The sequence below is a fragment of the Streptomyces sp. DSM 106670 genome (assembly GCF_055792845.1).
Window position 1 is genome coordinate 6,462,844 of sequence record NZ_CM147704.1, and the last position, 57,166, is coordinate 6,520,009.

At 71.1% G+C, this 57,166-nt stretch carries 51 protein-coding genes and 3 pseudogenes (2 of these 54 running past the window's edge); 30 read left to right on the forward strand and 24 right to left on the reverse strand.

Going from position 1 to position 57,166, the window contains the following annotated elements:
• The 6 genes from ACSMXR_RS28690 to ACSMXR_RS28715 form a co-directional block, all read left to right on the forward strand.
• Window positions 1–1,119: the final stretch of a bifunctional acetate--CoA ligase family protein/GNAT family N-acetyltransferase gene (locus ACSMXR_RS28690; protein ID WP_473170199.1), read on the forward strand. The gene continues 1,806 nt to the left of window position 1, outside the view; the window shows 1,119 of its 2,925 coding nt (coding positions 1,807–2,925); its start codon lies off the left edge, out of view; its stop codon occupies window positions 1,117–1,119.
• A gap of 65 nt (window positions 1,120–1,184) precedes the next feature.
• Window positions 1,185–1,781, forward strand: coding sequence for a DUF5998 family protein (locus tag ACSMXR_RS28695; RefSeq protein ID WP_030080056.1), 597 nt, complete (start codon window positions 1,185–1,187; stop codon window positions 1,779–1,781).
• Window positions 1,781–2,968 carry an alkaline phosphatase family protein gene (locus ACSMXR_RS28700; protein ID WP_137230171.1) on the forward strand — a complete coding sequence of 396 codons (1,188 nt, stop codon included), beginning with the start codon at window positions 1,781–1,783 and terminating at the stop codon, window positions 2,966–2,968. The genes ACSMXR_RS28695 and ACSMXR_RS28700 overlap by 1 nt, the downstream gene beginning before the upstream one ends.
• A 42-nt stretch (window positions 2,969–3,010) precedes the next feature.
• Window positions 3,011–3,661: a thymidine kinase gene (locus tag ACSMXR_RS28705; RefSeq protein WP_030080052.1), complete on the forward strand. Its 651-nt coding sequence runs from the start codon at window positions 3,011–3,013 to the stop codon at window positions 3,659–3,661.
• A 154-nt stretch (window positions 3,662–3,815) separates the two neighbouring features.
• Window positions 3,816–4,862: a metallophosphoesterase family protein gene (locus tag ACSMXR_RS28710; protein ID WP_473170200.1), complete on the forward strand. Its 1,047-nt coding sequence runs from the start codon at window positions 3,816–3,818 to the stop codon at window positions 4,860–4,862.
• Between the two features lie 41 nt (window positions 4,863–4,903).
• Window positions 4,904–5,341, forward strand: a complete 438-nt coding sequence (locus tag ACSMXR_RS28715; RefSeq protein ID WP_473170201.1) for a hypothetical protein — start codon at window positions 4,904–4,906, stop codon at window positions 5,339–5,341.
• Here ACSMXR_RS28715 and ACSMXR_RS28720 read toward each other — a convergent pair.
• The gene (locus ACSMXR_RS28720) at window positions 5,338–6,129 is read right to left on the reverse strand and encodes a VOC family protein (protein WP_137230175.1); all 792 of its coding nucleotides are present in this window, start codon (window positions 6,127–6,129) and stop codon (window positions 5,338–5,340) included. The two genes, ACSMXR_RS28715 and ACSMXR_RS28720, sit on opposite strands and share 4 nt — an antisense overlap.
• A gap of 236 nt (window positions 6,130–6,365) precedes the next feature.
• Here ACSMXR_RS28720 and ACSMXR_RS28725 point away from each other — a divergent pair, with 236 nt between their 5' ends.
• Complete coding sequence (locus ACSMXR_RS28725; RefSeq protein WP_376188606.1) at window positions 6,366–7,196, forward strand: sulfurtransferase; 831 nt, start codon at window positions 6,366–6,368, stop codon at window positions 7,194–7,196.
• An 88-nt stretch (window positions 7,197–7,284) separates the two neighbouring features.
• On the opposite strand, the gene sepH is transcribed toward ACSMXR_RS28725, so the two are convergent.
• Window positions 7,285–8,367: a septation protein SepH gene (gene sepH / locus ACSMXR_RS28730; RefSeq protein ID WP_473170202.1), complete on the reverse strand. Its 1,083-nt coding sequence runs from the start codon at window positions 8,365–8,367 to the stop codon at window positions 7,285–7,287.
• Window positions 8,368–8,943: 576 nt separating this feature from the next.
• Here sepH and ACSMXR_RS28735 point away from each other — a divergent pair.
• On the forward strand, window positions 8,944–9,996 hold the full coding sequence (locus ACSMXR_RS28735) for a hypothetical protein (RefSeq protein ID WP_473170203.1): 1,053 nt from the start codon (window positions 8,944–8,946) through the stop codon (window positions 9,994–9,996).
• A 95-nt stretch (window positions 9,997–10,091) separates the two neighbouring features.
• Here the strand turns inward: ACSMXR_RS28735 and ACSMXR_RS28740 are convergent, their stop codons facing one another.
• Entirely contained in the window at window positions 10,092–11,414 is a 1,323-nt protein-coding gene (locus ACSMXR_RS28740) for a D-arabinono-1,4-lactone oxidase (protein ID WP_473170204.1), read from the reverse strand.
• A complete protein-coding gene (locus tag ACSMXR_RS28745) occupies window positions 11,371–12,618 on the reverse strand; it encodes an MFS transporter (protein WP_137230185.1) in 1,248 nt (415 codons plus the stop codon). The genes ACSMXR_RS28740 and ACSMXR_RS28745 overlap by 44 nt, the downstream gene beginning before the upstream one ends.
• Window positions 12,619–12,824: 206 nt before the next feature.
• Between ACSMXR_RS28745 and ACSMXR_RS28750 the strand changes: the two genes are divergently transcribed.
• Together ACSMXR_RS28750 and ACSMXR_RS28755 are read left to right on the forward strand one after the other, a co-directional pair.
• Window positions 12,825–13,952, forward strand: a complete 1,128-nt coding sequence (locus ACSMXR_RS28750; protein ID WP_218524482.1) for a ferrochelatase — start codon at window positions 12,825–12,827, stop codon at window positions 13,950–13,952.
• Between the two features lie 36 nt (window positions 13,953–13,988).
• The gene (locus ACSMXR_RS28755; protein WP_030080040.1) at window positions 13,989–14,789 is read left to right on the forward strand and encodes an inositol monophosphatase family protein; all 801 of its coding nucleotides are present in this window, start codon (window positions 13,989–13,991) and stop codon (window positions 14,787–14,789) included.
• A gap of 116 nt (window positions 14,790–14,905) precedes the next feature.
• On the opposite strand, the gene ACSMXR_RS28760 is transcribed toward ACSMXR_RS28755, so the two are convergent.
• Entirely contained in the window at window positions 14,906–15,079 is a 174-nt protein-coding gene (locus ACSMXR_RS28760) for a hypothetical protein (RefSeq protein ID WP_164493914.1), read from the reverse strand.
• Window positions 15,080–15,460: 381 nt separating this feature from the next.
• Between ACSMXR_RS28760 and ACSMXR_RS28765 the strand changes: the two genes are divergently transcribed.
• From ACSMXR_RS28765 to ACSMXR_RS28780, 4 genes are all read left to right on the forward strand, one after another.
• The gene (locus ACSMXR_RS28765; protein WP_006128158.1) at window positions 15,461–16,114 is read left to right on the forward strand and encodes a response regulator transcription factor; all 654 of its coding nucleotides are present in this window, start codon (window positions 15,461–15,463) and stop codon (window positions 16,112–16,114) included.
• A 5-nt stretch (window positions 16,115–16,119) separates the two neighbouring features.
• The gene (locus ACSMXR_RS28770) at window positions 16,120–17,364 is read left to right on the forward strand and encodes a sensor histidine kinase (RefSeq protein ID WP_137230189.1); all 1,245 of its coding nucleotides are present in this window, start codon (window positions 16,120–16,122) and stop codon (window positions 17,362–17,364) included.
• Window positions 17,365–17,769: 405 nt separating this feature from the next.
• Complete coding sequence (locus ACSMXR_RS28775) at window positions 17,770–18,066, forward strand: DUF4193 domain-containing protein (protein WP_003965732.1); 297 nt, start codon at window positions 17,770–17,772, stop codon at window positions 18,064–18,066.
• A gap of 13 nt (window positions 18,067–18,079) precedes the next feature.
• Entirely contained in the window at window positions 18,080–19,051 is a 972-nt protein-coding gene (locus ACSMXR_RS28780) for a hypothetical protein (RefSeq protein WP_364890942.1), read from the forward strand.
• Window positions 19,052–19,080: 29 nt separating this feature from the next.
• Here ACSMXR_RS28780 and ACSMXR_RS28785 read toward each other — a convergent pair whose 3' ends face one another.
• A complete protein-coding gene (locus tag ACSMXR_RS28785; RefSeq protein ID WP_137230193.1) occupies window positions 19,081–19,539 on the reverse strand; it encodes a DUF3093 domain-containing protein in 459 nt (152 codons plus the stop codon).
• A 58-nt stretch (window positions 19,540–19,597) separates the two neighbouring features.
• Here ACSMXR_RS28785 and ACSMXR_RS28790 point away from each other — a divergent pair, with 58 nt between their 5' ends.
• From ACSMXR_RS28790 to ACSMXR_RS28825, 8 genes are all read left to right on the forward strand, one after another.
• Window positions 19,598–20,182 carry a PaaI family thioesterase gene (locus tag ACSMXR_RS28790; RefSeq protein WP_473170205.1) on the forward strand — a complete coding sequence of 195 codons (585 nt, stop codon included), beginning with the start codon at window positions 19,598–19,600 and terminating at the stop codon, window positions 20,180–20,182.
• Window positions 20,179–20,709, forward strand: coding sequence for a dUTP diphosphatase (dut, locus tag ACSMXR_RS28795; protein ID WP_137230195.1), 531 nt, complete (start codon window positions 20,179–20,181; stop codon window positions 20,707–20,709). The genes ACSMXR_RS28790 and dut overlap by 4 nt, the downstream gene beginning before the upstream one ends.
• A 1-nt stretch (window position 20,710) precedes the next feature.
• Window positions 20,711–21,484, forward strand: coding sequence for a DUF3710 domain-containing protein (locus ACSMXR_RS28800; RefSeq protein WP_103512458.1), 774 nt, complete (start codon window positions 20,711–20,713; stop codon window positions 21,482–21,484).
• Window positions 21,485–21,630: 146 nt separating this feature from the next.
• Window positions 21,631–22,365, forward strand: a complete 735-nt coding sequence (locus ACSMXR_RS28805) for an ABC transporter ATP-binding protein (RefSeq protein ID WP_218524479.1) — start codon at window positions 21,631–21,633, stop codon at window positions 22,363–22,365.
• Window positions 22,366–22,545: 180 nt separating this feature from the next.
• Window positions 22,546–25,089, forward strand: coding sequence for a sensor histidine kinase (locus ACSMXR_RS28810; protein ID WP_137230199.1), 2,544 nt, complete (start codon window positions 22,546–22,548; stop codon window positions 25,087–25,089).
• Window positions 25,090–25,187: 98 nt separating this feature from the next.
• Complete coding sequence (locus ACSMXR_RS28815; protein ID WP_137230201.1) at window positions 25,188–25,883, forward strand: response regulator; 696 nt, start codon at window positions 25,188–25,190, stop codon at window positions 25,881–25,883.
• 76 nt (window positions 25,884–25,959) lie between these two features.
• Window positions 25,960–26,385: an OB-fold nucleic acid binding domain-containing protein gene (locus ACSMXR_RS28820; RefSeq protein WP_170994444.1), complete on the forward strand. Its 426-nt coding sequence runs from the start codon at window positions 25,960–25,962 to the stop codon at window positions 26,383–26,385.
• Between the two features lie 3 nt (window positions 26,386–26,388).
• Window positions 26,389–27,177, forward strand: a complete 789-nt coding sequence (locus tag ACSMXR_RS28825; RefSeq protein WP_364890937.1) for a DUF3159 domain-containing protein — start codon at window positions 26,389–26,391, stop codon at window positions 27,175–27,177.
• Between the two features lie 73 nt (window positions 27,178–27,250).
• On the opposite strand, the gene ACSMXR_RS28830 is transcribed toward ACSMXR_RS28825, so the two are convergent.
• Both ACSMXR_RS28830 and ACSMXR_RS28835 read right to left on the reverse strand, forming a co-directional pair.
• Window positions 27,251–27,928 (reverse strand): potassium channel family protein, encoded by a 678-nt coding sequence (locus ACSMXR_RS28830; protein ID WP_137230207.1) that lies wholly within the window; start codon window positions 27,926–27,928, stop codon window positions 27,251–27,253.
• Entirely contained in the window at window positions 27,928–28,596 is a 669-nt protein-coding gene (locus tag ACSMXR_RS28835) for a potassium channel family protein (RefSeq protein WP_006128172.1), read from the reverse strand. The genes ACSMXR_RS28830 and ACSMXR_RS28835 overlap by 1 nt, the downstream gene beginning before the upstream one ends.
• 322 nt (window positions 28,597–28,918) lie before the next feature.
• Between ACSMXR_RS28835 and ACSMXR_RS28840 the strand changes: the two genes are divergently transcribed.
• The 3 genes and pseudogenes from ACSMXR_RS28840 to ACSMXR_RS28850 form a co-directional block, all read left to right on the forward strand.
• The gene (locus tag ACSMXR_RS28840) at window positions 28,919–30,982 is read left to right on the forward strand and encodes an APC family permease (protein WP_473170206.1); all 2,064 of its coding nucleotides are present in this window, start codon (window positions 28,919–28,921) and stop codon (window positions 30,980–30,982) included.
• Window positions 30,983–31,144: 162 nt separating this feature from the next.
• Window positions 31,145–32,473, forward strand: a complete 1,329-nt coding sequence (locus tag ACSMXR_RS28845; protein WP_473170207.1) for a class I SAM-dependent RNA methyltransferase — start codon at window positions 31,145–31,147, stop codon at window positions 32,471–32,473.
• A gap of 1,021 nt (window positions 32,474–33,494) precedes the next feature.
• Window positions 33,495–33,611 (forward strand): annotated as a pseudogene (locus ACSMXR_RS28850) (IS5/IS1182 family transposase); the annotation flags it as partial.
• A gap of 667 nt (window positions 33,612–34,278) precedes the next feature.
• Here ACSMXR_RS28850 and ACSMXR_RS28855 read toward each other — a convergent pair.
• Together ACSMXR_RS28855 and ACSMXR_RS28860 are read right to left on the reverse strand one after the other, a co-directional pair.
• A pseudogene (locus tag ACSMXR_RS28855) lies at window positions 34,279–35,187 on the reverse strand (sensor histidine kinase); the annotation flags it as partial.
• A gap of 534 nt (window positions 35,188–35,721) precedes the next feature.
• Window positions 35,722–36,030 (reverse strand): annotated as a pseudogene (locus ACSMXR_RS28860) (helix-turn-helix domain-containing protein); the annotation flags it as partial.
• 356 nt (window positions 36,031–36,386) lie between these two features.
• Here ACSMXR_RS28860 and ACSMXR_RS28865 point away from each other — a divergent pair.
• Entirely contained in the window at window positions 36,387–36,890 is a 504-nt protein-coding gene (locus ACSMXR_RS28865; protein ID WP_473170208.1) for a hypothetical protein, read from the forward strand.
• Between the two features lie 1,039 nt (window positions 36,891–37,929).
• Here the strand turns inward: ACSMXR_RS28865 and ACSMXR_RS28870 are convergent.
• From ACSMXR_RS28870 to ACSMXR_RS28900, 7 genes are all read right to left on the reverse strand, one after another.
• The gene (locus ACSMXR_RS28870) at window positions 37,930–39,132 is read right to left on the reverse strand and encodes a cytochrome P450 family protein (protein WP_473172455.1); all 1,203 of its coding nucleotides are present in this window, start codon (window positions 39,130–39,132) and stop codon (window positions 37,930–37,932) included.
• Window positions 39,133–39,237: 105 nt separating this feature from the next.
• On the reverse strand, window positions 39,238–40,587 hold the full coding sequence (locus ACSMXR_RS28875) for a cytochrome P450 (RefSeq protein ID WP_473170209.1): 1,350 nt from the start codon (window positions 40,585–40,587) through the stop codon (window positions 39,238–39,240).
• Window positions 40,584–41,135, reverse strand: a complete 552-nt coding sequence (locus ACSMXR_RS28880; RefSeq protein WP_473172456.1) for a GTP-binding protein — start codon at window positions 41,133–41,135, stop codon at window positions 40,584–40,586. The genes ACSMXR_RS28875 and ACSMXR_RS28880 overlap by 4 nt, the downstream gene beginning before the upstream one ends.
• Before the next feature lie 61 nt (window positions 41,136–41,196).
• On the reverse strand, window positions 41,197–41,559 hold the full coding sequence (locus ACSMXR_RS28885; protein WP_473170210.1) for a DUF742 domain-containing protein: 363 nt from the start codon (window positions 41,557–41,559) through the stop codon (window positions 41,197–41,199).
• Window positions 41,556–41,999 carry a roadblock/LC7 domain-containing protein gene (locus ACSMXR_RS28890; protein ID WP_473170211.1) on the reverse strand — a complete coding sequence of 148 codons (444 nt, stop codon included), beginning with the start codon at window positions 41,997–41,999 and terminating at the stop codon, window positions 41,556–41,558. The genes ACSMXR_RS28885 and ACSMXR_RS28890 overlap by 4 nt, the downstream gene beginning before the upstream one ends.
• Window positions 41,996–43,510, reverse strand: a complete 1,515-nt coding sequence (locus tag ACSMXR_RS28895; protein ID WP_473170212.1) for an ATP-binding protein — start codon at window positions 43,508–43,510, stop codon at window positions 41,996–41,998. The genes ACSMXR_RS28890 and ACSMXR_RS28895 overlap by 4 nt, the downstream gene beginning before the upstream one ends.
• A 241-nt stretch (window positions 43,511–43,751) precedes the next feature.
• A complete protein-coding gene (locus ACSMXR_RS28900; protein ID WP_473170213.1) occupies window positions 43,752–44,783 on the reverse strand; it encodes a LacI family DNA-binding transcriptional regulator in 1,032 nt (343 codons plus the stop codon).
• A 139-nt stretch (window positions 44,784–44,922) separates the two neighbouring features.
• On the opposite strand from ACSMXR_RS28900, the gene ACSMXR_RS28905 reads away from it, so the two are divergent.
• Genes ACSMXR_RS28905 through ACSMXR_RS28920 form a run of 4 tightly spaced genes read left to right on the forward strand, consistent with a single transcriptional unit; the run spans window position 44,923 to window position 50,520 of the window.
• Window positions 44,923–46,230 (forward strand): ABC transporter substrate-binding protein, encoded by a 1,308-nt coding sequence (locus ACSMXR_RS28905; RefSeq protein ID WP_218524472.1) that lies wholly within the window; start codon window positions 44,923–44,925, stop codon window positions 46,228–46,230.
• A 32-nt stretch (window positions 46,231–46,262) separates the two neighbouring features.
• A complete protein-coding gene (locus ACSMXR_RS28910) occupies window positions 46,263–47,237 on the forward strand; it encodes a carbohydrate ABC transporter permease (protein WP_473170214.1) in 975 nt (324 codons plus the stop codon).
• Complete coding sequence (locus ACSMXR_RS28915; RefSeq protein ID WP_030079970.1) at window positions 47,234–48,055, forward strand: carbohydrate ABC transporter permease; 822 nt, start codon at window positions 47,234–47,236, stop codon at window positions 48,053–48,055. The genes ACSMXR_RS28910 and ACSMXR_RS28915 overlap by 4 nt, the downstream gene beginning before the upstream one ends.
• Complete coding sequence (locus tag ACSMXR_RS28920; protein WP_473170215.1) at window positions 48,052–50,520, forward strand: beta-xylosidase/alpha-l-arabinosidase; 2,469 nt, start codon at window positions 48,052–48,054, stop codon at window positions 50,518–50,520. Before ACSMXR_RS28915 ends, ACSMXR_RS28920 begins: the two co-directional genes overlap by 4 nt.
• A 57-nt stretch (window positions 50,521–50,577) precedes the next feature.
• Here the strand turns inward: ACSMXR_RS28920 and ACSMXR_RS28925 are convergent, their stop codons facing one another.
• The 7 genes from ACSMXR_RS28925 to pgsB all read right to left on the reverse strand — a co-directional run.
• A complete protein-coding gene (locus ACSMXR_RS28925; protein WP_240805825.1) occupies window positions 50,578–51,768 on the reverse strand; it encodes a cytochrome P450 family protein in 1,191 nt (396 codons plus the stop codon).
• Window positions 51,765–52,955, reverse strand: coding sequence for an MAB_1171c family putative transporter (locus tag ACSMXR_RS28930; protein ID WP_364882074.1), 1,191 nt, complete (start codon window positions 52,953–52,955; stop codon window positions 51,765–51,767). Before ACSMXR_RS28930 ends, ACSMXR_RS28925 begins: the two co-directional genes overlap by 4 nt.
• Window positions 52,952–53,479, reverse strand: coding sequence for a M48 family metalloprotease (locus ACSMXR_RS28935; protein ID WP_218524468.1), 528 nt, complete (start codon window positions 53,477–53,479; stop codon window positions 52,952–52,954). Before ACSMXR_RS28935 ends, ACSMXR_RS28930 begins: the two co-directional genes overlap by 4 nt.
• 120 nt (window positions 53,480–53,599) lie before the next feature.
• Window positions 53,600–54,055 carry a helix-turn-helix domain-containing protein gene (locus ACSMXR_RS28940; protein ID WP_032768771.1) on the reverse strand — a complete coding sequence of 152 codons (456 nt, stop codon included), beginning with the start codon at window positions 54,053–54,055 and terminating at the stop codon, window positions 53,600–53,602.
• Window positions 54,056–54,313: 258 nt separating this feature from the next.
• Window positions 54,314–55,390: a C40 family peptidase gene (locus tag ACSMXR_RS28945; protein ID WP_381848003.1), complete on the reverse strand. Its 1,077-nt coding sequence runs from the start codon at window positions 55,388–55,390 to the stop codon at window positions 54,314–54,316.
• Between the two features lie 32 nt (window positions 55,391–55,422).
• Window positions 55,423–55,905 carry a poly-gamma-glutamate biosynthesis protein PgsC/CapC gene (locus ACSMXR_RS28950; protein WP_006128197.1) on the reverse strand — a complete coding sequence of 161 codons (483 nt, stop codon included), beginning with the start codon at window positions 55,903–55,905 and terminating at the stop codon, window positions 55,423–55,425.
• Window positions 55,902–57,166, reverse strand: partial view of a poly-gamma-glutamate synthase PgsB gene (pgsB, locus tag ACSMXR_RS28955; RefSeq protein ID WP_473170216.1) — the 3' portion only. 322 nt of this gene lie beyond the right edge of the window; only the last 1,265 of its 1,587 coding nucleotides appear in the window; its start codon lies beyond the right edge, outside the window; the stop codon is at window positions 55,902–55,904. The genes ACSMXR_RS28950 and pgsB overlap by 4 nt, the downstream gene beginning before the upstream one ends.

Here is a 57,166-nt window from a genome sequence, read left to right on the forward strand (position 1 = left end):
CCGGTGGCCGTCGTCCACGTCGAGATCGGCGGCCTCGCCGAGGCTCTGGCCGCCGCGAGCAGCACGGCCGCCCCACGCCCCCGTACGGTGACCCCCGCGGCCCGGACGCGAGCGGCCACCACGGCCACCACGCCCGGCACGCCCGCAGCCCCGGAAGCCGCCACCGCCCCGGCCGCGCCCGCCACCTCCGAAGCGACCACCGCCCCGGAAGCCGCCACCAGCCAGGAAGCCGCCCCCCGCCCCGGCCGCATCCCCGCGTACCCCGCCGCCGAGCGCGCCGTACGGGCCCTCGCCGAGGCCGTGAAGTACGCGCAGTGGCGGCGCCAGGCGGCCGTGCCCGGCAAGGTCCCCGAGTTCCTCGACGACACCATCGACGAGGCCGGGGCCGCCGCCCTGATCGAGGCGCAGCTCGCCACCGCACCCGACCCGCGCGGGCGCCCGCTCGCCCACGACGAGGCCCGCGAACTCCTCGGCCGCTACGGCATCGCCGTACGCCCCACCCTGCCCGCCCCCGACCCGGAGGCGGCTGTCGCCGCGGCGGCCCGGCTCGGTTACCCGGTGGCCCTCAAGACCACCGCACCCCACCTGCGCCACCGCGCCGACCTCGGCGGGGTCCGCCTCGACCTCGCCGACGAGGAGGCGCTGCGCCGGGCGTACGGAGACCTGACCGACCTCCTCGGCAAGCCCGCCGAACTGCTCCCCGTCGTCCAGGCGATGGCCCCGCGCGGCGTCGACACCGTCGTACGGGCCTCCATCGACGCGGCCGCCGGAGCCGTCCTCTCCTTCGGCCTCGCGGGCGCACCCTCCGAACTGCTCGGCGACACCGCGCACCGCCTGGTCCCCGCCACCGACCGCGACGCCGCCGAACTGATCCGGTCCATCCGGGCGGCCCCGGTGCTGTTCGGCTGGCGGGGTTCGGCCCCGGTCGACACGGCCGCGCTCGAAGAGCTGCTGCTGAGACTGTCCCGGCTGGTCGACGACCACCCCGAGGTGGTCTCCGTCGCCCTCGAACCGGTCGTCGTCGCCCCGCAGGGACTGACCGTGCTCGGCGCGAGCGTCCGGCTCGCCCCACCGCCCGCCCGGAGCGACCTCGGCCCCCGCCGCCTTCCGAACTACTGAGACCCGCCGGCCGGTGGCCCCCGGGGCGTCCCCGGCAGTCACCGGCCCGCCGTAGGATGGTGCTCATGGCAAAGACCGGTACGACGACCCAGGGGCTGCGCGCGGCGATCGAGCGCAGCGGCTACTACCCGGCCCTCGTGGCCGAGGCCGTGGAGGCCGCCGTCGGCGGGGAACCGGTCGCTTCGTACCTGGTGCACCAGGAGACCACGTTCGACTCCAACGAGGTGCGCCGTCACGTCACGGTCCTCGTCCTGACCGAGCATCGCTTCATCGTCAGCCACACCGACGAGCAGGCCGCCGACACCAGCTCCCCGACGCCGTACGCCACCACCTCCACCGAGTCGGTGAAGCTGGAGCGGATCTCCTCCGTCGTGGTCAGCCGGGTGGTCGCCAACCCGGAGAAGTACGTCCCGGGCACCCTGCCCCGCGAGGTCGTCCTCACCATCGGCTGGGGCGCCGTCTCCCGGATCGACCTGGAGCCCGCCGCCTGCGGCGACTCCAACTGCGAGGCCGACCACGGCTACACCGGCAGCTCCACCGCCGACGACCTCAGCCTGCGGGTCAGCGAGGCCGGCGACGGCCCCGACGCGGTGCGCCAGACCCTCGCCTTCGCCCAGTCGCTCTCCGAGGCCACGGCCGCCACCGCGGCGAGTGGCCGCTGATGGCCCAGCCCGCCTGGCAGGACCCCGTCCCGCTGTCCCTCGACACCGCGCCCGTGCCCGCGTACGGCAGCGGATCGCTCGCCGACCTGCTGCCGACCCTCGTCGCCGGGCAGGAGGTGCCGGGGTTCACCGCCGCGATCCCCGAGCTGACCCCGGCCGACCGCAACTGCGTCTTCCTGATCGACGGCCTCGGCTGGGAGCAGATCAAGGCCCACCCCGACGAGGCCCCCTTCCTGCACTCCCTGCTCCCCACCTCGCGCGGCGGCACCGGCCGCCCGCTCACCGCGGGCTTCCCCTCCACCACCGCGACCTCGCTCGCATCGGTCGGTACGGGGCTGCCGCCCGGCGAGCACGGCCTGCCCGGCTACACCGCGCGCAACCCGGAGACCGGCGAGCTGATGAACCAGCTCCGCTGGAAGCCGTGGACCGCGCCGAAGGTCTGGCAGCCCTACCCCACGGTCTTCCAGCTGGCCGACGCCGCGGGCGTGCACACCGCGCAGGTCTCCGCGCCGACGTTCGAGCAGACGCCCCTCACCAAGGTCGCGCTCAGCGGCGGCTCCTTCCTCGGCCGGCTCTCCGGCGAGGACCGGATGGACGTCGCCGCCCAGCGCCTGGCCGCCGGCGACCGCTCGCTCGTCTACACGTACTACAGCGAGGTCGACGGCAAGGGGCACCGCTTCGGCATCGACTCCGACGCCTGGCGCGGTCAGCTGATGTACGTCGACGGGCTCGCCCGACGCCTCGCCGAGCAGCTCCCGCCGCGCTCCGCGCTCTACATCACCGCCGACCACGGCATGATCGACATCCCGTTCGACGAGCAGTCCCGGATCGACTTCGACGAGGACTGGGAGCTGCGCGCGGGCGTCGCCCTCCTCGGCGGCGAGGGCCGCGCCCGCCATGTGTACGCGGTGCCGGGCGCGCAGTCCGACGTCCTGGCCGTCTGGCGCGAGGTGCTCGGCGAGCAGTTCTGGATCGCGAGCCGGGACGAGGCCGTCGCGGCCGGCTGGTTCGGCCCGACGATCGACGAGCGGGTGTACGGCCGGATCGGCGACGTGGTCGCCGCCGCCCACGACGACGTGATCATCACGGCCTCCGTCAACGAGCCGCACGAGTCGGCGATGGCCGGCGTGCACGGCTCCCTGACCCCCGTGGAACAGCTCGTCCCCCTCCTCGAAGTACGCTCGTAACCCCTCCCGCCCGTACCCCCTCCGAAAGGTGCTCGACCTCTCATGCCCGAGCTGGTGTTCTTCTCCGGAACCATGGACTGCGGAAAGAGCACGCTGGCCCTGCAGATCGGTCACAACCGTTCGGCACGCGGCCTCCAGGGCGTGATCTTCACCCGCGACGACCGCGCGGGGGAGGGCAAGCTCTCCTCCCGGCTCGGCCTGGTGACCGACGCCGTCGAGGCCGAGGAGGGCATGGACGTCTACGCGCACATCGTCGACCGGGTGAGCAGGGGCGGCCGGGTCGACTACGTGATCGTGGACGAGGCGCAGTTCCTCGCCCCCGGCCAGATCGACCAACTGGCCCGTGTCGTCGACGATCTGGGGCTCGACGTCTTCGCCTTCGGCATCACCACGGACTTCCGCACCAAGCTGTTCCCCGGCTCCCAGCGGCTGATCGAGCTGGCCGACCGGATAGAGGCCCTCCAGGTCGAGGCCCTGTGCTGGTGCGGCGCCCGCGCCACGCACAACGCCCGTACGGTGGACGGCGAGATGGTCGTCGAGGGCGCCCAGGTCGTCGTCGGCGACGTCAACCGGCAGGCGGGCGAGGTCGGTTACGAGGTGCTGTGCCGCCGGCACCACTGCCGCCGCATGACGAGCGGTTCCGCCCGCGCCGGCGCGCTCTCGCCGGACGTCCTGCCGGTGTCGTCGGACTGAGGCGCGCGGTCCGCCGGTCCGCCGCCACCGGGCTTCAGCCCGGGGCCACTTCTCCTACGCCGAGACGTCACCGAAGTCGGCAAGGCTTCCCTCGCCCGACCCCGTACAGGGGCGTACACGAAGGAAGTACCACCGATGGATCGCAAGATCGTTCATGGCCACCACGGGCCGCGCCTCGCTCCTGGCGGGCGGGGCCCTCACCGTCGGTACCGGGCTGACGGCCCCGTCGGCCACCGCCGCGCCGGCCGCCTCGGAGCGCGGGAGGCACGGCCACGGCAGCGGGCGCGAGACGGTCCGGTTCAACATCATCAGCGATATCCAGGGCGACCTGGCCGACTTCGGCAAGGCCCTCGACGACCTGCACCGGATCAACCCGCACAGCGCCGGGCTGGGCGTCGCCGGTGACATCACGCCCCGCGGTTACGACTTCGAGTACGCGGAGGTCCGCCGCACCCTCGATCGGCACCGGCACCCCAGGAACGTCGCGTGGGCCATCGGCAACCACGAGTTCTACGTCCCCAAGTACAGCGACCCGGACACGCTCGCCCAGGACACCTGGCCCAACGGCACCACGGAGGGCTCGCTCTTCCGCAGCTTCTACAACTTCGCGGGACGCAACAAGGTCTACGCGGAGACGTCGTTCGGCGGAGTCCCCGTACTGACACTCGGGACCGAGCGCTACGCGCACTACCACGACGCGAAGTTGTGGGACGAGGTGTGGATCGGCGACGCGCAGTTCGCCTGGCTGGAGGACCGGCTCGCCCACTGGGCGCGGCGGCGCAGGCCCGTCATGGTGATGACCCACCACCCGCTGCCCAACATGGTGTCGGGCACCCGCAACAAGCTCTACCTGGGCGACTACCTCCAGCCCGACCGGCTGCTGTCCGTCCTCGGCCGCCACAAGGACGTGTTCCTCTTCTCCGGCCACACCCACTGGGACCTCAACCTGTCCGACTGGGTGGTCCGCAGGGTCGTACCCGGCACCGGGAACCTCGACGGCTTCACCGTCGTCAACACTGCGGCGGTCCAGACAGGCTGGACGGACGACGGCAAGGGCGGTGAGGTCGCGGTGGGCGGTACGTTCAACCAGGGCCTCCAGGTCGAGGTGGGCCCCCGCACGGTCGTGATCAAGGCCCGCGACTTCTCCACCGGCACCTGGCTCAAGCAGCTCACGGTTCCGCTGCACACGACAGCAGACTGAGGGAGCCCCAAGGGCCTGTCCTACGAGAACGGTGGCCGAGGATGACGGACGAACAGAGCGGGCGCGCGCCGGCGCCGCAGTTGGCGAAGGCCGGGCTGGAGGTCCTGGCGCAGGGCGTCGCCGAGGAACTGCCCTCGTACGCGCGGGCCTTCAAAGCCGTCGTCAACGTCGAGGTGGTCCCGCGGGCCACCGTGGCGCGCTCGGCGCCGGGGGCGCCGGCGGAGGCCGACCGGCTGTGGCTGGAGCACGCGCGGACCGCTGCCGTCATCGATGACGAGGGCTGCTTCCTGGTCCGGGGGGCCGATCGCGACTGGGTCCGGGTGCGCCTCACCCCGCACACCGCGCTCTCCGCCGCCCTCGTACCCGGGGCCGGCTCCATGGTCATCGCGATGTCCCCGGACGGCCGGCGGCTGTGCGCCCTCACCGAGGAGGACGACGACTACTGGATCGTCGTGCACCGTTTCGAGGACAGGCCCTAGCGGTCCGCGGATTCGCTTCCGGCCGACCTGATGACCGTGAACACGGCCCCCTCCGGGTCCGCGACCGTCGCCAGCCGCCCGCTCGACCCCTCGCGCGGCGGCTGCAGGACGCGCCCGCCCAGCTCCACCACGCGGGCCGCCGCCCGGTCGGTGTCGGCGACCTCGAAGTACGTCATCCAGTGCGGCCCCCGGTCGCGCGGCAGCGCGTGGCCGACACCGTGCAGGGCCGCCACCGGAACACCGTCCAGGTGCAGGGTCTGGTAGTCGAAGTCGGCCGAGACGACCGCCTCCGTCTCGTACCCGAAGACCGTCTGGTAGAACTTCGCGACCATCGAGGTCTCGCGGGTCACCAGCTCGTTCCAGACGGGGGTGCCGGGCACGCCCGCCGTCATCGTGCCGATGTGCCGAGAGCCCTGCCAGATGCCGAAGACCGCCCCGCTCGGGTCCGAGGCGATGGCGAGCCGCCCGGCCTCGCCCGCGTCCAGCGGTCCGACCGCGACCGTCCCGCCGCAGGAGCGGATCGCCTCGGCGGTGGCATCCGCGTCGTCCGTGGCGAGGTAGGTGGTCCAGGCGATCGGGAGGTGCCGGTCGGGCGGCAGCTGGCCGATGCCCGCGACCTCCTTGCCGTGCAGCAGCCCACGGACGTAGGGGCCCAGCTGTTCGGGGCCCGGCCGGAACTCCCAGTCGAACAGGGCTCCGTAGAACTCCTGGGTCGTGGTCAGGCCGTGCACGATCAGACTCACCCAGCAAGGTGTTCCGGGCGTACGCCGGGCGGCAGCCTCGGTCATCGTCTTCTCTCTCCTCGGACCGTTGTGGTGGCCGTGCGGGGGAACGGGACAGGGGCGCCGTCCCGGGTCGGGAGGCGGTCCGCGTGCCCCGTGCAGATGCTTGCACCCCCCGACGCGGGAGGCGCACCGGCCGCGCCGCGTCGTCCGGGTTCTCGACGAAGGACGGCCGGATTCCCGCCGGCCGTCCCTTCCGATGCTGTTACGGGCGCCGGTTCCGCTGCGCGAGGATGGCACCCATGAAGCCCATCATCACCGCATCCGAATATGCGAGCGAGTCGGCCGGAGCGCGGCCGCCGGTACTCCTGGACGTCCGCTGGCAGCTCGGCGGCCCCCACGGCCGCCCCGATTACGAGGCCGGTCATCTGCCCGGCGCGGTCTACGTCGACCTCGATACGGAACTGGCCGGTCCGGCGGGCGACGGCGGCCGCCACCCGCTCCCGGACCCGGAGGCCTTCGGAGCCGTGATGCGCCGGGCCGGGGTCGGCCAGGACACCCCCGTCGTGGTGTACGACGGCGGACAGGGCTGGGCCGCGGCGCGCGCCTGGTGGCTGCTGCGCTGGACGGGACACGGAGACGTGCGGGTCCTGGACGGCGGCCTCGCCGCCTGGACGGGCGAGCTCTCCACCGAGACCCCGCGCCCCGCCGAGGGCGATTTCCGGCCGAAGCCTGGGGCGCTGCCCACGCTGGACGCGGAAAGTGCGGCGGCCTTCGCCCGGTCGGGTCTGCTGCTGGACGCGCGCGCGGCGGAGCGCTACCGGGGCGATGTGGAGCCGATCGACCGCGTCGGCGGCCATATCCCCGGCGCCGTCTCCGCACCGACCACGGCGAACGTCGACGCGGACGGGCGCTATCTCCCGGCCGAGCGGCTCGCCGAGCGGTTCGCCGGGCTGGGCGCGGCGGACAGCGCCGAAGGCGTCGGGGTCTACTGCGGATCCGGGGTCTCCGGCGCGCACGAGGTGCTGGCCCTGGAGATCGCGGGGTTCACCGGCGTCCTCTACCCCGGCTCCTGGTCCGAGTGGTCCTCGGACCCCTCCCGGCCGGTCGCCACGGGCCCCGAGCCGCAGTAGTCCCGCCGCACGACGGGCGGGCGGTAAGGCAGCGGGGCCCGTACGCGACTGCGTACGGACCCCGCTCCCACCGGTCGTCATTTCCCGGTCAGTCCTGCTTCTTGCGCCGGGTGCCGAAGACGATCTCGTCCCAGCTCGGCACGGCCGCCCGGCGGCCCGGCCGGACTCCGTCCGCCTCGGCCTGACGGTCCGTCGTCCCGGTCAGCCGGTCGCGGTGGCCGGCCACCGCCCGGGGCATCAGCACATCCGCGTACGCCGACCCCGCACCCGCCGAAGCGGCGGCGGGCGGTTCGTCCGCCTCCGCCTCCTCCGCCGGTTCCAGCGCGGGCGGTTCGGGCTGCGTGGGCCGCTCCGGGACGACCATGTCCCCACGGAAGCTCGGCACCGCCTCCAGCAGACTGGTCAGCGAGTCGCGCTCACCGGCCGAGGCACTGCTCACATACTCCTCGGGCTCGGCGGCCGGGGTGGGCCGCTCGATCTGCCGGTCGAGAGCCCGGTCCAGCGGGCGGTCGCGGTCGAGGCTCCGGTCCAGCGGCCGGTCGCGCGGCAGCCGGGCGATCCGGGGCACGAACGGGAAGCTGGGCTCGGGCGCGGCGATGTCGTCGGTCTCGCCGATCAGCGAGCGCGCCTCGTCGTCCACGGCCTGGACCAGCCGCCTGGGCGGGTCGTACGTCCAGCTCGCCGAGTGCGGTTCGCCCGCGACCCGGTAGACCAGCAGGACTTCCCAGGTGCCGTCGTCGCGGCGCCACGAGTCCCACTGGACGGTTTCCTTGTCGGCGCCGCGCAGCAGGAGACGCTCCTGCACCGCCTCGCCGAGCTGGGGGCCGGTGTTCTCGCCGGGACGGCGCACAGGAGTCTTCCGGGCCCGCTCGGCCATGAAGGCGCGCTCCGCGAGCACGGGGCCCTCGAAGCGGCGTACACGGTCGACGGGGATGCCCGCGAACTGGGCGACCTCCTCCGCGGAGGCACCGGCCCGTATGCGGGCCTGGATGTCGCGGGGCCGGAGGTGGCTCTCCACCTCGATCTCGATCTGGCCGAGCCGTGCGCGGTCGTTGCGCACGGCGGCGCGCAGCCGCTCATCGATCGGAAGCGTGTACTCCGTGCTGTCCGCAGCCTTGAGCACCAGTCGTGTGCCGTCGTTGGAGACGGCCACGACACGCAGTTCGGGCATGGGAACCTCCCGGGTGGTGCCTGCCGACGTCACGTGCGTCGCTGCTTCCGCTAGTCGAGTGTGACCTGCCCGGGTGCAGCCTGCCACAACCTTGCCAAGTTGCCCGGCGTGTCGGGCGCTCGTCCTGGTGCACCACCATGACACGGTTACCCATTGCGACCCAAAGCGACCGATTTGGCCGCTCTGTGCAGCAAGCACCCGTGTGATGCCTTGACGCCCCCGGTTCGAGTGCCGCCCTCGGCCCCCTCCGGTGACTGCGGATTCCCACGTCGGACTCCGCCCCAGGGCTCGTCACAGTACTCCATTCGGGCCACCGGGGTGGAGCGGCGCGCCGCCGAAGTTCTCGCCGGACGCGGGAGTTGAGATACCCAGTTCTCCGCGAAATGCCCCTGATGCGTGTTGTGCTTCACACAATCACCGGAAACGGAACTATCCACTTCGCTCATTTGTCCCTTCCTGTTGCATGGTGGGAGAGATGTCAAGCAGGGGCTGGTAATGGTTCAGAAGCCGGAAAGTGACACAGAACCCAAGGAAAGGCGCATAGATCTGAGTCTCCCGCAGGTCGCCGGGAGCGCCGTGGCGGCCGTCGCGGCGGCGGTGGCGGCCTCGCAGCTGGGCGTGTACGGCACGATCGCCGGCGCGGGCGTGATGAGCGTCGTCGCCACCTGTGGCGGCTCGGTCTTCCAGCACTTCTTCCGCCGCACCGGCGAGCAGATCCGCGAGGTGACGGTCCAGGTGACCCACCCGGAGGGCCGCCAGGTGACGGTGCACACCAAGGAGACGACGCCCTCGGCGCACAGATCCGCCGCGCGGCGGTCCGAGCCGGAGCCGGCCGACGACGCCACCACGGTGCTGCCCACGGTCGGTCCGGGCACGGTCCCGGAGGTGGTCCCGGACGCGGAGAGCACCCAGCTGCTGAGGCCCGTCGATCCGGACCGTACGCAGCTGCTCGACCTCGGCGACGCGCGGACCCGGATGCTCAGCGTCCCGCCGGCCGAAGGTTCCGGAGCCGACGACCGTACGTACGCGATCCCGCGGGCCGACGACCGTACGCGGCTGCTCCCGCAGGCCGGAGCGGGCGGGCCCGTCGCCGACGACGCGTTCAGCGACGGTGTCACCCACGGCACCCGGATGCGCGGCTGGAAGCGGCCCGCGCTCGCGGCGGCCGCGGTCTTCGCCGTCTCCATGGCCGGGATCACCGCGTACGAGATGATCTCGGGCAGCGACCTCAGCGGCGGCCAGGGCACCACGCTCAGCTCCGTCGTCCGCGGCGGCGGCGACCGGGACCCCGGACCCACCGACCCCACGCCCTCCGGGGACACCGGACAGGACAAGGGAACCGACGAGCAGCAGCCGACCCCCGGCGACGGCACCGGATCGGCCCCCGCGACGGACGGCGGCGACGGCGGCGCGAGCCCGGACCCCGGTACGGGCACGGGCGGTGAGAACCCGACCACCGGGCCCACCCCCACCCCGACGCCCTCCGGCTCCGGCGGCGGGACCACGCCCGACCCGACGCCGCCCACCCCGTCGGCCTCCGGCGACACCGGAACCGGGGCACCCTCGACCGGCACGGGCGTCGCCCCCGGACAGGGCGAACAGGCCCCGCCCGGCGCCGACGCCGAGTGACGGCGTACCGGACGAGCGCACGACACGCGTCGGCCCCGGCTCCCTCCCGACCAGGAGGAAGCCGGGGCCGACGGCGTACCGGTGGCCGGCCGAGCTCAGTCGCCGAGCACGCGCCGCAGATAGTCGTTGCCGAACAGGCGGTCCGGGTCCAGCCGGTCGCGCAGCGCGGTGAACTCGCCGAAGCGCGGGTAGACCTCCGCCAGATAGCCCGCGTCCCGGGTGTGGATCTTGCCCCAGTGCGGCCGCCCGGCGTGCGCGGTCATGATCCGCTCGACCGCCGTGAAGTACGAGCGGTGGGGCGTGCCCTTGTAGAGGTGCACGGCGATGTACGCGCTGTCCCGGCCCGACGCGGTCGACAGGGCCATGTCGTCGGCCGGCGCGGTGCGCACCTCGACCGGGAAGCTGACCTTCAGCGGTGACCGCTCGACCATGGCCTTCAGCTCCCGCAGCGCCGCCACCGCCTGCTCGCGCGGAACGGCGTACTCCATCTCCACGAACCGCACCCGGCGCGGAGAGGTGAACACCTTGTACGGGATGTCGGTGTACGTACGCGCCGACAGCGCCCGGCTGGAGAGCCTGGCGATCGAGGGGATCGTCGCCGGGACCGCGCGGCCGAGCGAACAGGCCACCTGGAAGACCCCGTTGGACAGCAGCTCGTCGTCGATCCAGCTGCTCACCCGCCCGGGCGGAGCGGCCGGACCGGCGCTGCGGTTGTTGCGCTTGGTGTTGCAGTTGCTGGTGTGCGGGAACCAGTAGAACTCGAAGTGCTCGTTCTCGGCGACCAGGGCGTCGAAGTCCGCGGTGACCCGGTCGAAGGTCATCGGCTCCTCACGGGCCGTCAGCAGGAAGATCGGCTCCACGGCGAGGGTGACGGCGGTGATCACCCCGAGGGCGCCGATCCCGACCCGGGCCGCGGCGAAGATCTCCGGGTTCTCCCCGGCCGAGCAACGCAGCACCGTGCCGTCGGCGGTGACCAGCTCCAGCGCCCGGATCTGCGCGGATATCGACGCCGAGTCGCGGCCCGTGCCGTGCGTACCGGTGGAGGTCGCCCCGGCGATCGTCTGCTCCATGATGTCGCCCATGTTGGTGAGCGAGAGACCCTCGCGGGCGAGTGCGGTGTTGAGGCGCTTGAGCGGAGTGCCCGCCTCCACCGTCACGGTCATCGCCTCACGGTCGATGTCCCGGATCCCGGTGAGCAGGTCGGGGCGTATCAGCACCCCGTCGGTGGCGGCCGCCGCGGTGAAGGAGTGGCCGGTGCCGACCGGCTTCACCCGCAGGCCGTCCTCCCGCGCCCGGCGCAGCACGTCCGCGAGCTCGTCCACGGACGCGGGGGACTCGGCGCGGGCGGGCCGGGCCGTGACGGTGCCCGCCCAGTTACGCCACGCGCTCGTCGTCGTCCGTGCGTAGGTGTCGGTCATCTTCCCCGCGCCCTCCCGTCGCAGCCGGCCCGGCCAGCCGGCGATACCCCAGGAACGCCACCGCCGCCGCGAGCGCTCCCGCCGCGACGGGCACCGCGTACCCCGCCTTCGCCCCGGCGGCGTCGACCACCCAGCCGGCGGCCGAGGAGCCGAGCGCCACTCCGACCGCGAGCCCGGTACTGGTCCAGGTCATGCCCTCGGTCAGCTTGGTGCGCGGTACGTGCGCTTCGACGAGGGCCATGGTGGTGACCATCGTCGGTGCGATGGCGAGGCCCGCGACAAAGAGCGCCACGGCCAGCAACGGAAGGTTCCCGGCCAGTTGGAGGGGGATCATACTCACGGCCATCGCGCAGACACCCACCAGCCACCTGGTCCCGGGGTTCCCCTTGAGGTGCAGCAGCCCGAACACGGCCCCCGCGAGACACGATCCGAGCGCGTAGACGGCCAGCACCAGGGAGGCCGCGGCCTTGTGGCCGCGCTCCTCGGCGAAGGCCACGGTCACCACGTCCACGCCGCCGAAGATCGCGCCCGTCGCCACGAAGGTGGCCACCAGGACCTGCAGTCCCGGCGAGCGCAGCGCGGAGCCGCCGGTGTGCTGCGACTTCGGGTGCGGCACCGGCTCGGTGGCGCGCTGCGCGGTCAGCCAGAACACGCCGACCAGCAGGAAGGCGGCGGCGATCAGCGGTCCGGCCTCCGGGAACCAGGCGGTGGAGAGACCGATGGAGATGATCGGGCCGAAGATGAAGCACACCTCGTCGACGATCGACTCCCACGAGTAGGCGGTGTGCAGATCCCGGCTGGAGCCCCGGTAGATCGCCGCCCAGCGCGAGCGGACCATCGACCCCACGCTCGGCACACAGCCCGCGCCCACCGCGAAGACGAACAGCGTCCACTCCGGCGCCCCCTGCTGGGCACAGATCAGCAGACCCGCCACCGCGGCCACCGCCACCAGCGTGATCGGGCGCAGCACCCGGCGCTGACCGTAGCGGTCGACCAGCCGGGAGACCTGGGGGCCGCAGACCGCCGCCGACATCGCCAGGGTCGCCGAGAGCGCCCCGGCCAGCCCGTAGCGGCCGGTGAGCTGGGAGATCATCGTCACGACGCCGATGCCCATCATGGACAAGGGCATCCGGCCGAAGAAGCCTGCGGCGGAGAACCCCTTGGTACCGGGGGCGGAGAAGATGACGCGGTAGGGGCTGGGCAAGGGGTACTCCGGTCGTGCCTGTCAGGCGTGTAGCTGGCCCATACAGCTTACGGCCGGGCGGATACGCCGGACACCGGATTACGGGGCGGCCCGGGGGAGCGGAAGCAGGCGTACGAACCCCGAGTCCCACGGCCTCACCGCTCTTCCCGACGGGGCGTCGGATGTCGGTTGCCGCCCGGTCACCGGCGGGTGGCAGGATCGACGTCATGTCCGATCTGCGCGATCCCGCTCCCTACGACGCCCTGCTGCTGCTCTCCTTCGGCGGTCCCGAGGGCCCGGACGACGTGGTCCCGTTCCTGGCGAACGTGACCCGCGGCCGCGGCATCCCCGAGGAACGCCTCAAGGAGGTCGGCAAGCACTACTTCCTCTTCGGCGGGGTCAGCCCGATCAACGCGCAGAACCGCGCCCTGCTCGACGCCCTGCGCAAGGACTTCGCCGACCACGGCCTGGACCTCCCGGTCTACTGGGGCAACCGCAACTGGGCCCCGTATCTGACCGATGTGCTGCGCGAGATGACCGCCGACGGACACCGCCGGATCGCCGTCCTCGCCACCAGCGCCTACGCCTCCTACTCCGGCTGCCGCCAGTACCGCGAGAACCTCGCGGAGTCGCTCGCCGCCCTGGAGGCCGAAGGCCTGGAGGTGCCCCGGGTCGACAAACTGCGGCACTACTTCAACCACCCCGGCTTCGTGACGCCCATGGCGGACGGCGTCCTCGCCTCGCTCGCCGACCTTCCCGAGGACGTCCGCGCGGGCGCGCACATCGCGTTCACCACCCACTCCATCCCGACCTCCGCCGCCGACGCCTCCGGCCCGGTGGAGGCGCACGGCGAGGGCGGCGCGTATGTCGCCGAGCACCTCGACGTGGCCCGGCTGATCATCGAGGCGGTGCGCGAGGAGACCGGCGTCGAGCACCCCTGGCAGCTCGTCTACCAGTCCCGCAGCGGCGCCCCGCACATCCCGTGGCTGGAGCCCGACATCTGCGACCACCTGGAGACCCTGCACGGCGAGGGCGTCCCCGCGGTCGTGATGGCGCCCATCGGCTTCGTCTCGGACCACATGGAGGTCCTGTACGACCTCGACACCGAGGCCACCGCGAAGGCCGCCGAGATCGGTCTGCCGGTCCGCAGGTCCGCCACCGTCGGGGACGACCCGCGCTTCGCCGCCGCCGTGCGGGACCTGGTCCTGGAGCGCGCCGCGCGTGAGCGCGGCCGGGCGGTGGAGCGCTGTGCGCTGGGCTCCCTCGGGCCCTCCCACGACCTCTGTCCGGTCGGCTGCTGCCCCGCCAGGGCCCCGAAGCCGGCCGCCGCGGGCGCCGACAGCCCGTACGTGTAGAGCCCTCAGTCCCCGTCGAGCCCCCTGGGAGCACCCGTGACCGACCCCGCCCTGTCCGAACTGCTCGACCTCGCCCTGGAGGCGGCCCGCCGCGCCGGAGCCCTGCTGCGCGACGGCCGCCCGGCCGATCTGGGGGTGGCCGCGACCAAGTCCAGCCCCATCGACGTGGTCACCGAGATGGACATCGCCGCCGAGAAGCTGATCACCGGCTACCTCACCGACTTCCGCCCCGACGACGGCTTCCTCGGCGAGGAGGGGGCCAGCTCCCCGGGCAGCACCGGCATCCGCTGGGTCATCGACCCGCTCGACGGCACGGTGAACTACCTCTACGGCCTGCCCACCTGGGCGGTCTCGATCGCCGCCGAGCGCGACGGCGAGCGGGTCGTGGGCGTCGTCGAGGCCCCGATGCGCCGGGAGACGTATCAGGCGGTCCTCGGCGGCGGTGCGTTCGCGAACGGCGAACCCCTGCGCTGCCGGCCCGCCCCGCCGCTGGACCAGGCCCTCGTCTCGACCGGTTTCAACTACGTCGCCCACGTCCGCGCCCACCAGGCGGACGTCGCCCAGCAGCTGATCCCCAGGCTCCGGGACATCCGGCGCGGCGGCTCGGCGGCGGTCGACCTCTGCGATGTGGCGGCGGGTCGGCTGGACGGCTACTACGAGCGCGGACTGCACCCCTGGGACCTGGCGGCGGGCGACCTCATCGCCCGGGAGGCGGGCGCGCTGACCGGCGGCCGCCCCGGGCTGCCCGCCGACGGCGACCTGACGGTGGCCGCCACCCCGGGCGTCTTCGAACCGCTGCAGGCCGCCCTCGACGAACTGGGCGCCTGGCACGACTGACGGGATCCTCGCCCGCGGAAGGCCTGACGAAGGCCCTGACGAGGGTCCTGGGGCCGTCGCACACGCCACGGGGCCCCGGACACCATGACGGTGTCCGGGGCCCCGTGGCGTACGGCTCAGACGCTGGTGGCGCCGATTTCCACGCCGTGCTCGGCGGCGAGCCGGCGAAGATCGTCCAGCTCGCCCTGCTCGACGTCCGCGAGGAAGTCGTCGCCGTCCTCGCGCGCCCGCGTGAGGTCGGACTCGGTCGTCTTGATGCGTTGCAGCAGACCTGCGGTGAAAGCGTCCATGATGCGCCCCCTCATCGTGGGTCGGTGGCACGGGGTGTGCCCGGGGTCCCCCGGCCAGGGGAGCCGGAGGAGCGGGTGATCGCGCCGCCGCTCCGGGGAAAAAGGAGCGGGCCGTGGCAGGCCACGTGACAGGCGTGATCGCGGGTGTGAACCCCTCTTCCCCACGCCATGGCTCAGAGAAACCTCAACTGGCCCGGAAATCCGCCGCTTTCCGGGCGGGGCACCGCCGGAAGGTCCGGCCCGCCGCCGTCTTACCGCCGGTTTATACGCGTTGCGGGCAGGATGGAAGCGCACAGTCGGCATTGCTGCCCGTGTCCGAGCGGCCCCGCGTGGGCCGCTCGATCTGTGAACCCATCGAAGGACCGAAGGAAGGACTGCGCCGTGCGCGTACTCGTCGTCGAGGACGAGCAGCTGCTCGCCGATGCGGTGGCCACCGGACTGCGCCGGGAGGCCATGGCCGTCGACGTCGTCTACGACGGTGCCGCGGCCCTGGAACGCATCGGGGTCAACGACTACGACGTCGTCGTGCTGGACCGGGACCTCCCGGTGGTGCACGGCGACGACGTCTGCCGCAAGATCGTCGAGCTCGGCATGCCCACCCGGGTGCTCATGCTCACCGCGTCCGGCGACGTCAGCGACCGGGTCGAGGGCCTGGAGCTGGGCGCGGACGACTATCTGCCCAAGCCCTTCGCCTTCAGCGAGCTGACCGCCCGGGTGCGCGCGCTGGGCCGCCGTACGACGGTGGCGCTGCCGCCCGTCCTGGAGCGCGCCGGCATCAAGCTCGACCCGAACCGCCGCGAGGTCTTCCGCGACGAGGTGGAGATCCAGCTCGCCCCGAAGGAGTTCGCGGTGCTGGAGGTCCTGATGCGCAGCGAGGGCGCGGTCGTCTCGGCGGAGCAGCTGCTGGAGAAGGCCTGGGACGAGAACACCGACCCCTTCACCAACGTCGTGCGGGTCACGGTCATGACGCTCCGCCGCAAGCTCGGCGAACCGCCCGTGATCGTCACCGTACCGGGCTCCGGATACCGGATCTGAGGACCATGGCCACCACCCCCGAGCCCCCCGCGGCGCCCCCGAAGCCCACCTGGGAGCCCAAGCAGCAGGACCCCCCGTACCCCTGGCTGCGCCCGACCATCCGGATACGGCTCACGCTGCTGTACGGCGGGATGTTCCTGATCGCGGGCATCGTGCTGCTGTCGATCATCTACATGCTGGCCGCGCAGGCGCTGCACGTGGGCACGGAGCTGCCGTTCAAGCTGCTGCCCGACAGCAAGATCCAGCTCACCAACAACGCCTGCCCCGCCCTGACGCCGGGCCTCTCGGCGGACCAGGCGAACGCCGCGCTCAAGGCGTGCAACGAGGAGCAGCGCCAGCAGTCGCTGGACACCCTGCTCAACCGTTCGCTCCTCGCCCTGCTCGGCCTCAGCGTCATCGCCTTCGCCTTCGGCTACGCCATGGCCGGACGCGTGCTGTCCCCGCTCGGCCGGATCACCCGGACCGCGCGCCGGGTGGCCGGTACGGACCTCACCCGGCGGATCGAGCTGGACGGCCCGGACGACGAGCTGAAGGAGCTGGCGGACACCTTCGACGACATGCTGGACCGGCTGGAGCGGGCCTTCACCGCGCAGCAGCGGTTCGTCGGCAACGCCTCGCACGAGCTGCGCACCCCGCTGGCGATCAACCGCACCCTGCTGGAGGTCTCGCTCTCCGACCCGGAGGCCCCGCCGGAACTCCATCAGCTCGGCAAGACCCTCCTGGCCACCAACGAGCGCAGCGAGCAGCTGGTGGAGGGCCTGCTGCTGCTGGCCCGCAGCGACAACCAGATCGTCGAGCGCAAACCGGTCGACCTCGCCGAGGTGGCCGAGCGCGCCATCGACCAGACCCGGGCCGAGGCGGTGGCCGGGAAGACCGAGATCCGCGGCGAGCGGGGATCGGCCGTGGTCCAGGGCAACGGGGTCCTGCTGGAGCGGATCGCGCTGAACCTCGTGCAGAACGCCGTGCGCTACAACGTGCCCGAGGACGGCTGGGTGGAGGTCACCACCGAGGTACGGGACGGGCAGGCCCTGCTGGTCGTCTCGAACACCGGCCCGGTGGTCCCGGCGTACGAGATCGACAACCTCTTCGAGCCCTTCAGGCGGCTGCGTACGGAGCGCACGGGCAGCGACAAGGGGGTCGGGCTCGGCCTGTCGATCGCGCGGTCCGTCGCGCGGGCGCACGGAGGCCGTATCATCGCGGAGCCCCGCGAGGGCGGCGGTCTCGTGATGCGCGTCACCCTGCCGGTCTGAGAGGCTGCACGATGTGACTCTGCACCGAATCTTCATGTTCGCTTTGGGCGGAATTTTCAGGACCCGTTCCCGGGCGAGTCGTGTGTGATCGATCACAGAGTCGATTTTCCGACCATCTACGCTCCGTGATCACGACTCTGTCGGAAAGCCGGTAATCGTCCGGGTTTTCGGGGATCGTTATCACGGGAAGTACACGGGGTAGCGCCTGTGAACTGCGCAGTCGGGACCGTGTACGGTCCCCATCGCCACCCAAGCCGAGCCTCGCCGAGGCGACCGGTTGGGTGTCGATTGAGTAACAGACCTTGATGTGAGGCAAAATCTCCGCCTCAGGTCGGGCACAAGTCCGGCCTCTCACGCGTTACGTGCGCTGAGACACCCGTAGACACCCAAGAGGGGGAGAGCGACATGGCAACGGATTACGACACCCCACGCAAGACCGACGACGACGTGGACCAGGACAGCCTCGAAGAGCTCAAGGCGCGTCGGAGCGACAAGACGGCATCCGCCGTCGACGTCGACGAATTCGACGCGGCCGAGGGACTCGAGCTGCCCGGCGCGGACCTCTCCAACGAGGAGCTGGCCGTCCGGGTGCTGCCCAAGCAGGCCGATGAGTTCACCTGCATGAGCTGCTTCCTGGTGCACCACCGCAGCCAGCTGGCCCGCGAGAAGAACGGTCAGCCCATCTGCCGCGACTGCGACTGAGGTCGAGTCGGCCGTGGCAGGCGAGACACCGTTCAGGAAGCGGCGCCCCTGGCGTCGGGACGGCCGACAGGCCCATCAGGACGGTACAGGCGGCACAGGCCCGGCAGAAGGCGTTCACGCGTCTGCCGAGCGGTCCGCCGCCCTGCCGGATCACTCCGGCAGCTCCGACGACGAGCGAGGCCGTTCGGCCTCGCTCGAAGTGGCCGGGGCGGCAGCACTGCCGGACCGGGCCGGGGAGCAGGACGAGCACGACCAGCAGGACCAGGCGGATCCCACGACCGGGGGCCGCCTGCACGCAGTGAAACGGGGCGTACGCAAGGGCGGGGAGAGCGCAAAGGCACTGGCCGCACAGCTGGCCGACCGCATCATCGACACGGCCCCGCGCGTGCCGGTGCGCGACCTCGCCACCCTGCGGAGACAGTTCCCCGGGCTGGGGCCCGAGGAGCTGGCCGACAAGCTGGTCACGGGAGCCTGCCGGGGCACCGCGACCGTCGGCGCAGGCATCGGGGCCGCCGCCATGATGCCCGTACCGCCCGCCATGCTCGCCGAGCTGGCGGCGGAGGTGACCGGCGTCGCCGCGATCGAGATGAAGCTCGTCGCCGAGCTCCACGAGGTCTACGGCCTCCGCCCCCCGGGCAATCTCGGCCAGCGCAGCACCGCGTATCTGACGTCGTGGACGGAGGAGCGCGGCATCGACGTCACCCGGCCCACCACGCTCAACGCCGCCCTGGGCGGCCAGATGAAGCGTGAGCTGCGCCAGCAGATCATGAAGCGCATGGCGCGCAATCTGCCCAACCTGATCCCGTTCATGATCGGCGCCACCGTCGGCGCCGTGATGAACCGCCGCGACACCCGCAAACTCGCCGACCGGGTCAGGAGCGACCTGCGCAGACAGCAGATCCCCTGGGACCGGCTGGCCGCGCTGCCGCCGCTGGAGCAGCCGCTGAACCCGGCCGAGCTGCCCAAGGAGATCGAGGGCCACTGACCGGCGGGGCCGTTGTACCGGTGGCCGTGTCAGGCGGCCTTGGCGCCGCTCAGCGCCGCCGCCAGACCCTGCGGATTCCGGGTGGAGAGATAGATGTACGGAGTCGGGTCGTCCGGATCCGTGACCTCCACCCGCACCGCCGTCTCCACATAGCCGCGCAGCAGCATGAACGCCCGCGCGTCCGCCCGGTGCGTGCGCCAGGCCCGCGCCTCCTCGGCGTCCAGCGCCTCGGGCTCACCGAGCGCCGACAGCGGGATCCGGGCGTCGCCGGCGACGAGCGCCCCCGCCACCACCCGGATCCGGGCGGAGCCGTAACTGCTCACCAGGACCGCGGCCGCGGCCGTGCCGCCCACCAGCCCGGCGAGCAGCGGCAGGGTGCCCAGCGGTAGCAGCATCAGAGCACAGGCGATACCGATCCCGAAGGCGATGAACCACCAGGAGCGGGGTGCGGTGAGACGTTCGTCGAAGGGCGCTGCGGAAGGCTGCATGGAACCAAGCTTGGCACGGCGCGACCGGCACACCGCCGCGCGGGTAAGGTCTGCGCCTGTGAGTGGAACATCAGCAGCTCTGACACCCCCGGCCGACGCCGTCGCGCCGGTCCGGCACCCCGACGCGCCCGCCCCCGGCGAGCTCCTCGGAGCGCACTACGAACACTGTTTCGGCTGCGGCGGGGGACAGCCGCACGGACTGCACCTGATGGCGCGGGCCGGTGAAGGCGTGAGTGTCACCGCCGAGTTCACCGTGCAGCCCGCCCACCAGGGCGCCCCCGGCCTCGCCCACGGCGGGGTGCTCGCCACGGCGCTGGACGAGACCCTCGGCTCGCTGAACTGGCTGCTGCGCACGATCGCGGTGACCGGACGGCTGGAGACCGACTTCGTCCGCCCCGTCCCCGTGGACACCGTGCTGCACCTCGACGCCCGGATCACCGCCGTGCACGGCCGGAAGATCTACTCCACCGCCATCGGCCGGATCGGCGGCCCCGAAGGACCCGTCGCGGTCCGGGCCGACGCCCTCTTCATCGAGGTCAAGGTCGACCACTTCATCGACAACGGCCGGCCCGCCGAGATCCAGGCGGCCATGTCCGACCCCGACCAGGTCAGGCGCGCCCGCGCCTTCGAGGTGAACCCGTGACCCGCAGCCCCGTCGACGTACTGATCCGCCTCCTCGACCCGGACGTGCCGATTCCGGCGTACGGACACCCGGGCGACGCCGGAGCCGACCTGGTCACCACCGAGGCCGCCGAACTCGCCCCCGGCGAGCGCACGGTGCTGCCCACCGGTGTTTCGATCGCCCTGCCCGACGGGTACGCCGCGTTCGTGCACCCGCGCTCGGGCCTCGCGGCCCGCTGCGGAGTGGCCCTCGTGAATGCCCCAGGGACCGTGGATGCCGGGTACCGTGGGGAGATCAAGGTGATCGTGGTCAACCTCGATCCACGCGAGAGCGTGCGATTCGAACGGTTCGACCGGATTGCCCAATTGGTTGTCCAGCAGGTCGAGAAGGTGCGCTTCCACGAGGTGGCGGAACTTCCCGGCTCGGCGCGGGCCGAAGGGGGCTTCGGGTCCACCGGCGGCCACGCGTCGGTGGACGGCGCCGAGGGCGGGATCACCCACGGTGGGAACAGCTACGCTTCGGTCGTATCCGACCGGGAAGGACAGTGACGTGTTCGGACGTCGCAAGAAGAGTGGTTCCGCCGAGGACGCGGCGGACGAGGTGCGCGAGGCCGAGCAGGTCGCCGACGAGCCCGAGGGCAGTGACGGTGCCGCGAAGGGCACCCGTCGGATGAATCTTCCGCCGGCCCCCAGGCCCGACGGACCCTGGGACAGCTCCGAGGTCTCCCAGCCCGGCGAGGGCCGGGTCGACCTGGGCGGCATCTTCGTCCCCGGGGTCGAGGGCATGGAACTGCGCGTCGAGGTGGCCGGGGACGCGATCGTCGCCGCCACCGTGGTGCTGCGCGACAGCGCGGTCCAGTTGCAGGCCTTCGCCGCCCCCAAGAAGGAGGGCATCTGGGGCGAGGTCCGCGACGAGATCGCCTCGGGCATCACCCAGCAGGGCGGCATCATCGACGAGGTCGAGGGCCCGCTGGGCTGGGAGCTGCGCGCGCAGGTCCCCGTACAGCTGCCGGACGGCACGGGCGGGGTGCAGCTCGTGCGCTTCGTCGGCGTCGACGGGCCGCGCTGGTTCCTGCGCGGAGTCATCTCCGGCCAGGGCGCCGTCCAGCCGGAGGCCGCCGGGCTGCTGGAGACGATCTTCCGGGACACCGTGGTCGTCCGCGGCGAGGGCCCGATGGCCCCCCGCGACCCGATCGTCCTCAAGCTCCCCAACGACGCCCAGATGGTGCCCGAGGGCGTGCAGCAGGAGGAGCAGGAGAGCTCGAAGTTCTCCGGCGGCATGGGCCAGCTCCAGCGCGGCCCCGAGATCACCGAGGTCCGCTAGCAGCGTCCGGCGGCACTTCGCAGTACAGGCCGGTGGGCCGCACCCGGGGAAAGGGTGCGGCCCACCGGCCATTGCCCGGCCGTGTCCCGCCCACACATACTTGGCGGGCGACGACGCAGGCCACGTAGTTACGACGGGGGAGCAGCATGACCGAGAGCAGCAGCGGGCAGTCCGGCACGGCCCTGGCCGAGGACCCGGCCCGTACGGTCATGGTCACCGTCGAGGACCTGCACCGCTCGTACGGCAGCGGAGCGGCGGCCGTGCACGCCCTGCGCGGGGTCTCCTTCGAGATCCCCCGCGGTGAGCTGGTCGCGCTCAAGGGCCGCTCGGGATCCGGCAAGACCACCCTGCTCAATCTGGTCGGCGGCCTGGACACCCCCGACGGCGGCCGGATCACCGTCGACGGCACCGAGCTGGCGGGGCTCGGCGAGAAGGGCCTGCTGGAGCTGCGCCGGGACCGGGTCGGCTTCATCTTCCAGTCCTTCGGCCTCATCCCGATCCTCACCGCCGCCGAGAACGTCGGCGTACCCCTGCGGCTGCGCAAGGCCGACCCGGCCGAGCGCGACGAGCGGGTCGCGCTGCTGCTCTCCCTCGTCGGCCTCGCCGACCACGCAGAGCAGCGCCCCGGCGAGCTCTCCGGCGGCCAGCAGCAGCGCGTCGCCATCGCCCGCGCGCTGGCCAACCGCCCCGCCCTCCTGATCGCCGACGAACCCACCGGGCAGCTCGACGCCGAGACCGGGCTCGCCGTGATGGAACTGCTCCGCGCGGTCGTCCGCAGCGAGAACGTCACCGCCCTCGTCGCCACCCACGACCCCCAGCTGCTGGGCCTGGCCGACCGGGTCCTGGAGCTGAGCGACGGCCATATCGTCGAACAGGCCTGAGCCCCGGCTCTGCCCTCCCAGGCCCTCCCGGCGCGCATCAGAGTTCCGTCAATACGCCCCCCACCTGCACTCCCGGGACCGAACCACGGCCCGCGGCGGAGTAGCGTCGAGGGCGGCGGCCGCACCGGGCGCCACCGGCCGTCGACAGGACGCCGCCGGACGGAAGAAGACAATGGGGCCATGGGACGCGGCACACTCCGGATCTACCTGGGCGCGGCACCGGGCGTCGGCAAGACGTACGCGATGCTCTCCGAGGCGCACCGCAGGGTCGAGCGCGGCACCGACTGCGTGGTGGCCTTCGTGGAGCACCACGCCCGGCCGCGCACCGAGGTGCTGCTGCACGGCCTGGAACAGGTCCGGCGCAGCGAGATCGGCTACCGCGGCGCCGTCTTCACCGAGATGGACGTCGACGCCGTCCTGGAGCGCGCCCCGGCCGTGGTCCTGGTGGACGAGCTGGCCCACACCAACGTCCCCGGCTCCCGCAACGCCAAGCGCTGGCAGGACGTCGAAGAACTCCTCAAGGCCGGGATCGACGTCATATCCACGGTCAACATCCAGCACCTGGAGTCGCTCGGCGACGTCGTCGAGTCGATCACCGGCGTCCGGCAGCGCGAGACCGTGCCGGACGAGGTGGTCCGGCGGGCCGACCAGATCGAGCTGGTCGACATGTCGCCCCAGGCGCTGCGCCGCCGGATGGCGCACGGCAACATCTACCAGCCCGACAAGATGGACGCGGCCCTCTCGAACTACTTCCGCCCCGGCAACCTCACCGCCCTGCGCGAGCTGGCCCTGCTCTGGGTCGCCGACCGGGTCGACGAATACCTCCAGCAGTACCGGGGCGAGCACAACATCCGCACCCCCTGGCAGGCCCGCGAACGCATCGTCGTCGGGCTGACCGGCGGGCCCGAGGGCCGCACCCTCATCCGCCGCGCCTCCCGGATGGCGGCCAAGGGCTCCGGCAGCGAGATCCTCGCCGTCTACATCGCCCGCAGCGACGGCCTGACCTCCGCGTCCCCGAAGGAGCTGGCGGTCCAGCGCACCCTGGTCGAGGACCTCGGCGGCACCTTCCACCACGTCATCGGCGACGACATACCCGCGGCCCTGCTGGAGTTCGCGCGCGGCGTCAACGCCACCCAGATCGTGCTGGGCTCCAGCCGCCGCAAGACCTGGCAGTACATCTACGGCCCCGGGGTCGGCGCGACCGTCGCCCGTGAGTCGGGCCCCGACCTCGACGTCCACATCGTCACCCACGAAGAGGTCGCCAAGGGCCGCGGCCTGCCCATCGCCCGCGGCGCCCGGCTGGGCCGCGCCCGGATCATCTGGGGCTGGCTCGTCGGCGTCGTCGGCTCCGTCCTGCTCGCGGTGGCGCTGCGCGGCATGGAGGACGCCCCCGGCCTCGCCAACGACGTCCTGCTGTTCCTCTTCCTGACGGTGGCCGCCGCCCTGCTCGGCGGGCTGAGACCCGCGCTGGCCTCGGCCGCCGTCGGCTGCATGCTCCTGAACTACTGGTTCACCCCGCCCACCCACACCCTGACCGTCCAGGACCCGGAGAACTTCGTCGCCATCGTGATCTTCTTCGCGGTGGCGGTGGCGGTCTCCTCCGTGGTCGACCTCGCGGCCCGGCGCACCCACCAGGCCGCCCGGCTGCGCGCCGAGTCGGAGATCCTCTCCTTCCTCGCGGGCAGCGTGCTGCGCGGCGAGACGGCCCTGGACGCCCTGCTGGAGCGGGTCCGGGAGACCTTCGCCATGGAGTCCGTCGCCCTGCTGGAGCGCAGCAGCGACGTCGACCCGTGGACCTGCGCCGGATCCGTCGGACCGGCCCCGGTCACCCGCCCCGACGAGGCCGATGTGGACATGCCGGTCGGCGACAACATGGCCCTCGCGCTGTCCGGCCGGGTGCTGCCCGCCGAGGACCGCCGGGTGCTCGGCGCGTTCGCCGCCCAGGCGGCCGTCGTCCTGGACCGCCAGCGGCTGGTCTCGGAGGCCGACCGGGCCCGCAGGCTCGCCGAGGGCAACCGGATCAGGACCGCGCTGCTCGCCGCCGTCAGCCACGACCTGCGCACCCCGCTCGCCGGGATCAAGGCCGCCGTCAGCTCGCTGCGCTCCGACGACGTCGCCTGGTCCGAGGCGGACGAGGCGGAGCTCCTGGAAGGCATCGAGGACGGCGCCGACCGGCTGGACCACCTCGTCGGCAACCTGCTGGACATGTCACGCCTCCAGACCGGCACCGTGACCCCCCTGATCCGCGAGATCGACCTCGACGAGGTGGTCCCGATGGCGCTCGGCGGCGTCCCGGAGGGCAGCGTCGACCTCGACATCCCCGAGACGCTGCCGATGGTCGCCGTCGACCCCGGTCTCCTGGAGCGGGTCGTCGCCAACATCGTCGAGAACGCCGTCAAGTACAACCCAGGCCCGGAGCCCGTCGCCGTGGCCGCCAGCGCACTGGGCGGCCGGGTCGAGCTACGGGTTGTGGACCGGGGCCGGGGCGTCCCCGACGAGGCCAAGGAGCGGATCTTCGAGCCCTTCCAGCGGTACGGGGACGCCCCGCGCGGCGCCGGCGTGGGCCTCGGCCTCGCCGTCTCCCGGGGCTTCGCCGAGTCCATGGGCGGCACGCTGGACGCCGAGGACACCCCCGGCGGCGGGCTCACCATGGTCCTCACGCTGACCGCGGCGCCGGGCGGCGCCCGGACCGACGCCGAACTGCCGGCCCAGGTCACCTCGTGACCCGCCCCCGCGCCCGCCCGTCCCCCTCCCCGTACAGCAGAGCCCTTGTACAGCAGAGCCCTTCCCCCCTCCCCGTACAGCAGAAAGGCAGGACCGCGATGACCAGGGTGCTTGTGGTCGACGACGAGCCGCAGATCGTCCGCGCCCTCGTGATCAACCTGAAGGCCCGCCAGTACGAGGTCGACGCCGCGCCCGACGGGGCGACCGCCCTCCAGCTCGCCGCCGCCCGCCACCCCGACGTGGTCCTCCTCGACCTCGGGCTGCCCGACATGGACGGGGTCGAGGTGATCAAGGGCCTGCGCGGCTGGACCCGGGTGCCGATCCTGGTCCTCTCCGCGCGCCACACCTCCGACGAGAAGGTGGAGGCCCTGGACGCCGGGGCCGACGACTACGTCACCAAGCCCTTCGGCATGGACGAGCTGCTGGCCCGGCTGCGCGCCTCCGTACGCCGTGCGGAACCGCTCGGCCAGGAGGGCGGCACCGAGGACATCGCCCTCGTCGAGACGGCCGGCTTCACCGTCGACCTGGCGGCGAAGAAGGTGCACCGGGCCGGCCGCGACGTACGGCTCACCCCCACCGAATGGCACCTGCTGGAGGTCCTCGTCCGCAACGGCGGCCGGCTGGTCAGCCAGAAACAGCTGCTCCAGGAGGTCTGGGGCCCCTCCTACGGCACCGAGACCAACTATCTGCGGGTCTACATGGCCCAGCTGCGCCGCAAGCTGGAGGCGGACCCCTCGCACCCCCGGCACTTCGTCACCGAGCCGGGCATGGGCTACCGCTTCGAGCGCGGCTGACCCCGCACCGGCTCACCCTTTCGAGTGATCATCGCGGGCCCGCGTGTACCGCCCGCAGGACCGGTACTCTTCGGGTATGAGTGCTGTTCCCCGATCCGAGAAAGCCGGGAAGGCCGGGAAGGCGGCGCGACCTTCCGGGCGCTTCCGCCGTATGCTCGACCGGCTGTCCAGCTCCCAGGAGGACCTGGAGTCCCAGGAGCTGCGGGAAGACGCGCAGGCCACCGGATGCACCCGGATCTCCGAGTGCTCCGACCGGCAGATCGTGAAGGTGGCTGGTACGTTGCGGACCGTCACCCTCCGTCCCCGGGCCGGAGTGCCCGCCCTGGAGGCGGAGCTCTTCGACGGCACCGAACCGCTGGACGTGGTCTGGCTCGGCCGCCGCTCCATCGTCGGCATAGAGCCCGGCCGCAGAATCATCGCCTCGGGGCGGGTCGCCATGAGCCACGGCCGCCGGGTGCTGTTCAACCCCACATACGAACTCCGACCGCTCGGCAAGGAGTAGCCGGTGACGTCTCTCGACAAGCCGACGTCCGACACGGACCAGACCCACCGCACCGACCCGCGGCACACCGGCGGGAGGCACGCCGCCCAGCAGGACGCCGAGTCGAAGGCTGTCACCGAGGCCGCCCTTTTCGAGGCCTTCGGCGGGGTGCGCGGCATGGTGGAGACAGTCCTCCCCGGGCTGCTCTTCGTCACGATCTTCACGATCAACAAGAACCTGAACGCCTCGGCCATCGCGGCCCTGGCCGTCTCCCTGGCCCTCGTCGTCGTCCGGCTGGTCCGCCGGGACACCGTCAAGCACGCCTTCAGCGGCGTCTTCGGGGTGGCCTTCGGCGTCCTCTTCGCGAAGATGACGGGCGACGCCAAGGACTTCTATCTGCCGGGCATGCTCTACACCCTGGGCCTGTCGGTCGCCTACATCGCCACAGCCGCCGCCGGGGTGCCGCTGATCGGCCTGATCCTGGGCCCGGTCTTCAAGGAGAACCTCTCCTGGCGGACCCGTAACCCGGGCCGGAAGAAGGCGTACACCAAGGCCAGCTACGCCTGGGGCTTCATCCTGCTCGCCAAGTGCGCGATCCTCTTCCCGCTCTACTGGTGGGCCGACACCACCCAGTTCGGCTGGGTGCTGATCGCCCTGAAGATCCCGCCGTTCCTGCTCGCGGTCTACTTGACCTGGATCTTCCTCGCGAAGGCGCCGGCGCCCATCGACGTCTTCGCCGAGATGGAGGCCGAGGAAAAGGCCGAGAAGGAGCGCAAGGCCGCTGCTGCCGCGCTCCGCGACCCGGAGGCCTGACCCCCGCACGCTCTGTACGGAAAGGGGCCCGGAACCGCTGAGCGGTTCCGGGCCCCTTCCCATGCCGGCTCGCTCAGCCGTCCTCAGGACTCCGCCGGACCGACAACAGGTCCTCCAACTGCTCCTCGCGCGCCTGGGCGGCCACGAACAGCAGCTCGTCACCGGCCTCCAGGGACTCCTCGGGGCTCGGCGTCAGCACCCGCGTACCGCGGATGATCGTCACCAGCGAGGTGTCCTCGGGCCAGGCCACATCGCCGACGCGGGTACCGGCCAGCGCCGACTCCGGCGGCAGCGTCAGCTCCACCAGGTTGGCGTCGCCGTGGCTGAAGCGCAGCAGCCGGACCAGATCGCCGACGCTCACCGCCTCCTCGACCAGGGCCGACATCAGACGCGGCGTCGAGACGGCGACGTCCACGCCCCAGGACTCGTTGAACAGCCACTCGTTCTTCGGGTTGTTCACCCGGGCCACCACACGCGGCACGCCGTACTCGGTCTTGGCGAGCAGCGAGACGACCAGGTTGACCTTGTCGTCCCCGGTCGCGGCGATCACCACGTTGCACCGCTGCAACGCCGCCTCGTCCAGCGAGGTGATCTCACAGGCGTCCGCGAGCAGCCACTCGGCCATCGGGACCCGCTCCACCGAGATGGCGGTCGGCGCCTTGTCGATCAGCAGCACCTCGTGCCCGTTCTCCAGCAGCTCGGTGGCGATGGAACGGCCCACCGCACCCGCCCCGGCAATCGACACACGCATCAGTGACCGTCCTCCTCGGGACCCTGGGCGAAGGCCTCTTCGACCTTGGCGATCTCGTCCGTACGCATCATCACGTGGACCAGGTCGCCTTCCTGGAGGACGGTCTGCGAGGTCGGCAGTATGGCCTCGCCCAACCGGGTGAGGAAGGCCACGCGGACCCCCGTCTCCTCCTGGAGCGTGCTGATCTTGTGGCCGATCCAGGACGGCGTCGTGTGCACCTCGGCGAGCTGCACACCTCCGCTCGGATCGCGCCACAGGGGCTCCGCGCCCGACGGCAGCAGCCGCCGCAGCATCTGGTCCGCCGTCCAGCGCACGGTCGCCACGGTGGGGATGCCGAGACGCTGGTAGACCTCGGCGCGCTTGGGGTCGTAGATCCGCGCCGCGACGTTCTCGATGGAGAACATCTCGCGGGCCACCCGGGCCGCGATGATGTTGGAGTTGTCGCCGCTGCTGACCGCGGCGAACGCCCCGGCGTCCTCGATGCCCGCCTCGCGGAGGGTGTCCTGGTCGAAACCGACCCCGGTGACCCGGCGACCGCCGAAACCGGACCCGAGGCGACGGAACGCCGTGGGGTCCTGGTCGATCACCGCGACGGTGTGCCCCTGCTGTTCCAGGGTCTGCGCGAGAGCGGCACCGACGCGCCCGCAGCCCATGATGACGATGTGCACTGTGCGCCTACCCCGCCGTCCTGGTCATCCGGCTGACCTGCGAAAACACGCTGCTCACACTTCTCTCTCAGCTTGCTGGGCAAACAACGGGGCACACACCCGCGGTGTGGCCCGGAGTCGAGCTTATGCGCCGGGGAGGCCCCTGCCTCATCCGCGGGTCCGTATCCTCGCGCACTCCGGTAAAGGGAAAGCAAAACAGGGTGGGCGGGTGCAAGGATCGCGTTAAGGAATGGCAGGGCTTTCTCGGCCGACCGCAGGAGATTGCGGGGCCACGTCGAAAGGGCGTGCGTTTCGGCCACGGGCTGCGCTTACGATCCTCACCGTGTCCAAACTGACCGACGTGCCCAAACGGATCCTGATCGGCCGGGCGCTGCGCAGCGACAAGCTTGGGGAGACCCTTCTCCCCAAGCGCATCGCGCTCCCCGTCTTCGCGTCCGACCCGTTGTCCTCGGTGGCGTACGCACCCGGAGAAGTCCTCCTCGTGCTGTCCATCGCGGGGGTGTCGGCGTACCACTTCAGCCCCTGGATCGCCCTCGCGGTCGTCGTGCTCATGTTCACGGTCGTCGCCTCCTACCGGCAGAACGTCCACGCCTACCCGAGCGGCGGCGGCGACTACGAGGTCGCCACCACCAACCTCGGCCCGAAGGCCGGACTGACCGTCGCCAGCGCCCTGCTCGTCGACTACGTCCTCACCGTCGCGGTGTCGATCTCCTCCGGCGTCGAGAACCTCGGCTCCGCGATCCCGTTCGTCATCGAGCACAAGACGCTCTGCGCGATCGGCGCCATCGTTCTGCTCACCCTGATGAATCTGCGCGGAGTCAGGGAATCCGGAAAGCTCTTCGCGATTCCCACGTACCTTTTCGTGGCCGGCGTCTTCGTGATGATCCTGTGGGGCGCGTTCCGGGGGCTGGTCCTCGGCGACACGATGCACGCCCCCACCTCCGACTTCGAGATCAAACCCGAACACGAGGGACTGGCCGGTTTCGCGCTTGTCTTCCTTCTCCTGCGGGCCTTCTCCTCCGGCTGCGCCGCCCTCACCGGCGTCGAGGCGATCAGCAACGGAGTGCCCGCCTTCCGCAAGCCCAAGAGCAAGAACGCCGCGACCACGCTCGCCGCGATGGGCCTGCTCGCCGTCACCATGTTCTGCGGGATCATCGGCCTGGCCATGGCCACCGACGTCAAGATGGCCGAGAACCCGGCCGTGGACCTGATCCGCGACGGCACCCCGGTCGGCGCAGGCTTCACCCAGGACCCGGTGATCTCCCAGGTCGCCGAGGCGGTCTTCGGTCATGGCTCGTTCCTCTTCATGGTCCTCGCCACCGCGACCGCGCTCGTCCTCTTCCTGGCGGCGAACACCGCGTACAACGGCTTCCCGCTGCTCGGCTCGATCCTCGCCCAGGACCGCTACCTGCCGCGCCAGCTGCACACCCGCGGCGACCGCCTCGCGTTCTCCAACGGCATCGTCCTGCTGGCCGGCGCGGCCATCCTGCTCGTCTGGATCTACGACGCCGACACCACGCACCTGATCCAGCTCTACATCGTCGGGGTGTTCGTCTCCTTCACCCTCAGCCAGACCGGCATGGTCCGGCACTGGAACCGCCTGCTGGCCGACGAACGCGACCCGGCCAAGCGCCGCCACATGGTCCGCTCCCGCGCCATCAACGCCTTCGGCGCGACCTTCACCGGCCTGGTCCTCGTCGTGGTCCTGGCCACCAAGTTCACCCACGGCGCCTGGGTGGCCCTGCTCGGCATGGTCATCTTCTACGGCACGATGACCGCGATCCGGAAGCACTACGACCGGGTCGCCGCCGAGATCTCCGCCGACGAGGCCCCCACCGACGAGACCCTGCGCCCCTCCCGCGTGCACGCGATCGTGCTGGTCTCCAAGCTCCACCGCCCCACGCTGCGCGCCCTCGCCTACGCGAAACTGATCCGCGCCGACCACCTGGAGGCGCTCTCCATCAGCGTCGACCCGGCCGAGACGAAGGCGCTGCGCGAGGACTGGGAACGACGCGGCATCAACGTCCCGCTCAAGATCCTCGACTCCCCGTACCGCGAGGTGACCCGCCCGGTCATCGAGTACGTCAAGGGCCTGCGCCGCCAGAGCCCGCGCGACGTGATCAGCGTGTACATCCCGGAGTACGTGGTCGGCCACTGGTACGAGCACCTGCTGCACAACCAGAGCGCCCTGCGCCTCAAGGGCCGCCTGCTGTTCACCCCCGGCGTGATGGTTACCTCGGTCCCGTACCAGCTCCAGTCCTCCGAGGCCGCGAAGAAGCGGGCCCGCAGGCGTGCGGACTGGAGCGCTCCGGGATCGGTCCGCCGGGGCCCGGTGGAACGCGGCCACAAGGAGCCGCACCGCAGGATGCCGCACCGCAAGGGGTGAACGAACGGGGCGACGGCGGGTCCGGGCGGCGGCGGGTTGACGGACCGGGCGGGACGGCGGCTGATCGTGGTCAGCACCCTCACGGCACCCGCGTAGACTGGTGGGCTGTCGTCCGGCCGCACGCTCGACCGCTTACCCCCTTCCTCCCTGGAGCCTCCCCACATGCAGAACGAACCCACGTCGTCGCTGGTCGGGGAGGAGTACGAGGTCGAGGTCGGGCCCGTCGCGCACGGCGGCCACTGCATCGCCCGCACCGCCGAGAACCAGGTCCTCTTCGTCCGCCACACGCTGCCCGGCGAGAAGATCATCGCCAAGGTCACCGACGGCGACACGGACTCCCGCTTCCTGCGGGCCGACGCGGTACGGATCATCGAGCCGTCCAAGGACCGGGTCGAGGCGCCGTGCCCGTACGCCGGTCCCGGCATGTGCGGCGGCTGCGACTGGCAGCACGCCAAGCCGGGCGCGCAGCGCCGCCTCAAGGGCGAGGTGATCGCCGAGCAGCTCCAGCGCCTGGCGGGCCTGACCCCCGAGGAGGCCGGCTGGGACGGCACGGTCATGCCCGCCGAGGGCGACAAGCTCCCCGCGGGCGAGGTACCGGCCTGGCGCACCCGGGTCCAGTACGCCATCGACGCCGAGGGCCGCGCGGGCCTGCGCAAGCACCGCTCGCACGACGTCCAGCCGATCGACCACTGCCTGATCGCCGCGCCGGGCGTCTCCGAACTCGGCGTGGAGAAGCGCGAGTGGCCCCAGATCGCCGCGGTGGAGGCCATCACCGCCACCGGCTCCAACGACCGCCAGGTCATCCTCACCCCGAAGCCCGGCGGCCGACTGCCCCTGGTCGAGCTGGACAAGCCGGTCTCGGTACTCCGGGTCGACGAGAAGGACGGCGGCGTCCACCGCGTCCACGGCCGCGCCTTCGTCCGCGAACGCGCCGACGACCGCACCTACCGCGTCGGCTCCGGCGGCTTCTGGCAGGTCCACCCGCAGGCGGCCAACACCCTGGTCCGCGCGGTCATGCAGGGCCTGCTGCCCCGCAAGAACGACACCGCCCTCGACCTCTACTGCGGCGTCGGCCTGTTCGCCGGCGCCATCGGCCAGCGCATCGGCGAGAAGGGCGCGGTCCTCGGCATCGAGTCCGGCAAACGCGCGGTCGAGGACGCCCGCCACAACCTGAAGGACCTCGACCGGGTCCGCATCGAACACGGCAAGGTCGACCAGGTCCTGCCCCGCACGGGCATCACGGAGTGCGACCTGATCGTCCTGGACCCGCCGCGCGCGGGCGCCGGCAAGCAGGTCGTCAAGCAGCTGTCGGGCCTGGGCGCCCGCAAGATCGCCTATGTGGCCTGCGACCCGGCGGCACTGGCGCGGGACCTGGCGTACTTCGCGGAGGGCGGGTACAGGGTGCGGACGCTGCGGGCGTTCGATCTGTTTCCTATGACGCATCATGTGGAGTGCGTGGCGATCCTTGAACCGGCCGCAAAAAGCTCCTGAACTGCGGTTTTGTTCGTGCGCAGTATGTGTGTTACGGGCGATATCTTGACGCTCGTTCTGATGAGGTGTCGGGCAACCGTTGGGCGGATCAGGTCCCCGGAAGGGGGGTGTGTCGGTCACCAGGTGCTGCGTGGTCGCTGCCACGATCAGCTGCCTGAGGGGAGCGGGGCCTCGATGCGTAGTCGACATTGTGTGAGCGCCCACGAGGGGCTGCGCTTCGGGTAGACAAACCAGCCCACGGCAAGGAAATCGCGAGCGCGATCTACGGACAGCGTGACCCTCAGACTGGCTTCCCCCCTTCGCGAAAAGCTCAAGGCCGTGGTGTTCGACGCGAACGCCTAAGGCTACGCGCGACCTGACCTCGACCAACTGGAGCGCCTGGCCGCGCGACTTGCCGGCATAGGCGTCAAGACCTGGATACCCGAGACCGTCGCTTGGGAGTGGGCCGAACACTTGGTACTTGACTGGCAGATCCTGAAAAGTGCCGCGTCCACCGAACGTTGGCGACTCCAGCAGGCTGGCCTCAGCGTGCCCGTGTCGGACTACCCAGACCGCGACGAGGTGATCGCGGCGGTGCTCGCCAACCTGGCGAAGATCCCCAATGTGGAGATCATCGAGCTCACTGGTCGAAGTGCGATCGAAGGCTTGAGGGACCAGGTCCGTCTCTGCCCCCCGGCCAAGCTCAAGGGAGCCAGGGCAGCCGACCACAGCACGGGGGAGGAGGAATCGCGGGGGGGGGGGGGGCAAGACTGGCGCCAGCGACCGTGCCTGGATCCGCGACGTGCTGGAACGTGCCGCCCCGGACGAGATTGTCATCGTCAGCGGCGACCGTGACGTACTGGCCGCCTTCACAGCCTGGAACAAAGCCAGCACCGGAGATGCGCCGACTTGAGGACCTCAAGCCCACCCTCTTCGACTTCACCGTGGACGATGGCCACGCACGCTCCGCCGTCATCCGCTATCTCCGTGATCAGCTACCGGCACAGCTTGACAGTGACCCAATCGGCATCGGCCGAATCGAAGCTGGCTCGCTGGCTGCCACCGCCTCCACCGACGCTACGAACGCAAAGCCGACCACTACCTCGCCTTCACCAGCATCGCCTGCACCCTCATCTGCTACCGCAGACTCACCAAATGAGATGACTTCTAAGGCGCAGGAGCTGATCGAGCGGCTTGCGGGGCTGGTCAGGCATCTGAAGGGGATGGGGTGGCAGAGGTCTCCCCCGCAGGAACGCTGACCCCGTGAAAGGTCATGACGATGTATGGGGCGCCTGGCAGGGGCACTCCACCCCACGAGTGCTTTCAGATCCCAGTGCGTCGGCTCGATCAACAACCGCATGCCCCGTCTGTGGACCCAGCCGCTTCCCTCTTGGCGCCGCGGCGGTTCCCTCGTACGACTACTTTCAGTAGCCAGCGTTTACCTTAGGGATGTAGCAGGGACGCCAGGCACGATTCCTCACCCGTTGGTGACTGACCCAGCATGCATCACGGGCCTGACAATCGGGACGGAAGGAGGCTTCCCTGACCAGGGCAGCCCCCCGAACGTCACCGCCGAACGCTCGGGCTTTTTTCCTGATTCGGCGCACGCCCTTTCGATCGTCCGGCAGCCAGCCGTGGGCAAGGCCTGTGGCGGGTGTGTCGGAGAATGGCAAGGTCTGCGAGGTGTATCGCTGTTCATATCGGGGACCGTGGTCGACCATGGGCAGGTCCGTTGGGTCGGCCGAGACGCCGGCCTAGGCATGGGGCGCAGTCGGGGATGATGATGGGCTGACTTGTTCCCACAAGGAGTCCTCAAAGTGCTCGACTGGCCCCACTGCCCGAGGGGGGCGAACTACATCGATTGGCAGCATGACCAGTGCGGTTGTGCCATTCGAGTCAGACGGGCGCAGCTGGATCCGGATGCCGTGACGCAGCGAGAGGCGGCTGACCACGAACAGACCCATGCGGCGCGAGACGGAGACGTCGACGATGGGAGGCGATGCCAGCCGTTCATTGATGTGGTCGAGTTCCTCGGGCGGGATTCCGATGCCGGTGTCGTGGATCTCGATCAGTACGCGGCCGTCGGGCAGGGCGTTGCCGGTGACGTAGACCTTGGTGTGTGGCGGAGAAAATGAGGCGGCGTTCTCCAGGAGCTCGGCAAGCAGGTGCACGCAGTCGTTGACGACCCGCCCACCAATTTCGGTGCCCGGGATGTGGCTTAGTTCGATGCGTTCGTATTGCTCCACCTCGGAGGTGGCGGCGCGGAGCACGTCTACCAGCGGGACCGGTCGGGTCCAGCGCCGGCCGGGCTCCTCGCCCGCGAGGACGAGGAGGTTCTCGCCGTTGCGTCGCATGCGGGTTGCGAGGTGGTCCAGCTTGAACAGTGAGGATAGCTGTTCGCGGTCCTTCTCTTGTTCCTCCAACTCGGAGATGAGCGAGAGCTGACGCTGAATGAGACCCTGTGAACGGCGCGAGAGGTTGGTGAAGATCGCATTGACGTTGCCCCGCAGCAGAGCCTGTTCACCTGCCAGCCGCGCGGACTCGCGCAGCAGCGAATCGATCGCGGACGCCAACTGGGCGGCCTCCGCGCTGGAGTAGCTGCCCACGGAAGGGATCGATAAGTCGACGTCCTGAGGGTCCGCCTCGCTTAGCTGCATGACAAGTCGAGGGATGTGTACTCGGGCAGCCAATGAAGTCTGCTCACGCAGCCGGGCCAGCTCTCCGGAGGAAGTGCGTTTCCACCAACGTGACTTGGCCGGGCCGGAGTCAGCCTCCGCGGGAGTGGGCGGCGGCTCCGACTCCTCGCCCGCGAGGACATCCTCCAGCGCCTGCTCGGCCGTGGCCAGGGCGCGGGTCACTTCCTTCTCCAGCTGGAGGCTGATCACGCGATCACGGCTGGCCAGTCGCAGCTCCACCAGATGGTCCTGGAGGAGCTCGTCCAACTGATCCCGCTCCACAAGGGCCATATCCCGCTCCTGCCGGAGCTGCTTGGCATCGCGGAGACCGCTGGCCGCCACCGTCTCGAGCTCGCGCAATCCGGCAAGCAGTTCCTGCTGACGCTGCTGCTCGACGGTGATCTGCTCCTGCAGCTCGAAGACGGTTTGCTCGGCGGCCGTCAGCCTGGTGCGTGCCTCGTCCAACTCATCGCGCAGTACGTATACCTCGTGCCGTTGCGGCTCGTAGACCAGACAGGCGGCCAGGTACTCGGCGCGTACGGCAGCCATGACCTGAGGCTTTAGTCGTGCACCGGTCTGCTTGTCGATCGCATCGTCGAGGCTTTTCAGGAAGCTGATCTCTGGAATCCGCTGACCGTTGAAGTAGCGGGAGAGGGTACTGGCGTCGATGCCAAGTAGGCCCTCCAAACCCAGCAGGGTGAGGCCCAGGCTGTTGTAGAACTCGCGGAGGCGATTCGCCCAGACCGTCATCTCTGGGCCCAGCTTCGGGTCCAACGCGCCCATCGGACGTCCACGCCGTCGTTCTTGCATCCCTCGCAACAACCCCCTTCTTACCTGCATCCTCCCAGTGGTTGGTGCCGGGCTGCGGCAAGAATGACCAAACCGATCTTGTCCCTGGTGCATGAATTCCCGGATCGTGAAGCTTCCCCTGTACGCCGTGGGTGCGTGCGTGAACAGGAGGAGCGAGATGCACACCGTGGGCGAGATCCTCAGCTTGGGGACGGCCGGGTTGCAGTTGGCCGCAGCCGTATTCGGAGTCTGTGCGGCACGGAGGGCACACCGCCGTCGCCGGGCGACCCCGGATCATCTTGATGCCGGCGACAGCGGCAACTGACCTCAGGTCGAGGGCTGTCGGCGAGGCCCCGCTGCCCTCTCAGCTCGACGGATGGGACCGGCCGTGGAGATGCCTGATCTCCCTACGCCGTGGGGAACTCGCCGAAGTGGGGTGATTCTTCTGACCCGCAGTTCTGCAGGGGCGCGTGACGAACGTCCTCTCGGCTCTCCTTGAGAAGGCAGAGGTCAGTGCGACGGAGCGGGAGCTGCGCGCTCATGGTACGGCTGCTCTTTCTGCCTGCTGGGTCATCCGCGCGGCGCGCACGATTGCCCGCAGTTACCGGCGTAACTCCTTCTTGCTCGACATCCACGTCGTCACGGCTGACGGCATCCCCAAGCCCATTGCTGAGGTGGTCCGAGGCGACAGAGTGCGGGCGGCCAACGATGTGACGGGTGGGATCACGTTCTCACCCGTCACCGACGTGGTCATCGGCGACGGGCTCAAGTCTTCCAACGCTCCGAACTGGAGAGACTTGCGTACTCCGACGAAGTACAAGTCGAAGCAGGCTGCCATCGCGGCCGCACGGCCGGACGCCCGGGTGGGGGGGGGCTGCCGTTGCCGTGAGGTCTGTTCCTCGGGCAACCACGTGCACGTCGACTACTTCAACAGTCGCGGGCATATCTCCCACACCCGTCACGACACCTGGTGACGCGAAAGGACCGCTGACACATCAGATCAGGAAGGCCTCGACTTTCTCCGACCCCGAGGGACTGACACCGCCCACGAGTATTCCCGGCGCGCTCAACGAGTTCGTCGCAGCCCTGACCGAGCACGCGGAGGTCATGTCCAGCCAAGACGTTCCACCCCGAGCGCGCCGTCCCGTCATCGAACGGGTACGAGCTGCCGCGGGACGGTAGGGCTGAACTGCTGGACTTGCGGAATGAATTCACGAGGCGATGCACCTTTCTCGGAAGTCAAACGATCACCCTATGGAAGCGGTTGAGACAGCTGCACAACGGTCCCGGATCGGCGCGGTCGGCAAGGCTCATCTCGGCAGCCGCCCGGCGGCGGCGACCTTGCGCGGCGCGGCGTTCGCAGCCTGAGCATCGCCCGCGAGGCGGGTGCCGCCCACGGGCTGTTGCTGCAGCGAGAATTGCAGATCACTCAGCCCGCCAGCCCGCGTAGCGTGCCTGCGGCCGTTCGTCTACGACCAGCGCATATCCAAGGCGGACAGCTCCTCGCCTTCTGAAGCGATAGCTTCCCGGCCTTGACTTGCTGCTGGTTGATCCAGGCTCCGGACCGTACGGTTTCGCCGTCGGCCTGCTCCCTGTGGCTGCGGGGCACGTTGAGGTGGCCCTCGCGTGCGTGGCACTGGGCAGCCGCCCTCAAGGTGGTTGGCCCGCATCTCTTCGCGGGTCCGCTTCACCCTGCCGGAGGCCTGCGTGATCCCGAGTGTGGTAGCCGCTCATCTGGCCGAACGAGCACGCAGTCGAGGAACGGCTGTGCGGGATGCTCGGTCGCGAACGTTGTCTGATGCGGCACGAGCAGAAGCGCGGCCCCGGCTCTCTTTGACGCTCATCTGACGCTCGGGCGACTTCACCGGTCGCCGATGAGGCAGGAATAGGCCCTCTGGCCTCTGCTTTCCCCAGTTCCCGCTCTCCGCGACATCCTTCCGATGACGCACCATGTGGAGTGCGTGGCCATTCTCGAGCCCGCCGCAAAAGGCATCTGACCCGGAAGCGGTGCTCTCACCCCTTCAGCCGCACCGGCAACTTCCGCACACTGTTCCCCACGAACGAGGCGTGCCGCGGTAGTTCCGGCTCCGGGACCGCGAGGTCCAGGGTCGGGAAGCGGGTGAAGAGCTGTTCCAGGGCTGTGGTGCTCTCCAGACGGGCCAGGGGCGCGCCCATGCAGTAGTGCGCGCCGTGTCCCAGGGAGAGATGGCGGGAATCGCCGGTGCGGGTGATGTCGAAGCGTGCCGCGTCCGGGCCGTGGGCTCGTGTGTCGCGGCCGGCCGCCGAGTACCCCGCGAGGACCGGGGTGCCCCGGGGGATCACGGTGCCGTCCAGGGTCAGGTCGCGGGTCGGGTAGCGGAAGGGGAAGTAGCTGACCGGGCTGTCCCAGCGCAGGGTCTCCTCCACCACGTCCGCCCAGCTCGCCGCGCCGGTCAGGACCAGGTCGAGCTGGTCCCGGTGGGTGCACAGGGCGCGTACGGCGTTCGTGATCAGGTTCAGCGTCGTCTCGTGTCCCGCGATGATGGTCAGCATCAGCGTGCCGATCAGCTCGTGCGGGCTGAACCGGTCGCCGTCCTCCTCGCGGGCCGCGATCATCGCGCTGGTGAGGTCGTCCCCCGGGTCGGCCGCCCGGGCGGCCGCGACCGCGCTCAGGACCTCCACCATCTCCCGGTTGGCCGCCATCGCCTCGGCCGGCTCGATGTCCGTGGCCACGATCTGGTTGGAGAGGTGGTGCAGCCGGTCGTGGTGGGCCTCGTCCACGCCCAGCAGTTCGCAGATGACGCCCATCGGCAGCGGCAGCGCGAAGTGGGTGCGCAGATCGACGACGCCGTCCTCGGTGGCGGCCGCCTCCAGGTTGCTCAGCAGGCGGGATGTCAGCTCCGCCACGTACGGGCGGAGTTCCTCGACCCGGCGGGCCGTGAACGCCTTGCTCATCAGCGACCGCAGCCGCCGGTGGTCGGCGCCGTCCGCGGTCGTCATCCCCTGCACCGTGGCGAACGTCTTGAGCGGCCAGCCGTCGGCGATCTCCCCGGCCTGGAGCGCTGTGAAGTGCTGCGCGTTCTTGGCGACGTCGGGGTGCGCGAGGAATTCCTTGAGCGCGTCGTGGCCCAGCACTGCCATCCCCCGCACCTCGCCGGGGAGGACCACCGGGGTGACCGCCCCCCGGGCCAGCAGCCGGGCGTTGGCCGCGTGCGGGCAGCCCCCGGCCGGGTCCAGGCGGTGCGGGTGGTCGGCCGGGGGGTTCAGCGGTGACGTGTTCAACAGGGCTCCTGGTCTTCGGAGGGACGGGGACAAGCCGAGGAAGGACGGGCTCCGGACGGGTCAGTGCGGCCGGGCCTGTGACCGCACCGCGTTCCGGTGCGGCCACGCCGGGGCGGGGGCCTCGGTCGGCAGGGAGGGCACCGGGCCCTGCGGCAACTGCGGCGAGGTGAAGCGCACGGGCAGCGTGCCCAGGCCCTTGCTCCACGGCGAGTTGACCCACTTCAGCTCGTCTTCGGGGACCGCCAGTTCCAGGTCGGGCAGGCGGTGCCGGATCGTGTCGACCGCGGTCCGGGTGATCAGGCGGGCCGGGTCCTGGGCGGGGCAGGTGTGCGGGCCCGCGCCGAACGCCAGATGGGAGCGGTTGCCGACCACAGGGGCGCCGTCGGCCGGCAGGACCTCCGGATCGGCGTTGGCCGCCGCCAGGCCCAGGACCAGCATGTCGCCCGCCCGGATGTCCTGGCCGCCGAACCTCATGTCGCGGGTGGCGTAGCGGGCCGGGAAGTTCTGGGTGGGCGGGAAGCGCCACAGGACCAGGTCGAGTGCGTCGTCGACGCTGAGGTGGCCGCCGCTCAGCGAGGAGCGCAGCGCGGGGTCGCAGAGCAGGATGCGCAGCGAGGTGGCGATCCAGTTCACCGTGGTCTGGTTGCCCGCCACGAACATCACCACCAGGTTGTGCAGCACCTCCTCGTCGGTGAGCCGCGCCGGGTGGTGCAGCAGCGCCGAGACGATGTCCTCGCCCCTCACCCGCCGCTTCTCCTCGATCAGTGAGAGGAGGATCGCGCCCATCCGGCGACTGGCGTCCGCCGCCCCGCTGGTGGCGGAGACCAGGCCTCCCACCGCCTCCACCAGCTCCCGGCCGGTCCGGTCGTCCACCCCGAGCAGCCCGGCGATCACCCGCATCGGCAGCATGCGCGCGTACGCGGCGACGAGGTCGGCCTCGCCGTGGGCCGCGAAGCCGGTGATCAGGGCCTCGGCGGTGGCCCGGACGCTGCGGCGCAGCTCATGCCCGTTGATCCCGGCCAGCGCGTCGGAGACGGCGCCGCGCATCCTGCGGTGCTGCTGCCCGTCCGCGAAGAGCAGCGCGGGGCGCCAGCCGACCATCGGCAGGATCGGCGAGTCGGCCGGCACCCGGCCTTCGCGCAGCAGGCTCCACCGGCGCGGGTCGTGCGAGAAGTCCTGCTCCTCGCGGGTGAGCCGGAGCAGTTCGCGGTGGCCCAGGACCAGCCAGGCGTCGATGCCGGGGGCGAGGGACACCGGCGCCACCGGGCCGTGTGTGCCGCGCAGTTCCTCGTACAGCGCGGGCATCGTGTTGCCGTCGAGGCCGGGCCCGTACAGCGCGGCCGCGGTGACGGGGGCGCCGGTCACGGGGCAGCCGGCGGCCGGCCCGGCCGTGGGGTGGGGCGTGCTCATGAGGACTCCGTGGCGACGTGGATGAGGTGACGGACCAGGGCGATCAGTGCCCGGATCGATGAGGCCCGGTCCCGTGCGTCGCAGGTCACCAGCGGGGTGTCGGGCAGCAGATCGAGGGCCGTACGGATGTCGTCGGCGTCGTACCGGGGGCCGGACGGGAAGACGTTGACGGCGACCGCGAAGGGCAGGTCCAGATCCTCCAGGTTGTCCAGCGCGTCGAAAGAAGCCGCCAGGTCCCGGCTGTCCACCAGGGCGAGCGCGCCGAGCGCCCCCTTGGCCAGGTCCCGCCAGGCCGGCAGGAACCGCTGCTGGCCCGGCGTGCCGAACAGATACAGGACCAGGTCGCCGTCGATGGTCAGCCGGCCGAAGTCGAGGGCGACCGTGGTGGTCTTCTTGCCGCTGTCCCCGGCGTACGGGTCCACCCGGACGCCCGCCCGGGTCATCGACGCCTCGGTGGAGAGCGGTTCGATCTCCGACACCGTACCGATCAGCGTCGTCTTGCCCACCCCCAGCGGGCCGACGACCAGGATCTTCGCCGCGCCCGACACATTCGAGTCGAGGTACTTGCCGTTGGCCGCGGCGGTCGGCCGGTCGGCCTCGGCCAGGGTTTCAGAGGCAGCTTTCGAGACCATGGAGGACCTTTCTGAGCATGGTCACATCGGCGCGTTCGGCCGGCGGGATGGGCGGCCGGGTCACGATCAGCCCCCAGCGGAGGAGATCGGAGAGCAGCACCTGCGCGACCGATGGCGACTGGCCGAGGTGAGCGGCCACCTCGGCGACCGAGATGAGCCCCTCGCAGTGCTTCAGGATGGCGAGGTGCTCCGGCTGGAGGGTGGCGGGGAACGCCGCCTCCGCCGTCATCACCAGGGATTCCCAGGACAGCGGCTCGCCCTCGGACTCCGTGCGGCCGCGGGTGATGACATAGGGGCGGATCGCCGAGGCCCTCGGCGCCTCGGGCCGCTCTGTCGTCACGTCGCGGCGGCCTCGTCCCGGGGCAGGCTGCTCAGGTGGGCGCCGATCTTCGCCACCAGCACCTGCATCTGCTGGGCCACCAGGCCCACGTCGGCGTCCAGTTCGGTGGCGACCCCCAGGTGCGCGCCCACCCCGGCAGGGGTGAACAGCACGAACCCCTGGTCGGTCTCCAGCATCAACTGGCGTGTCGCGGCGCCCCGCCCGAACAGCAGCGCGCTGGTGGACCGGCCCGTCATCGTCATCGCCGCGCAGGCAGCCGAGAGCGACTCCGCGTCGGCGACGCTCAGGCCGGCCACCGGACCCGAGAGGTTCTCGGCGGAGGCGTGCCCGAGTCGCAACCCGTCCTCGGACACCACCACGGTGTGCCGGACGCCGGGAATCTCGGTGAGGGGGCGGAGCATCCATCCCAGGTCGGGGAGTCGAGTGATGATTCCGGTCACGGTCGGCCTCCGGCGTGCTCGTGCGGGGTACTGGGCGGGGACTGTCCGCCGCGCGGGGGCGACGCGGGTTCGGCGTCGCCGTCCGCGTCGACGGCCGCCCGGCCGCGCAGCGTCCCGGACACCACGCTGGCGATCGAGGCGCGTGCCGCCTCCGGCGTCCAGGGTTCGGCGGGCGCGCCACCGGGCTGCGGGTCTGGCGCCGAGTGCCGTGCGGTGGCCGTGGCCTGGGTGGCGCCGCGCCGGCTGCGCCGCCGGGGCAGGCCGGCCGTCGTCGGGGCGGGCACGCCGGCCGGCTCGGGGGCGTCGTCGCGTACGCCTGCCGGGGGGACGGCGGGCACGACGCGCTCGGCCGCTTCGATCGGGGGGCGGCGGTGCGCGGCGGTCCTCGGCAGCGGGTCGGTCAGCAGCCGGAACGGTACGAACATCACGGCCCGGGTGCCGCCGTACGCCGAAGACCCGCTCAGCTCCACGTTGAAGCCCAGCTCCCGGCTCCAGCGCCCGACGGACGCCAGGCCGAGCCGGGGCACCGCACCCAGGCGGGTCAGGTCCAGGTCGTCGCGAAGATGGCCGAGGGCCTGGTGCAGGACGTCCGGCGGCATCCCGAGCCCGGCGTCGTCGATCTCGATGACCGCACCGGAGCCCACCTCCCGCACGCTGACGACCACGGGGGAGCTGGACGGTGAGAACACCGTGGCGTTCTCCAGCAGTTCGGCGATGGAGTGCATCAGCCCCTCCACGGCCGGGGGCACCGCGTACAGGGTCTGTCCGCCGTGCACCTCGATCCGCCCGAACTCCACGATCCGGGACTGGGCGCCCCGTACGCAGTCGTAGAGCGAGACCGGCCGGGTCTCCCGACGGGCGGGCCAGATCCCGCACATCACCAGAAGGGTCTGCGCCTTGCGGGTCATCTGGGAGGCCGCGTGGTCGGCCTTCATCACGTTGGCCATCAGAAGAGGGTCTTCGATGGAGCGCTCGACCTCGTCCAGGACCTGCTGCTGCACGGTCGCCATCACGTGCATGGTGCGCGCCACGGATTCGAAGGCGGCCTGCACCGAGTCGCGCAGGGTGCGCTCGCGGTGCACGGCCGTGTCCGAGCCGAGTGCGACGACGACCGATTCCAGCGCCCGGCCGAACTCCTCACCGGTCTCCTCCGGCGAGGCCATCGGCCCCGGCACGCCGTCCAGTCGCTGTCCGGTGTGCAGTCGCTGGGCGATGGCCGGGACGCGTACCGCGGCCAGATGCGCCACCTCGGCGCCCCGGGCTGCGGCCACTTCGGCCTCCCGGACACGGTGTGCGCGTTCGGCGGACAGCCGCCGGGCGAGGATCAGCACGAGGGCGATCAGCAGGACGACGGCCGCGGCACAGGCTCCCGCGAGGGCCCGGTGCCACGCGGCGTCCACGGTGACGGCGGCCCACCCCGCACAGGCGGCGGCAAGCAGGGAGACGGCCCATCCGGCGACGGCGGCGCTCGCACCGGGGCCGCGTCCTGGCTTCCTCGACGGTCGGCTCACCGCAGCGGCCCCGACCCGACGACCCTGCAGATACCGGTGCCAGCCACGAGAAGCGCAACCTTTCACGACACATCGAAACCGCGTTCGGGGGTTTGGGGGCACGCAAAGAGTAGGTCAACCAGCCTCGCATTGTGAGGCGTTGATGTCTTTCAGTCACAACAGGAGGCTGAAAAGCGCCCGTTGACGCCCCTGTGCGGCACCGCGGCCCTTCACCGGCACGGACCGCGCCCCCGCACCGCGCTCAGCTCTCGGGCGCCGCCGCCGTGCTCTTCCGTACGACCAGGCTCGTCGCCAGCTCCAGCCGGGTGGACACCGGTTCCTCGGCCCGTAGCCGCATCAGCATCTGGGTGGCCTCCTCCGCCATCCGGCGCAGTGGCTGGTGGACCGTGGTCAGTGCCGGGCTTGCCCAGCGGGCGATCGATACGTCGTCGTAGCCGACCACCGAGAGGTCGTCGGGGACGCGCAGGCCGTGGCTCCGGGCGGCCTCCAGGACGCCGAGGGCCTGGAGGTCGCTGCCCGCGAAGATCGCGGTGGGCGGGTGGGGACGGGACAGCATCTCGGTGGCGCGGTCGTGGCCGCCCTCCACGTGGAAGTCGCCGAACAGGATGAGGCCGGGGTCCACTTCGAGTCCTGCCATGGCCATCGCCGACCGGTAGCCGTCGAGCCGGGCGCGGGAGCAGAGCATGTCCTCGGGACCGGTGACGATGCCGATGCGCCGGTGTCCGTGTTCGATGAGATGGCGGGTGGCGGCCAGTCCGCCGTTCCAGTTGGCGGAGCCGACCGAGGGGACGTCGGGGTCGGGGTCGCCCGCCGGGTCGATGATGACGAAGGGGATCGAGCGGGACCTGAGCCGCTGTTTCACTTCGGTGGGCAGCGTGGAGAAGACCAGGACGACGCCGAGCGGCCTGCGCTGGAGCATCGCCTCCATCCACTCCGGGCCGGGCGCGTGGCGGGTTCCGCTTTCGGTGAGGACGACCCCGGCGTTGTGGGCCTTGGCGACGTTCTCCACCCCCCGGATCAGCTCCATCGCCCAGATGCTCTCCAGCTCGTGGAACACGATCTCGATGAGCGGCGCCTCGCGGGCCGACCGGGTGGTGCGCCGGTAGGCGTGGGCCTCCAGCAGGCGCTCCACCTTGACCCTCGTGGGGGCCGCCACGTCCTGCCGTCCGTTGAGAACCTTCGAAACTGTCGAAATGGAGACGCCGGCCCGCTCGGCCACCTGAGCCAGGGTGATGCGGCCCATTTCCTCGTCATCGCGCATGCCGAGGAGCATAAAGCACGGCTCGACCCCCCACTGTGCGTAACGTTTTGGTAACGCAGTGACGGAGGGTTGACCCCTTGGAGGGGGAGTCCTAGCGTCCCGACTCACAAGTTTCGGCAATGACTCCGAAACAGTTTCGAGAGGCGAGTCGATGAAACAACGCGCACGGTTCTCGCGGACCGCTGTCGTCGGTGGTGCCGCCCTGGCCCTGGTGCTGTCCCTGTCCCTGACCGGGTGCGGGGGAGATTCCGACGCGGCCGGCGACGACGCCATCCATGTCCTGGTCTACGGGGACGCGGCGAACAAGGTGGAGAAGGAGCTCGTCGCCACCTTCAACGAGACGTCGGAGGTGAAGGCCGTCCTGGACACGATCCCGGGCGCCGACTACCAGGCCAAACTGCAGACGATCATCAGGAGCAAGCAGGCGCCGGACGTCTTCTTCAACTGGGGCGGCGGCAGCATCAAGCCGTTCGTCGACGCCGGCCTGCTGCTCCCGCTGGATCCCTTCATCGCCGACGACCCCGGCCTCAAGGCGAACTTCCTGCCGTCCGTGTTCAACAGCGCGGTGGTCGACGGCGCCTCCTACGGGATTCCCATGCGCGGCACGCAGCCCGTCCTGCTGTTCAACAACGGCAAGGTCCTCGAAAAGGCGGGTGTCGAACCTCCGGAGACCTGGGACGACCTGCTGGCGGCGGTCAAGGCGCTGAAGGCCGACGGGGTCACCCCGATCGCCCTGGGCGGCGGCGACCGGTGGCCGACGCTGATGTGGTTCGAGTACCTCTACGACCGCATCGCCGGGCCCGAGCTCTTCCAGAAGGCGCTGGACGGCGACAAGGACGCCTGGGCGAGCCCGGACAGCCGGAAGGCGCTGAGCATGATCAGGGAGCTGGTGGACGCCGGGGCCTTCGGCACCAACTACGACTCGGTGAAGTTCACCGACCAGGGTTCCCCCACGCTCCTGGCGACCGGCAGGGCAGGCTTCGAGCTGATGGGCTCGTGGGAGTACTCCACGCAGCAGGACGCCCACCCCGAGTTCGCGAAGAACGACCTCGGATACAGCGCCTTCCCCTCCGTCGAGGGCGGCAAGGGCGACCGGGCGAACCTCGTCGGCAACACCAACAACTTCTACTCCGTGGTGAAGAAGACGAAGCATCCGAAGGCCGTCGCCGAGTTCCTGAAGCTCATGTACTCGGACCGGTTCGTCAAGGCGCAGCTCTCCATCGGCAACCTGCCGACCACCACCAACACCGAAGGCCTCCTGGACACCGCGGCCAGCCCCGGGTTCGCGAAGTTCCAGTACGACATGGTCAAGGAGGCCCCGGCGTTCCAGCTCTCCTGGGACCAGGCGTACCCCCAGTCGGCGGCCACCGCCATGTACCAGGCCCTCCAGCAGTTCTTCAACGGCTCGATGGATGAGGACGCCTTCATCGAGGCCATGCAGGCGCTGCCGACCTCGTGAGCCCACTCGAATCCGGACGCGGAACCCATGACATGAATCCCACCGCCGTCGTATCCGAACGTCCCGGGAACAGGGGAACGACCGGGAGGGCCTTCAAGAAGGACGCACCTGTCGGTAAGGACAGGCCTGTCGGTATCGGAGCGAGCCGGCCGGGGTTCCTCTGGGCGGCCCCCGCCGCCGTCTTCTTCGGCCTCTTCGCCATCGTCCCGCTGATCATGGTCGCCGTACTCTCCTTCGCCAGCTGGGACGGTCTGAGCGACCCGGAGTTCGCCGGCCTCGCCAACTGGAGGAAGCTCCTCGACGACCCCGTCATGATCAAGAGCCTCTGGCTGAGCGTTTTGCTCACCGTGCTCGGGGTCGCCGTGCAGACTCCGCTGAGCATTCTGCTCGGGGTCTGGGCGGCGGGGCACCAGCGCAACCGGGCCGTCCTGTCCGCCATCTACTTCGTCCCGATGCTGCTGTCCATCGCGGCCGTGTCCGTGCTGTGGCGCGCTCTCCTCGACCCCAACCTCGGGGTCCCCGCACACGCCACCTGGCTGTTCGGCGACGGCAACCTCTTCGGGGTGCAGGCCGGCGCGATCGGCGTTCTGGTCTTCGTCAGCACCTGGCAGTTCACCCCGCTGCACACGCTGATCTACCAGGGCGCGGCGCGCGCGGTGCCGCGGGTCCTCTACCAGGCGGCGCAGATCGACGGCGCGGGCCGGGTGCGGCAGTTCTTCCACATCACGCTGCCGCAGCTGCGCAACGCGATCATCACCTCGATGATCCTGATGGTGGTCGGCGGGCTCACGACCTTCGACACCGTGCTGATCCTGACCCAGGGCGGACCGGGGAGCGACACCACCATCAGCGCGTACTACATGTACCAGAAGGCGTTCAAGAGCTTCGACTACGGATCGGCGTCCGCCATCGCCCTCCTCCTGGTCCTCGTCTCCACGCTCATCTCGCTGATCGTGGTGCGGATCTCGGGCTACGACAGGATGCGCAGCACCATGGAGGGACTGTGAGCAAGAGCCGTCCCAACCACCTAGCCGGCTTCGGCTCGGTGGTCTGGCTCCTCGTCGTGGGGCTGCCGCTGTACGTGATGCTCATCGCCACGTTCCAGTCGCGCCCCGACTACGCGGCGAACGGCCCGCTGGCCTTCCCCGAGCACTTCACGCTCGACAACTACATCAAGGACCTCAACAGCGGCTTCGCGCAGTACTTCCTCAACACGGTCGTCGTCACCGTCTGCGTGGTGGGCATCGTCGTCCTTCTCGTACCGCCGCTGGCGTACACCATCGTGAGAAGCCGGGGCCGGGCCACCACCACGGTCTTCCGGCTGTTCCTCCTGGGGCTGGCGATCCCCTCGCAGGCGGTCATCGTGCCGATGTTCTTCGTCATCAGCGAGGCCGGTCTCTACGACAACCTCATCGGCGTCATCCTGCCGACGGCGGCCTTCGCCATGCCGGTGTGCGCCCTGATCCTCACGGGCGTCATGCGGGACATCACCCCCGATCTGTACGAGGCGATGACGATGGACGGCGCCTCGTCCCGGCGCGTCTTCTTCCAGCTGGTGCTGCCGCTGTCCAGGAGCGGGCTCGCGACGATCGTCGTCTTCTCCGCCCTCCAGGCGTGGAACGGCTTCCTCTTCCCTCTCGTCCTGACGCAGTCCGCGGAGACCAAGGTCATCACCATGGGGCTCTACGAATTCCAGACGGAGCACGGCGTCGACACCCCCGGCCTGCTCGCCGCGGTCGTCCTGTCCATGCTCCCCATCCTGATCGTCTACCTGTTCGCTCGTCGTGCCCTGGTACAGGGGCTGATGGGGGTCGGAGGAAAGTGACCGCCAACATCGACAACGCCGGTGTGCGGAAAGCCGCCGGGACCACCGATTCCGTGGCGCCGGCAGCCGGCGCCACGGACCACCGCACCGGGCCCTGGCACGATCCCGCCCTCACCCCCGGGGCCAGGGCCGACGCCCTGATCGACGCCATGACCCTCCAGGAGAAGATCTCCCAGCTCGTCGGCGTCTGGGTGGGCGCATCCGACGAGGGCGGCGAAGTCGCGCCGTTCCAGCACGACATGGAGGAGGCCGTCGACCTCGACGGGCTTCTTCCGCACGGCCTCGGCCAGCTGACCCGCCCGTTCGGAACGGCTCCGGTCGATCCGGCCGTGGGCGCCCTCTCGCTGTCCCGCACCCAGGAGCGGATCGCCGGAGCCAATCGATTCGGCATCCCGGCGCTCGCCCATGAGGAGTGCCTCGCGGGCTTCGCCACCTGGGGCGCGACGGCCTACCCGGTGCCGCTGTCCTGGGGCGCCACCTTCCATCCGGAACTGATCGGTGAGATGGCCGCCGCGATCGGCCGCGACATGCGCTCCGTCGGCGTGCACCAAGGGCTCGCCCCGGTCCTCGACGTCGTACGCGACACACGCTGGGGGCGGGTCGAGGAGACGATCGGGGAGGACCCGTATCTGGTGGGAACCGTCGCCACCGCGTATGTACGGGGACTGGAGTCGGCCGGAGTCGTCGCCACGCTCAAGCACTTCGCCGGGTACTCCGCCTCACGGGCGGGCCGCAACCTCGCCCCCGTCGGCATGGGGGCGCGGGAGCGGGCCGACATCATCCTGACCCCGTTCGAGATGGCCGTGCGCGAGAGCGGCGTACGGTCGGTGATGCACGCGTACACCGACACCGACGGCATCCCCTCCGCGGCCGACGGACAGCTGCTGACCGGTCTGCTCCGGGACACCTGGGGCTTCGACGGGACCGTGGTCGCGGACTACTTCGGCATCGCCTTCCTGAAGACGCTGCACGGGGTCGCGGGAACCTTCGGGGAGGCGGCCGGTGCCGCACTCGGCGCGGGGGTGGACGTGGAACTGCCGACCGTGAAGACCTTCGGCGGCCCGCTGGCCGAGGCGCTCGCCCAGGGCCTGGTGTCCGAGGCCCTGGTGGACCGTGCCGTACGCCGGGTCCTGGTCCAGAAGGCCCAGTTGGGGCTGCTGGACGCGGACTGGCGGCCGGAGCCGCCGGTGCTCGCCGCAGCCACGGGCGGTAACGGCTCCGTGGGCGGGAACTCGCAGGCGCTGCGCGGGACCGTCCGGCTCGACACCGACGAGAACCGCGCGCTCGCCCGCCGCGTCGCCGAACAGGCCGTCGTGCTTCTGCGCAACGACGGCACCCTGCCCCTGGCGGCGGACGCCGGAGCCCCGGCCCGTATCGCCCTCGTCGGGCCCAACGCCGACACCCCGACGGCCGTCCTCGGCTGCTACGCCTTTCCCGTCCACGTCGGGGGCCGGCACCCCGGGACACCGCTCGGCATCGAACTGCCCACAGTGCGCGAGGCGTTGGCGGCCGAGTTCCCGCACAGTGACATCGTCACCGCGCGGGGCGCGGACATCGACGGCACGGCCACCGACGGCTTCGGCGAGGCCGTCGAACTGGCCAGGGGCGCCGACCTCGTGATCGTCGCGCTCGGCGACCGGGCCGGGCTCTTCGGGCGGGGTACGAGCGGGGAGGGCTGTGACGCGGAGGACCTGGCCCTCCCCGGTGTCCAGCAGCAGCTGCTCGACGCCCTCCTCGACACGGGCACGCCCGTCGTGGTCACCCTGCTCGCCGGACGCCCGTACGCCCTCGGGCGGGCGGTGGACGAGGCGGCCGCGATCGTGCAGTCGTTCTTCCCCGGCGAGGAGGGGACGACGGCCATCGCCTCGGTGCTCAGCGGCCGCACCGCGCCGTCCGGCCGGCTGCCCGTCGGCGTGCCGCGCCACCCGGGCTCCCAGCCGTCCACCTACCTGGCGGCGCGGCTCGGCCACGCCAGCGATGTGTCCAGCGTCGACCCGGCCCCGGCGTTCGCGTTCGGGCACGGTCTCACGTACACCGCCTTCGCGTGGGGCGACCTCGTCGTGGAGCGCGGACGGGCCACGACGGAAGGGGAGTTCACGTTCTCCTGCACGGTCCGCAACACGGGTGCGCGGCAGGGGACCGAAGTGGTGCAGGTCTATCTCCACGACCCGGTCGCCTCCGTCGTCCAGCCGGTGCAGCGGCTCATCGGGTACGTACGTATCGACCTGGGGCCGGGACAGGCGGCCGGGGTGCGGGCGACGGTGCCGGCGGACCTCGCGTCCTTCACCGGCCGCGACGGCCACCGGATCGTCGAACCGGGCGATCTGGAACTGCGGTTGAGCGCGTCGAGCGACGACCCGCGGCTCACCGCCCGGGTCACCCTGACCGGGCCGGTACGGACGGTCGATCACACCCGTCGGCTGCACATGAGCATCACGACGGAGCTCCTCACGGACACGCCGTAGGCAGGACCGCGCCGACGGGGAGAGCACGCGGTGGCACACGCTCCCCGTCGGCGCGGGTCAGCCGAGGACGAGGGGCAGGGCGGTCAGACCGCGGGTGAGGCGGGTCCGGCGCCAGGCCAGGGATTCCGCGGAGACGGCCAGGCGGGTGTCCGGGAAGCGGGTCACCAGGGCGCGGAGGGCGATCTCGGCCTCGGCCCGGGCCAGCGGAGCGCCCGGGCAGCGGTGGATGCCGTGGCCGAAGGAGAGATGGCCCCCGGCGTCGCGGTCCAGGTCGAGACGGTACGGGTCGGGGAACGCGGCCGGGTCGCGGTTGGCCGCCCCGGGGGCGATGAGCACCGGGCAGCCCGCCGGGATGTCGACCCCGCCGACGCTCAGCTCCTCCGTGCTGTGGCGGAAGGTGGCCACGCTCACCGGCGAGTCGTAGCGGAGCAGTTCGTCAAGGGCGCCGGGGATCAGGTCCGGGTCACGGCGCAGCCGGTCGAACGCCTCCGGGTGCCGGAGCAGGGCCAGGACGGCGTTGCCGATGAACTGGGTGGTGGTCTCGTGCCCGGCGACCAGGAGGAGGACGGCCAGGGAGACGGCCTCGTCCCGGTCGAGGCCGCCCTCGTCGCAGTCGCGCAGGAAGGAGTGGAGCCGGCCGTCGCCGGGGGTGTCACGGGCCGTGCCGACGAGATGGGTCAGATAGTCGCCGATCCGGTGCGACGCGGCGTCGACGCGGCCGGTGTCGGTCGCGTCGAAGAGTTCGTGGGACCAGCCGGCGAGCGGAGCGCGGTCGGATTCCGGCACCCCCAGCAGCTCGCAGATGACGGTGACCGGCAGGGGGACCGCCAGCTCCGCCACCAGGTCGACCTCCGCGCCCGGCCGCCACGCGGCCGTGAGGCCGTCGACGACGCGGGTGATGTGGGGGCGCAGTTCCCGGACGCGGCCGGTGGTGAACAGCGGTGCCGCCACCCGCCGGTGGCGGGTGTGCGCGGGCGGGTCGCTCGCCAGCATGTTGCGGGAGATCGCCGGGTGCAGGTCGCGGTCGGAGGGCCGGTCGGCGAAGAAGCGGGCCGTGTCCTTGGACAGCCGGGGGTCGGTGAACGCCGTACGGGCCTCGGCGTGGCCGGTGATCAGATACCCCTGGTGTCCGCCGGAGCCGGTGGGGACGCGCTGGACCGGGCAGCTCTCGCGCAGCCGGTCGTAGGTGGCGTACGGGTCGGCGAAGAAGCGCGGGTCGCGCAGGGGGTCCTGTCGCGGGGTGCTCACGAGGCCGCTCCCGCGTGCTCGGGTGCCGGGCGCCGCGCGTAGGCCTCCGCCACGAGCAGCAGCCACGCGGTCTCCGCCGGGAGGTCGCCCTTGCGGGAGCGGGTGCCGGCGGCGGGCGGGGCCTCGTCGCCGTCGAGGGGGAGCCCGGCGCGCTTGGCGTCGACGGCCGCGGCGATGACCGCCGCCTCCACCTCGGCCTCGCCCTCGGGGGTTTCGGCGATGCCCCGGCGGGCCGCCCCGGCCGCAGCGGCGTCCCGTACCGACGCCCGGCGGTACGGGCGCAGGGCCAGCACGCAGTCGTTGATCTCGATGACCCGGCGGTGGAGGTGGAAGTCGAGGTCGTGGGCGTCCACTTCGGTGTCGCCCGGGTCGAGCACGACCTCGGGGACCGCCGAGGTGACCTCCCGCCACAGCGGTTCCAGTGCGGTGAACGACGTCCGTTCCCAGCGGCGCCGGCGCAGTTGGCTGAGCGGCCACAGCAGGGCGGGAAGGGTGAGCCCGACGGTGATGAGGAGGACGGCGACGGCGGGCGCGGTCACGCTGAACGCGCAGCGGAAGGGGGTCAGCGGGGTGGAGCACCGGGCGTGGTCGGGAACGAGCCCCAGACCGAGACCGATGGAGACCAGGGCGAACAGCTTGTACGCGGCGTAGACGAGGGCGAAGCCGCAGCCGACCGAGGTGGTGCGCAGGCCCCAGCGCTGGCTGCGCCGGGTCGACCGCTGGGAGTGGGCCCAGGTCTGCAGCAGGAAGTCCTTGGCCGTGTACGCCAGGAAGGAGATGTAGATCAGCACGTAGCACGCGTACAACACCGGGTTCCGGCCCGTGAGTTGCTCGGCGACGAAGAAGACGGTCATGCCGGCGACGGAGACCGCGAGGGCGATGACGCGCAGCCGGATCTGCCGATGGGCCCGCTCGCGGTCCAGATTGAGCTGGAAGAGGAAGGCGAGGACCGAGGTGGCCGCCGTCAGGGTGAAGGTGTTGCTGAGCAGCCGGGCGACGTGCGGGACCACCGATTCGACCGCGCGCTCCACGGCGGGCGCGTAGGAGGCGAAGGCGAGGGCGAACGAGGTCAGCAGCGCCGCCATCGCCCAGGTGCCCGTGGGGCGGTGGCCACCCCGTCCTCGTACCCAGTACGCGGCGAAGCACAGCAGCACGACGGCCGTGCCCGTGAACAGGACATTGATCATTTCCGGTGGCGTTTCTTCCTGTGTGGCTCGGCGAACAGGGCGTCCCAGCTCTCGGCGCCGCTGGCGGGCCGGCTCGACGGGGCTTCGCGTCCCCGGTACATGAGCTGGCGGATCACGCTGGCCATCACCTCGGCCTCGCGCTCGTCCTCGCTCGTGTAGCTGGTCCGGCCGGACATGCGCCGCACGAGGGCGGGGTCGAAGCCGATCGCGCGCAGCGTGTCCCGGTCCAGTTCCAGGCTGCCGGCGTGGTCGCAGATGATGTGGCTGATCTCGTGGGCGAGGATGTGGTTCTGATGGAGGGGAGAGGTGGCCTCCTCGTAGAACAACAGGTCCGCGTCCGGGGTCTCCAGGCGGATGCCGCACGGGGCGTCCGCGGCGCCCAGGGTGCTCAGGGGCCGCAGGACGATGGGGCGTCCGCGTTGTTCGGCCACGGCGTCGCGGAGGTCGCGGGTGCTGAAGCGGTGCGGGAGCCCGAGCGCCTCGACGCGCGCCTCGCACGCGGCGCGAAGCTGCTCGAAGTCCATGTCCTCACTCTGGTGACGCCGGTCGGGTGGTCGGCCCGGGGCGGATCACCCCCTGAAGCCCGTGCGAGCGCACCAATGTTGACATGTTCGAGACGCCACCCGGCGGGCGGGGTGGGCGGTTCAGTCGTCCAGGTTCAGGTCGTGCGCGCTGTCGTCGGTGGTGAGTCCTTCGAGCTTCCGGGCCTGTTCGATCACGGTCGACAGCATCTTCAGGCTGTCGACGCTCAGGCCGTTGGCGCGCAGGGCCACCTTGCGGACGTCCTGGTCGCGCATGGCGGCGAGGAGACCGATCTCCGCCTTCGTGCGTTCGGCCGCCGCGCTGTCGACGAAGTAGCCCGCCGGTACGCCGAAGAAGTCGGCCAGGGCCTTGATGGTGTGCCGCGTCGGGTTCCGCTTGGCGCCGGTGCGCAGTTGCTGGATGGCGCTCGCCGTCACCCCGCGCCCCTCCGAGGGGGTCGCCCTGCGGATTCCCTCGGCGACCTCCGCGTAGGTGTACGGCCCCCGGGACGGAGGGTGCACCTCGCGGAAGAGGTGGTCCAGGAGTTGGGCGAAGGTGGGTGACCGGTCATCCTCCACGTACACGACCTCCTTGGCGTGATGCCGAGCTTTCGCCCACCACAGTGTTTCTCGAAGCCCCTCGGGCCGGTCCCGGCGACACTTTGGTTGACGCCGGGCAGTCACTCTGGTGTACGTTACCAATGCTTCGTCACCACTGAAGTGTCGAGGGGGTGGGTGGCGGCACCGGTCGGGCAAGGGGCCGAGCTTCACGGGGGTGAGCTCAGCCGACAGCCCGGACCGCCGCGCCCCGCCGCCGTGACGGCGGGGCCCACGGCCTCACAGCCGCTTCGCGCTGCGCAGGGTCTTCGCGTAGTAGCCGTTGCCGTCCAGCCGGGAGACCCCGCCGACGTCGCCGATGGTCGGGCCGTTGATCTCCTCGCGGCTGGAGATGAAGATCAGATGGCCCTCGGTGTCGTAGCCGAGGACGATGCCGACGTGGTCCAGCCGGTCCTTGGTGCGGGCGTCCAGCTTGAAGAAGACGAGGTCGCCGGGCTGGAGCTGGTCGATGGCGGACGGGCGGTCGTCGGCCGTCACCCCGGTCAGCGGAAGCACGTCGGCGCCCTCGTCGGAGCGGGCCATGCCGTTGGCGGTGCGCGGGAGGCCGTCGCCGGAGGCGTCCGAGGACATCAGCGGGTAGCGGGTGCGGTAGCCGAGCACCATCCGTACGAAGCCCGAGCAGTCCAGGGACTTGGCGCGCATGGACTCCGGGGTGCCGGTCTGTCCGTCGCGGAAGGGGTAGGGCAGGCCGAGGTAGTCGTAGAAGTCGGACTGCTCCAGGCGCAGGTCGCCGCCCTCCGCGCCGGTGGTGTTCAGCGGCCCGAAGTTGGCGTCACCGGCATAGGCGACGCCCTGCTCGTCCTTCTTCTGCGGGGCGCCGGCCACGTACTGGAAGGAGACGGCGAAGAGGTCGTCCTCCTTGCTGTCCTCGTACTCCGCGTACCAGTCCTTGAACCACTTCTGCTTCTCGGCGCCCTTCTTCCAGGGCTCCGGCATCAGGCGCACCCAGTCCGTGGTGGAGACCTTGGAGGAGGTGGAGGCCGGTTCGGTGAAGGTGCGGGCCGGGCCGGTGAGGGTGGCCAGGCGCGCCCCGTCGGTGAACACCGCCTTGATCTGGCCGTCGGAGCCGCGCAGCACCGAGCGCGCCGGGTTCTCCAGCCGGGACCAGGCGGCCTCGCCCTTGTCGTCGGAGGCGCCGGAGGCCTTGCCGCCGTCCAGGACGCCGACGTTGCGGACCTCGGTCACCCCGGGCATCTCCTGCTTGCGCAGTTCCAGGGTGAGGTAGCCGGAGGTCGCGACGAGCGCCAGCACCACCAGACCCGAGACGACGGGCCGCGACTTCTTCTTCCCTGCCATCGGTTACTCCTCGGTTGTTCGTGGGCGGGCTGTCAGACAGCGGGCATGATGCCGAGCAGCAGCCCGGCGGCGACGACGATGTAGGCCATGAGCGAGACCGTGCCGGTGGCCAGCAGGGTGGGGCCCTTGGGCTGCCGCACCAGCTGATAGGCGATCAGGCCGGGCACGATGAAGCCGAGCGTCTGGTTGCCGTAGAGCAGCGGGAACTCCAGCGAGAGCAGGATCATCACCGTGCTCTGGAGCAGCACGCCGAGCAGCACCACCGACGCGAACAGCCGCTTGCCGTAGAGGATCACCAGCCGCTGCATGACCTTGGTGCCGGCGTAGGTGAGGGCGGTGACGCCCAGCACCATGGCCGCGCGCTGGACGTCCTCGATCAGCGTCAGGGCGAGCCAGCCCGGAGTGATCATGCCGCCGGGCGAGAGGTTGGTCGTGAGGTAGCACAGCAGCGAGAAGAACAGCCCTATGGCGATACCCAGGGCGGCCATCTCGGGGGTCAGTGCGGCGGTGGTCAACGGGATCTCCGGGCGTCGTCGTGCGGCTCGTCGTGGGGCGGCCAGGTCTGCTGTGCGGGTTCGTACGGCTGCTGCTGCCGCGCGCCGCCGAAGAACTCGAAGGGTCGGTCCTGGCTCCGGTCCTGCCCCTGGCCCTGGCTCTGCTGGGCGTACGGCTCCTGCTGGGCGTGCCGCTCGGGCTGGGCGTACGGCTCCCGCTGTGCGTACTGCTCGTGGTGCTCGGGCTGCCGCCGGTAGGAGTCCGAGGGCTGGACCGGGATGCGGACCACCGGGATCTCCTGGGTCTGCGAGGCCTGGTAGCGCTCCTCGTACGCCGGGTGGTACGAGGCGAACGGGTCAAGCCGGGGCGTCTGCGCCGGGGCAGCGGCGACGGGGCCCGGGGTCTCCTCGTCCGGCTCGCTCTCGTCGGCGGGAAGTTCGGCGAGGTACTCCAGCAACTCCTCGCCCTGGCCGTGGATGTTGCCGATGGCCACCAGCGACGCGCCGTCGGACATCCGGCCGAGCATCGCCGGCATGAACTCCTCGGCGGCCCGCTTCTCGCCGCCCAGGTCGACCGCCCGGTCCTGCCAGTCGGCGGGGATGGCGTCGATGGCGCTCTTGGCGGGGTGCCCGATGACAAAGACGTTGTCGGGCTGGAGGTCGGGGATGATCTCGCCCATCTGCCCGTTGCGCTCCACGCGGTCGGGGCGGCAGTTGATCACCACGTTCAGCGGGCGGCGGATGGCGCCGAGGTCGAGGAGCTGGTTGATGTTCATCAGCGTCGACTCGGGGTCGTTGGCCGCGAAGACGTTGGCGAAGGCGAGCCGGTTGCCGTCGGGGGCCACATACCGCTCCACCGAGAGCACGCCCGGGTCCGGCGGAGCGTCGTACATGCCCTGAAGGGCGACCTCGCGCTCCACGCCCAGGAGATCGGCGACGACCAGGGCGATCGCCACGTTCTCCTTGAAGGTGAACCAGCTGAAGCCGCGCAGCTCCTCGTCGCTGACGGTCTCCGGATCGGCGTACACCAGCTGGCAGTTCCGGGCGTCCGCCTCCTCCTGGAGGATGTGGAAACGTTCCTTCTCGGCGGTGACGCAGATCCCGTCCTCGGGCATCGAGCGGCACAGCGAGCGGGCCACGTCGTCGAGGGTGGGGCCCATCTCGGCGAGGTGGTCCTCGCGTACGTTGCAGAGCACGCCGATCGTCGAGCGGATCAGCTTGCTCTGGTTGACCTCCTGGAGCGCCGGCATCACGGCCATGCACTCGATGACGAGCGCGTCGG

Bases quoted from the DNA above. Each gene is read 5' to 3' on its own strand.
- ACSMXR_RS28695 (WP_030080056.1), top strand. From the start codon at position 1,185: ATGGCAAAGACCGGTACGACGACCCAGGGGCTGCGCGCGGCGATCGAG.
- ACSMXR_RS28700 (WP_137230171.1), top strand. From the start codon at position 1,781: ATGGCCCAGCCCGCCTGGCAGGACCCCGTCCCGCTGTCCCTCGACACC.
- ACSMXR_RS28705 (WP_030080052.1), top strand. From the start codon at position 3,011: ATGCCCGAGCTGGTGTTCTTCTCCGGAACCATGGACTGCGGAAAGAGC.
- ACSMXR_RS28710 (WP_473170200.1), top strand. From the start codon at position 3,816: ATGGCCACCACGGGCCGCGCCTCGCTCCTGGCGGGCGGGGCCCTCACC.
- ACSMXR_RS28715 (WP_473170201.1), top strand. From the start codon at position 4,904: ATGACGGACGAACAGAGCGGGCGCGCGCCGGCGCCGCAGTTGGCGAAG.
- ACSMXR_RS28720 (WP_137230175.1), bottom strand. From the start codon at position 6,129: ATGACCGAGGCTGCCGCCCGGCGTACGCCCGGAACACCTTGCTGGGTG.
- ACSMXR_RS28725 (WP_376188606.1), top strand. From the start codon at position 6,366: ATGAAGCCCATCATCACCGCATCCGAATATGCGAGCGAGTCGGCCGGA.
- sepH (WP_473170202.1), bottom strand. From the start codon at position 8,367: ATGCCCGAACTGCGTGTCGTGGCCGTCTCCAACGACGGCACACGACTG.
- ACSMXR_RS28740 (WP_473170204.1), bottom strand. From the start codon at position 11,414: ATGACCGACACCTACGCACGGACGACGACGAGCGCGTGGCGTAACTGG.
- ACSMXR_RS28750 (WP_218524482.1), top strand. From the start codon at position 12,825: ATGTCCGATCTGCGCGATCCCGCTCCCTACGACGCCCTGCTGCTGCTC.
- ACSMXR_RS28760 (WP_164493914.1), bottom strand. From the start codon at position 15,079: ATGGACGCTTTCACCGCAGGTCTGCTGCAACGCATCAAGACGACCGAG.
- ACSMXR_RS28770 (WP_137230189.1), top strand. From the start codon at position 16,120: ATGGCCACCACCCCCGAGCCCCCCGCGGCGCCCCCGAAGCCCACCTGG.
- ACSMXR_RS28775 (WP_003965732.1), top strand. From the start codon at position 17,770: ATGGCAACGGATTACGACACCCCACGCAAGACCGACGACGACGTGGAC.
- ACSMXR_RS28785 (WP_137230193.1), bottom strand. From the start codon at position 19,539: ATGCAGCCTTCCGCAGCGCCCTTCGACGAACGTCTCACCGCACCCCGC.
- ACSMXR_RS28805 (WP_218524479.1), top strand. From the start codon at position 21,631: ATGACCGAGAGCAGCAGCGGGCAGTCCGGCACGGCCCTGGCCGAGGAC.
- ACSMXR_RS28810 (WP_137230199.1), top strand. From the start codon at position 22,546: ATGGGACGCGGCACACTCCGGATCTACCTGGGCGCGGCACCGGGCGTC.
- ACSMXR_RS28815 (WP_137230201.1), top strand. From the start codon at position 25,188: ATGACCAGGGTGCTTGTGGTCGACGACGAGCCGCAGATCGTCCGCGCC.
- ACSMXR_RS28820 (WP_170994444.1), top strand. From the start codon at position 25,960: ATGAGTGCTGTTCCCCGATCCGAGAAAGCCGGGAAGGCCGGGAAGGCG.
- ACSMXR_RS28830 (WP_137230207.1), bottom strand. From the start codon at position 27,928: ATGCGTGTGTCGATTGCCGGGGCGGGTGCGGTGGGCCGTTCCATCGCC.
- ACSMXR_RS28845 (WP_473170207.1), top strand. From the start codon at position 31,145: ATGCAGAACGAACCCACGTCGTCGCTGGTCGGGGAGGAGTACGAGGTC.
- ACSMXR_RS28875 (WP_473170209.1), bottom strand. From the start codon at position 40,587: ATGAGCACGCCCCACCCCACGGCCGGGCCGGCCGCCGGCTGCCCCGTG.
- ACSMXR_RS28900 (WP_473170213.1), bottom strand. From the start codon at position 44,783: ATGCTCCTCGGCATGCGCGATGACGAGGAAATGGGCCGCATCACCCTG.
- ACSMXR_RS28905 (WP_218524472.1), top strand. From the start codon at position 44,923: ATGAAACAACGCGCACGGTTCTCGCGGACCGCTGTCGTCGGTGGTGCC.
- ACSMXR_RS28910 (WP_473170214.1), top strand. From the start codon at position 46,263: ATGAATCCCACCGCCGTCGTATCCGAACGTCCCGGGAACAGGGGAACG.
- ACSMXR_RS28930 (WP_364882074.1), bottom strand. From the start codon at position 52,955: ATGATCAATGTCCTGTTCACGGGCACGGCCGTCGTGCTGCTGTGCTTC.
- ACSMXR_RS28935 (WP_218524468.1), bottom strand. From the start codon at position 53,479: ATGGACTTCGAGCAGCTTCGCGCCGCGTGCGAGGCGCGCGTCGAGGCG.
- ACSMXR_RS28945 (WP_381848003.1), bottom strand. From the start codon at position 55,390: ATGGCAGGGAAGAAGAAGTCGCGGCCCGTCGTCTCGGGTCTGGTGGTG.